Origin of the sequence: Pseudoalteromonas sp. Z9A6 (genome assembly GCF_011378805.1) — a bacterium.
Classification (GTDB): domain Bacteria; phylum Pseudomonadota; class Gammaproteobacteria; order Enterobacterales; family Alteromonadaceae; genus Pseudoalteromonas; species Pseudoalteromonas distincta.
Genome location: NZ_WTKZ01000026.1, coordinates 1 through 53,927, shown reverse-complemented (window position 1 = coordinate 53,927; position 53,927 = coordinate 1). Strand labels below are relative to the sequence as shown.

Annotated in this window: 39 protein-coding genes and 3 pseudogenes; 20 read left to right on the top strand and 22 right to left on the bottom strand. The window is 37.6% G+C overall.

Translation table 11 applies throughout. From position 1 onward, the window contains the following. Positions 1–42 precede the first annotated feature (42 nt). Positions 43–951, top strand: a pseudogene (locus GQR53_RS11370) (GGDEF domain-containing protein); the annotation flags it as partial. Here the strand turns inward: GQR53_RS11370 and GQR53_RS11365 are convergent. Continuing rightward, positions 948–1,472: a hypothetical protein gene (locus GQR53_RS11365; protein WP_165743978.1), complete on the bottom strand. Its 525-nt coding sequence runs from the start codon at positions 1,470–1,472 to the stop codon at positions 948–950. The pseudogene GQR53_RS11370 and the gene GQR53_RS11365 sit on opposite strands and share 4 nt — an antisense overlap. Positions 1,473–1,621: 149 nt before the next feature. Here GQR53_RS11365 and GQR53_RS11360 point away from each other — a divergent pair, with 149 nt between their 5' ends. Then, a complete protein-coding gene (locus tag GQR53_RS11360; protein ID WP_165743977.1) occupies positions 1,622–5,644 on the top strand; it encodes a rhombosortase-dependent M36 family metallopeptidase in 4,023 nt (1,340 codons plus the stop codon). Positions 5,645–6,008: 364 nt separating this feature from the next. Here the strand turns inward: GQR53_RS11360 and GQR53_RS11355 are convergent, their stop codons facing one another. Further along, the gene (locus GQR53_RS11355; RefSeq protein WP_231620011.1) at positions 6,009–6,782 is read right to left on the bottom strand and encodes a LysR family transcriptional regulator; all 774 of its coding nucleotides are present in this window, start codon (positions 6,780–6,782) and stop codon (positions 6,009–6,011) included. A 108-nt stretch (positions 6,783–6,890) separates the two neighbouring features. Here GQR53_RS11355 and GQR53_RS11350 point away from each other — a divergent pair, with 108 nt between their 5' ends. Then, the gene (locus GQR53_RS11350; RefSeq protein WP_165743976.1) at positions 6,891–7,562 is read left to right on the top strand and encodes a hypothetical protein; all 672 of its coding nucleotides are present in this window, start codon (positions 6,891–6,893) and stop codon (positions 7,560–7,562) included. Positions 7,563–7,823: 261 nt separating this feature from the next. Here the strand turns inward: GQR53_RS11350 and GQR53_RS11345 are convergent, their stop codons facing one another. Further along, complete coding sequence (locus GQR53_RS11345) at positions 7,824–9,905, bottom strand: TonB-dependent hemoglobin/transferrin/lactoferrin family receptor (RefSeq protein WP_165743975.1); 2,082 nt, start codon at positions 9,903–9,905, stop codon at positions 7,824–7,826. Between the two features lie 139 nt (positions 9,906–10,044). Here GQR53_RS11345 and GQR53_RS11340 point away from each other — a divergent pair, with 139 nt between their 5' ends. The 5 genes from GQR53_RS11340 to azu are packed head-to-tail and all read left to right on the top strand — an operon-like array spanning position 10,045 to position 13,865. Further along, positions 10,045–10,854, top strand: coding sequence for an ABC transporter substrate-binding protein (locus GQR53_RS11340; protein ID WP_165743974.1), 810 nt, complete (start codon positions 10,045–10,047; stop codon positions 10,852–10,854). After that, positions 10,851–11,903, top strand: coding sequence for an iron ABC transporter permease (locus GQR53_RS11335; RefSeq protein WP_165743973.1), 1,053 nt, complete (start codon positions 10,851–10,853; stop codon positions 11,901–11,903). Before GQR53_RS11340 ends, GQR53_RS11335 begins: the two co-directional genes overlap by 4 nt. Further along, positions 11,900–12,688, top strand: coding sequence for a heme ABC transporter ATP-binding protein (locus tag GQR53_RS11330; RefSeq protein ID WP_165743972.1), 789 nt, complete (start codon positions 11,900–11,902; stop codon positions 12,686–12,688). The genes GQR53_RS11335 and GQR53_RS11330 overlap by 4 nt, the downstream gene beginning before the upstream one ends. Further along, positions 12,685–13,428: a DUF2470 domain-containing protein gene (locus GQR53_RS11325; protein WP_165743971.1), complete on the top strand. Its 744-nt coding sequence runs from the start codon at positions 12,685–12,687 to the stop codon at positions 13,426–13,428. The genes GQR53_RS11330 and GQR53_RS11325 overlap by 4 nt, the downstream gene beginning before the upstream one ends. Continuing rightward, positions 13,425–13,865, top strand: a complete 441-nt coding sequence (gene azu, locus GQR53_RS11320; RefSeq protein ID WP_165743970.1) for an azurin — start codon at positions 13,425–13,427, stop codon at positions 13,863–13,865. Before GQR53_RS11325 ends, azu begins: the two co-directional genes overlap by 4 nt. A gap of 39 nt (positions 13,866–13,904) precedes the next feature. Here the strand turns inward: azu and GQR53_RS11315 are convergent, their stop codons facing one another. Next, positions 13,905–14,837 carry a ChaN family lipoprotein gene (locus tag GQR53_RS11315; protein ID WP_165743969.1) on the bottom strand — a complete coding sequence of 311 codons (933 nt, stop codon included), beginning with the start codon at positions 14,835–14,837 and terminating at the stop codon, positions 13,905–13,907. 364 nt (positions 14,838–15,201) lie between these two features. On the opposite strand from GQR53_RS11315, the gene GQR53_RS11310 reads away from it, so the two are divergent. Continuing rightward, positions 15,202–15,564 (top strand): molecular chaperone DnaJ, encoded by a 363-nt coding sequence (locus GQR53_RS11310; protein ID WP_331461835.1) that lies wholly within the window; start codon positions 15,202–15,204, stop codon positions 15,562–15,564. Positions 15,565–15,799: 235 nt separating this feature from the next. Here GQR53_RS11310 and GQR53_RS11305 read toward each other — a convergent pair whose 3' ends face one another. Further along, positions 15,800–16,576, bottom strand: coding sequence for a class III extradiol ring-cleavage dioxygenase (locus GQR53_RS11305; protein WP_165743968.1), 777 nt, complete (start codon positions 16,574–16,576; stop codon positions 15,800–15,802). A 105-nt stretch (positions 16,577–16,681) separates the two neighbouring features. Here GQR53_RS11305 and GQR53_RS11300 point away from each other — a divergent pair, with 105 nt between their 5' ends. Then, positions 16,682–17,587: a LysR family transcriptional regulator gene (locus tag GQR53_RS11300; protein ID WP_165743967.1), complete on the top strand. Its 906-nt coding sequence runs from the start codon at positions 16,682–16,684 to the stop codon at positions 17,585–17,587. A gap of 1 nt (position 17,588) precedes the next feature. After that, positions 17,589–17,747 (top strand): LysR family transcriptional regulator, encoded by a 159-nt coding sequence (locus GQR53_RS11295; RefSeq protein ID WP_231619959.1) that lies wholly within the window; start codon positions 17,589–17,591, stop codon positions 17,745–17,747. 101 nt (positions 17,748–17,848) lie between these two features. Here the strand turns inward: GQR53_RS11295 and GQR53_RS11290 are convergent, their stop codons facing one another. Continuing rightward, complete coding sequence (locus tag GQR53_RS11290) at positions 17,849–18,730, bottom strand: LysR family transcriptional regulator (RefSeq protein ID WP_165743966.1); 882 nt, start codon at positions 18,728–18,730, stop codon at positions 17,849–17,851. 115 nt (positions 18,731–18,845) lie between these two features. Between GQR53_RS11290 and GQR53_RS11285 the strand changes: the two genes are divergently transcribed. Next, on the top strand, positions 18,846–19,340 hold the full coding sequence (locus tag GQR53_RS11285; protein ID WP_197098970.1) for an amino acid racemase: 495 nt from the start codon (positions 18,846–18,848) through the stop codon (positions 19,338–19,340). A gap of 51 nt (positions 19,341–19,391) precedes the next feature. Then, positions 19,392–19,577, top strand: a complete 186-nt coding sequence (locus GQR53_RS20665) for an aspartate/glutamate racemase family protein (RefSeq protein ID WP_197098969.1) — start codon at positions 19,392–19,394, stop codon at positions 19,575–19,577. A 255-nt stretch (positions 19,578–19,832) separates the two neighbouring features. Here the strand turns inward: GQR53_RS20665 and GQR53_RS11280 are convergent, their stop codons facing one another. From GQR53_RS11280 to GQR53_RS11255, 6 genes are all read right to left on the bottom strand, one after another. Beyond that, a complete protein-coding gene (locus GQR53_RS11280; RefSeq protein WP_165743965.1) occupies positions 19,833–20,999 on the bottom strand; it encodes an aldo/keto reductase in 1,167 nt (388 codons plus the stop codon). Positions 21,000–21,615: 616 nt separating this feature from the next. Beyond that, positions 21,616–21,807, bottom strand: a complete 192-nt coding sequence (locus GQR53_RS11275; protein WP_165743964.1) for a DUF3185 family protein — start codon at positions 21,805–21,807, stop codon at positions 21,616–21,618. A gap of 51 nt (positions 21,808–21,858) precedes the next feature. Further along, a complete protein-coding gene (gene rmuC / locus GQR53_RS11270; protein ID WP_024596527.1) occupies positions 21,859–23,325 on the bottom strand; it encodes a DNA recombination protein RmuC in 1,467 nt (488 codons plus the stop codon). Positions 23,326–24,126: 801 nt separating this feature from the next. Next, positions 24,127–27,273 (bottom strand): DEAD/DEAH box helicase, encoded by a 3,147-nt coding sequence (locus GQR53_RS11265; protein WP_165743963.1) that lies wholly within the window; start codon positions 27,271–27,273, stop codon positions 24,127–24,129. Between the two features lie 406 nt (positions 27,274–27,679). Next, positions 27,680–28,642, bottom strand: a complete 963-nt coding sequence (locus tag GQR53_RS11260; RefSeq protein WP_165743962.1) for a transcriptional regulator — start codon at positions 28,640–28,642, stop codon at positions 27,680–27,682. A gap of 15 nt (positions 28,643–28,657) precedes the next feature. Next, complete coding sequence (locus GQR53_RS11255; RefSeq protein ID WP_024596524.1) at positions 28,658–29,896, bottom strand: AAA family ATPase; 1,239 nt, start codon at positions 29,894–29,896, stop codon at positions 28,658–28,660. A gap of 781 nt (positions 29,897–30,677) precedes the next feature. Here GQR53_RS11255 and GQR53_RS11250 point away from each other — a divergent pair. Continuing rightward, on the top strand, positions 30,678–31,892 hold the full coding sequence (locus tag GQR53_RS11250; protein WP_165743961.1) for a replication protein A: 1,215 nt from the start codon (positions 30,678–30,680) through the stop codon (positions 31,890–31,892). 69 nt (positions 31,893–31,961) lie between these two features. Here GQR53_RS11250 and GQR53_RS11245 read toward each other — a convergent pair whose 3' ends face one another. Further along, positions 31,962–32,837 (bottom strand): DNA replication terminus site-binding protein, encoded by an 876-nt coding sequence (locus GQR53_RS11245; protein WP_165743960.1) that lies wholly within the window; start codon positions 32,835–32,837, stop codon positions 31,962–31,964. 955 nt (positions 32,838–33,792) lie between these two features. Between GQR53_RS11245 and GQR53_RS11240 the strand changes: the two genes are divergently transcribed. Next, entirely contained in the window at positions 33,793–35,142 is a 1,350-nt protein-coding gene (locus GQR53_RS11240) for a 3-deoxy-7-phosphoheptulonate synthase class II (RefSeq protein ID WP_024596521.1), read from the top strand. 63 nt (positions 35,143–35,205) lie between these two features. Here the strand turns inward: GQR53_RS11240 and GQR53_RS11235 are convergent, their stop codons facing one another. Next, positions 35,206–36,015, bottom strand: a complete 810-nt coding sequence (locus GQR53_RS11235) for a pyruvate, water dikinase regulatory protein (RefSeq protein WP_007583184.1) — start codon at positions 36,013–36,015, stop codon at positions 35,206–35,208. 157 nt (positions 36,016–36,172) lie between these two features. Here GQR53_RS11235 and ppsA point away from each other — a divergent pair, with 157 nt between their 5' ends. Then, the gene (gene ppsA, locus GQR53_RS11230) at positions 36,173–38,548 is read left to right on the top strand and encodes a phosphoenolpyruvate synthase (protein ID WP_165743959.1); all 2,376 of its coding nucleotides are present in this window, start codon (positions 36,173–36,175) and stop codon (positions 38,546–38,548) included. Between the two features lie 65 nt (positions 38,549–38,613). On the opposite strand, the gene GQR53_RS11225 is transcribed toward ppsA, so the two are convergent. After that, the gene (locus tag GQR53_RS11225; protein ID WP_089349815.1) at positions 38,614–38,823 is read right to left on the bottom strand and encodes a PGPGW domain-containing protein; all 210 of its coding nucleotides are present in this window, start codon (positions 38,821–38,823) and stop codon (positions 38,614–38,616) included. Positions 38,824–38,968: 145 nt separating this feature from the next. Between GQR53_RS11225 and GQR53_RS11220 the strand changes: the two genes are divergently transcribed. Beyond that, the gene (locus GQR53_RS11220; protein WP_165743958.1) at positions 38,969–42,016 is read left to right on the top strand and encodes an FAD-binding and (Fe-S)-binding domain-containing protein; all 3,048 of its coding nucleotides are present in this window, start codon (positions 38,969–38,971) and stop codon (positions 42,014–42,016) included. A 144-nt stretch (positions 42,017–42,160) separates the two neighbouring features. Here GQR53_RS11220 and GQR53_RS11215 read toward each other — a convergent pair whose 3' ends face one another. Further along, the gene (locus GQR53_RS11215) at positions 42,161–43,360 is read right to left on the bottom strand and encodes a cation:proton antiporter (protein ID WP_165743957.1); all 1,200 of its coding nucleotides are present in this window, start codon (positions 43,358–43,360) and stop codon (positions 42,161–42,163) included. After that, on the bottom strand, positions 43,360–44,571 hold the full coding sequence (locus tag GQR53_RS11210; RefSeq protein WP_165743956.1) for a tyrosine-type recombinase/integrase: 1,212 nt from the start codon (positions 44,569–44,571) through the stop codon (positions 43,360–43,362). Before GQR53_RS11210 ends, GQR53_RS11215 begins: the two co-directional genes overlap by 1 nt. A 141-nt stretch (positions 44,572–44,712) precedes the next feature. Between GQR53_RS11210 and GQR53_RS11205 the strand changes: the two genes are divergently transcribed. Continuing rightward, complete coding sequence (locus tag GQR53_RS11205; protein ID WP_058550353.1) at positions 44,713–45,276, top strand: YSC84-related protein; 564 nt, start codon at positions 44,713–44,715, stop codon at positions 45,274–45,276. Positions 45,277–45,397: 121 nt separating this feature from the next. Here the strand turns inward: GQR53_RS11205 and GQR53_RS11200 are convergent, their stop codons facing one another. The 4 genes and pseudogenes from GQR53_RS11200 to glpK all read right to left on the bottom strand — a co-directional run bounded on the left by GQR53_RS11200 (position 45,398) and on the right by glpK (position 49,367). Further along, entirely contained in the window at positions 45,398–46,333 is a 936-nt protein-coding gene (locus GQR53_RS11200; protein WP_002962140.1) for a DUF2971 domain-containing protein, read from the bottom strand. A gap of 51 nt (positions 46,334–46,384) precedes the next feature. Then, positions 46,385–46,744: pseudogene (locus GQR53_RS11195) on the bottom strand (patatin-like phospholipase family protein); the annotation flags it as partial. Between the two features lie 180 nt (positions 46,745–46,924). Further along, positions 46,925–47,656 carry an MIP/aquaporin family protein gene (locus GQR53_RS11190; RefSeq protein WP_002963131.1) on the bottom strand — a complete coding sequence of 244 codons (732 nt, stop codon included), beginning with the start codon at positions 47,654–47,656 and terminating at the stop codon, positions 46,925–46,927. Positions 47,657–47,885: 229 nt separating this feature from the next. Further along, positions 47,886–49,367, bottom strand: coding sequence for a glycerol kinase GlpK (gene glpK / locus GQR53_RS11185; RefSeq protein ID WP_165743955.1), 1,482 nt, complete (start codon positions 49,365–49,367; stop codon positions 47,886–47,888). A gap of 168 nt (positions 49,368–49,535) precedes the next feature. Between glpK and GQR53_RS11180 the strand changes: the two genes are divergently transcribed. Next, positions 49,536–50,297 carry a DeoR/GlpR family transcriptional regulator gene (locus GQR53_RS11180; protein ID WP_165743954.1) on the top strand — a complete coding sequence of 254 codons (762 nt, stop codon included), beginning with the start codon at positions 49,536–49,538 and terminating at the stop codon, positions 50,295–50,297. Positions 50,298–51,613: 1,316 nt separating this feature from the next. Continuing rightward, positions 51,614–53,230 carry a glycerol-3-phosphate dehydrogenase/oxidase gene (locus tag GQR53_RS11175; protein ID WP_024605636.1) on the top strand — a complete coding sequence of 539 codons (1,617 nt, stop codon included), beginning with the start codon at positions 51,614–51,616 and terminating at the stop codon, positions 53,228–53,230. Positions 53,231–53,344: 114 nt separating this feature from the next. Here the strand turns inward: GQR53_RS11175 and GQR53_RS11170 are convergent. Next, positions 53,345–53,890, bottom strand: a pseudogene (locus GQR53_RS11170) (patatin-like phospholipase family protein); the annotation flags it as partial. Between the last annotated feature and the right edge of the window lie 37 nt (positions 53,891–53,927).

The following is a 53,927-nucleotide window of genomic DNA, read 5'->3' as shown; positions in this document are numbered from 1 at the left end:
TCCCCGCTAATTTCTTAGCAGGGATTTGTGTATAAGAGACAGCTTATAGGGACAGTCGTCACAAATAATTCCATCACTAATAATATGATTACAGGCCAAAGCGGTACTTCTATTGTTAAAAATAGCCAAGAGATAGAAATGCTAGCAGGCTTTTCCTCCGTGCCTAAAGCAAAATGGGTAATTGTCGCTCAGCGCCCTGTAAGAGCAACGCTTTCGTCACTTGATTTACTCATAACTGAAGTAATAAAACGTACATTACCGATGGCTGTTATTACGTTTCTTTTAATAGGTTTTTTTGCTCACTTTATTTCCAGGCCTTTAGAACAACTAGCAGACAAAGCAAATACACTTGACGATCCAACAAGTATTGAAGAGCTAAAAAGTGTTAAATCTTGGTACTTTGAAAGCCACAGACTAAAAATTGCAATGCTCAATGGAGTTAATACTTTGCAAATGCAGATAGGTCAGCTTCGTCATGATGCGCAAACAGATCCCCTAACTGATACTCATAACCGTAGGAGTTTAAACGGTTTATTAAACCAATTGATGTTTAAGCAAACTCCATTTGCTATTTTAGAGATAGACATCGATTTCTTTAAGCGAGTTAACGATACCTTTGGCCATGATAAAGGAGATGAAGCTCTTAAATCGCTTACTGATATTATCAAAAAATTATCTCGAAAAGACGATATCGTAGCACGTATAGGTGGTGAAGAATTTGTACTTGTCTTGCCTAATAAAAACAGCCAAAGTGCGCTCAAAATAGCAGAGCGACTACGTAAAACTGTTGAGTCTACAAATATGGAAACTATCGGCTTTATAACAATTTCAATTGGGATTGCAACTTGGCCTGAGCACAGTAACGACATAGACCAAGTTTACAAATGTGCTGACAAAGCACTTTACCATGCAAAAGAACATGGCCGTAATCAGTGCATTGTTGCTGATTAAAAGTGTGTTTCGATAGGTGAATAGTTAATTGCAATTTCTACATTGGTCACTGATTTATAGCTGTTTAGAGCACTAGACAATCCTGCAATATCAACATCCTTTTCAACAAGTAATGTGTAATTGTGAGCTGTTGACTTGATTAATTCATAATTATTTTTTAACTCATCAGGCACAGAATCGGTATTTAATGTAATGGTAAGAGTACCTGTTACTACACCTTTTTGTTTTAAGTTCTGATTATAAATAACGTCGCCTTTAAATAACTGCTCAGAGTTAAAGATAAGTTTATCACCCGATGAATTTATGCTTTTAGATGCATTTTTAATAACATCTTGACTACTTTCTTTTTTAGGGAAAATAGTGTCACTTTTCTGGTTCTTAGATGGTTCTTTTATAATAATTTCTGCTGTTTTAGGTTGTGCCTGAGAGTTGTTAACCTCTGTTTTTTCACTGTTATTACATGCAGATAGTAATAAAGCTGCGATTATTGGCACTGCACTTGTAAAAATTATTTTTTGCATTCGTTTACCTTTGTTTACTTTTCTTTAAATTTAAAGCTATTCAGCCTTATTCAAGTCTGTATATTAACAACTTAACCAGGAGTTTACATAAAACAATCAATTTAAAAACATTAAGTGTTTAAACATAATAAATACAAATAGGTGGATACATGTCTCAATTTAAATTAACAACTATTGCCATGGTTGTAGCATCTACATTAGCAGCAGGTGAGCTAACGGCCGCTGAACAAACTCGATTTTATGATGTAAGTGCAACAAATGCAGTTACTCAGGGTACTTCTTTAGCTGCTGTTCAGCAGAAAACCTTAGCCGAACGCGCCACTGTCTCGGGTCAAAAATCAATTTACGATGCACAAATGGGTAAAGCAACGTTTTTATGGCAAGCAATAGGTCAGCGTAAGCCTGACATGGCTTTAATCGCTGCTGATAACCGTAACCAATATGCTGCTGACTTTTATATTGAAACTTTAACAGGTATTAGTAATCGTAAAGCAACAGCATCTTCTGCTGTTATGGTTGATTTATCAGAGCAAAAACGTGGCTCTATTAGTGCAAAATACAAGCAACAAGTAAACGGTGTTGAAGTTTTTAACCGCGAATACAACTTGTTAATGGATAAAGAGTACAACTTAGTAGCAAGCTCGGGTTATTTTGCTGATACGTCGTCATCTAAAAATAAACTTGCTGCATTAACGGGTTTTGTAAGCTCAGAGCAAAGTATAAAAAAAGCATTTAGTGAATTAGCTAATATTGATGTCTCACTTCGTAAAATTGGTAATGAAGGTGGCTATGCAAAATATGAGGCTAAATCATTAGATGACTCTAAGATTGTTTTAGGTACACCACGTGCAAAAGAAGTGTTTTTTGAAGTGGCAGGCGAGCTTAAATCTGCTTACTACATTGAAGTAGAAGTAGCAGAAGTTGGCTCTTTAGAAAGTGACTACTTTAGTTACGTAGTAGATTCGAATAACAGCAAAGTATATTTTGCGAAAGATTTGAAATCTCATGCAGCTGACTTTAATTACCGTGTTTACGCTAACCAAGATGGCTACCCAATGGAAAGCCCGCACGGTGACGTAATTCCTGCTGATGGCCCAGGACAAGTAGACGAGACTGAGATTTTAGACGCGCCAATGGTATCTCTATCTTACTACAGCAAACTAAGCACAATGGACCCATGGTTAGCTGATGATGCAACGACAACTTCGGGTAATAACGTATTCGCATACGCCGATGTGATTGCACCTCAAGACTTTAGTGAAGGTGACTTTACCGCTGAAACAACTGCAGACTTCACATTTGACTACCCTTATCAAGTAGATGAAGTTGCAAATAGCTACGCAAACCGTAAAGCAGCTATTGTTAACTTGTTTTATATGAATAACTTTTTACATGATTTTTTCTATGATCATGGTTTTGATGAAACATCAAATGTAGCTCAAGTATCTAACTTTGGTCGTGGCGGCATAGAAGGCGACCCGATTGAAGCACAGGCTCAAGATAACTCAGGTCGTAATAATGCAAATATGTCTACACCAGCTGATGGTGCTAGCCCACGTATGCAAATGTACTTGTACAACAGTAAAGATGCCACTGTTGGTGTAGATTTTGGTATTACAGTAACTTCACATGACTCTTTAGGCCTTTTAGCTTCAACAAAAGAATCTGGCTTTGGTAAATACCAGTTCAGTGATGTGGCTGCAGAAGTTGTTCGTTTAGATGATGGAAATACAGTAGATTCAACAAGTATTAATGATGGTTGTGAGCCTGCTATAAATGCTGCTGAACTAGCAGGGAAAATTGCAATTGTAGATCGTGGCTCATGTGCTTTTACGATTAAAGTAAAAAATGCACAAGATGCAGGTGCAATAGCAACTATCGTTGTTAATAATGACCCAGATGCGGCAGAACCGGCACCAATGGGCGGTGAAGACGATACTGTAACCATTCCAAATATGGGTTTAAATTACGCTGATGGTCATGCAATGTATGACCTAATTGATGCTGGTGAAGTTGTTACTGTAGACATGTTTACCAAAGCAACATTAAAAGATGGTACGTTTGATAATGGTATTATTGCTCATGAATGGGGTCACTACATTAGTAACCGCTTAGTCGGTAATTCATCAGGCCTTATTAACTTCCAAGGCCGCGCAATGGGCGAAGGCTGGGGCGATTTCCACTCATTAATGTTTATCGCTAAAGAAAGCGATATAAATATTACAGGTAACGATAAGTTCCAAAAAGCATATGGTAGCGGCACATTTGTAGAAGACTTCTACTTCGGTATTCGTCGTCTTCCTTATTCAACTGATACAGATGTAAATGCATTGTCGTTCCGCCATATTACTGAAAATGCTGGTGCTGATATTGGTATATCACCAACAAGCGTGGCTTCTCCTCATGCTGCCGGCGAAATTTGGGCAACTGTATTATGGGAAAACTATGTAGCGCTTATTAACGAGCATGGCTTTAATGAAGCACAAACTCGAATGGCAGATTACTTAGTTGCAGGTTACAAATTAACACCTATAGCACCAACCTACACTGAAGCACGTGATGCTATTTTAGCTGCTGCCTATGCAGTAGACCCTGCTGATTACAAACTAATGGTGGGTGCATTTGCTAAACGTGGTATGGGTCTTGGCGCAGTATCGCCAGATCGTTTCAGTGAAGACCTTACTGGTGTAGTTGAATCGGATAAAACACAGCTTTCTAGCTATGCATTTGCAAGTGCTGACTTAAACAACATGTACAATGGTACAGAGCTTGGTTTTTGTACTAACGACAATATTTTAGATAAAGGCGAAACGAGTACGGTTAGCGTAACAATTACTAACCGTGGTAGTGAAGTACTTAGTGGTACAACAGCACAACTAACTGTTATAAGCGATCATGATGTAACATTTGAAAATGATGGTTTACTTACTTTTGGTGAAGTTCAACCGTACGAAGCAATAACTAGTAACGATATTAAAGTTACTTTGAACGAAGCGGGTACAGCTGAAACACTAGAAATTGAAGTCACATTCCCTGAAATTGAAACGGACGATGATATCGTTGAAGCACTTGATCAAACACTCACGTTTGAAGTAAATATGGGCTTTAAATCAGAAATGCCTGTTGGAGCTGTAGTTTCAGATGATATGGAAGTAGCAAGTTCATCACTATTAGATTTAAAAGAAAACGTAATGTTTGGCGGTGATTTAGCTGTTGGCACTCAGGTTATGGATAATAGTGGTAATATTGCCTTCTTTGAACAAGGTGGGTTTGAGCTAGGCACGCAGGCAATGCGCCTTGTAAATAATGGCTTCCAATCAGATGTAGCAATAGAGAGTAAGCCATTCGAAGTTGGTTACTCAGGCGACTTTGAAATCTCGTTTTGGCATTTCTATAGTATTGAGCAAAACTGGGATGGTGGTGTTGTAGAAGTTAGTGTTAATGGCGGTGACTGGGTTGATGCTACTGAAATTGGCGGCACATTTGATGTTGGCTATGACGCTGTTCTAATCGAAAACGATTCTCAAGAGCTTCAAGAACGTGAAACATACACAGGTAATAACGTACAAGATAGTGGCGCGTATGGTAATTATGAAACTATCAATTTTGGTGATGCTCTAAACGGCAACTTAGTAAAAGTACGCTTTAGAATTTCATCAGATGGCGCAGTAAGTGATTTAGGTTGGTGGATTGATAACCTAACTATGTCTAACGTTTTATCTCCTGTATTTTCTGAGCTTGTAGCGGGTGATTCACTAGCATGTGATAACGCAGCTCCACTTGTTTTAATCGAAAGTGCATCAGCGGAAATTACTGAATCGGCTACAGGAACAATTACAGCAACAGCGTCAGATCGCAATGGTCAAACACTGACTTATGCTTGGACTCAGGTTAGCGGTAGTGCTGCTACGCTCACCGGTACCGATACAGCAACTTTGAGCTTCACACCTGCAGCTATTACTGCAGATGAAGAGCTTGTTTTTGAAGTTGCCGTAAGTGATGGTGTAACAACTGTGACTCAACAAAGTACTGTAATGGTAAAAAATGAAGCGGTAGCAACTGTGCCTGTAACAGAATCAAAATCTAGCGGTGGTGGTAGTTTTGGCTTTATAGCTTTATTACTTACTCCATTAGTATGGTTTAATAGACGTCGCAAAAACGTTAGTAAATAAGTTTAAATAACATCCGTCAACTCTAAGCACATGACGGTTTTAATGAAAGGCCAGTAGCGTTTGCATCTGGCCTTTTTTATACACTTAGTTTGATGTTTTTAGTCCTGAGTACAGTAACGACATAGACCAAGTTTACAAATGTGCTGACAAAGCACTTTACCATGCAAAAGAACATGGCCGTAATCAGTGCATTGTTGCTGATATTAGCTAACCACTGCTTAGCTAAGTAATACTTTGCATTGAACTTAAATTGATAAATTCTCTATAAAGAGTGCATGAGTTTATTAAGCCAGCCATCAGCTTTTGATGGTTTGTAAATCATTACTACCTCTTCGCTGTAGTGACTGTTAACCCCCTTTACAGTTTATTTTTTAAGCCCTAAATCATCAATCACGAAATTTGGTAAATATGCCAACACCAAGCCACTTTGTACCACCTCCATTAATGCACTGTAATCGCTACATCTAAATACAATATTGCGCGGGGCTATTTCATCTTGCCAGCCGTCGGAGCCAATACCTTGTTCAAGGCCGCACAGTGGTGAAAACAACGGGCATGCAAAAGACAACTGTAGTAATTGGTTTTTATTGAGCGTTAAAGAGCCAGCTTTTACTAGCTGATGCCCAGCGGCCGCAACTACACTAAACTCAGTATTAAATACGTCAACCGCCACTAAATTAGTATGTGAGCTGTTGTTTAATGCCTCGCGAGTTACTAACGCAATATGCGCCGAGCCTGATGCAACTTGGCTTATGGCTTCACCTTCAAATACATTATTAATACGCACCGAGCAAGGCAGGTTACTAAGGGGTATAAGCAGCTTTTTTAAACCACTTTTAAGTAAAATGGCAGGGCCTGCAATAACCGCATTAAATTTATGATTATCGCTTTTAAAACGGCTAGTAAGCTGCTGGTAATTATGAACTAAATCGCTACTGTGCTTAACAAACTCTTTGCCTTTATCATTGAGTACTAAGGTTTTACCTACACGGTTAAACAGCTCCGTGGCTAAGTTTGCCTCAACCTTTTTTAGCGTTTTAGACAGCGCACCAGGGGTAATATTAAAGTGCTTAGCGGTTGTATGCAGATTTTGCGAACCCGCCATATTAATTACTTTTTCAATGTCATCTAAATGCATAGCGCCAAACCGTATTAACTAAAAGGAAACAACTAATCACTTATTATCGATTATTTGTATATAAAAATCAGCTTATAGTGGCGCTATATATATTTTTTGAGCACTAACATGAAACACATACTGCTATTTTTTATTTTATTATCTAGTGCAGCGCACGCAAATACACCTCAACACAATTCACACAAAACCCACAGCTATAATGGCTTCCATGGTATGGCGCTTATTTTAGCCGGCGATAAAGTACTTGCCAGCCACATGCCTTTATACGCCTCTCCACACAACCACCAAATAGTGTATGAAGTAACTACGGGTGACACCCACTTAAAAACAATCAAAAATATTTTAAATAAAGCAGCAGACGAGCAAGAACAGATCACTATTTTACCAACTAAATTTGACCTAAATTTATTAATAAATAAAAAGACACCCACCTTAAATGTAACTGTATTTAACGGCCATTTTGAACGCGGTGGCAACGCACTTTTTACTACAAAGCTAACCTTTAAAAACCCGCTATATGTTGAAAAAATAACGACTAATCAAGCACAAAAAAATGTGTTTACATTAATAAAGCTAACAGAGCAGCAAGGTTTAGTAATTCATAAAATACAAAGCAAGCCAAGCTATGACTCGTTAAGCTTAGTACCGCTTACTATGAGTAAATATAACGGGAAATTGAAGTGTGATGCTTCGATAAGCACTGCGCTTAAAAGCAAACTAGAGGCATGTTTTAAAACCGTACCAAGCTATTTAGAAACAAAAGACTTTGCAGTTAATTAATTTATAAAACCAGTGATTTTGGCTTTAAATCGCTGGCTTATAAAGTGTTACTTTGTTTTTAGTAAATTTTAAGATGAAATTTTGAGATGACACCCACCGTTAATTTTGTACTTTAGCCATAATGAATTAGGTGGTGCACTTCCAATTAGAATCTAGGAATCAATAAATAAAAAATTAGGTTGGGTGTCATCTTAAAAATAAACTCAACAAACGCTGCAGCTTCATGCAACGTTTGTTGCTATTTAATTTTCTAGGAGCTAATTAAAACTCATAGCTTATTTTGGCTGAAAAGTTACGCCCAGGTTGGGTGTATTGGCTAAAATCAGCACCTTGTGATTGACCTGCAATCAACTCAAAAGGTACATATTCTTTATCGAGCAAGTTAAGTACACCTACATTTAGCTGCCATGCTTGCCATTCGTAGTTTGCGTATAAATCAACAACGCCGTAGCCATGCCCTTGCGTAGTTTTATTACCGCTTGTATCAAGTACTACATCCGATTGCGATTTAGCAAAACGCAACGCGGCGGTCCAGTTAATATTACCCTGTTCTGTACTTAACAATACTGAGCCTTTTAACGGGCTAATGCTTGTAAGTGGCTGATCGGTTTCTTTATTTTCACCATCAACGTAAGCCACGTTTGCCTCTAGTAGTATATTTTCAGCTACATACATGGCAATTCCTGCTTCAACACCGCTTATTTGTGTTTCGCTAATATTTTGGTACTGATACAGCGTTTTGTTTACGCCAGGAATGTACGTTGGCTCAACACCTACTACGGCTGTTTCTATAAAGTCATCGTATGCTGCATAAAAAGCACTTAAATTTACGCTAATATCGCTGCTGGCGTATCTTAGCCCAAGCTCAAACGAATCACTGCTTTCAGGGTCTAAATCGGCGTTTGGTAATATTTGATAAAACGGTTCAACGCCGTGGCTTTGATAGGCTTGGTCGTGTGGTGGTATTTTAAAGCCTCGTACGTATTGCCCGTACAACGACAAGTTATCATCCACTTGGTATATAGCACCTAGCTTAGGCGAAAAAGCAGATTCGGTAATATCACCAAGCTGCGCATCGGCGTATAGCTCATCATTTTTAGCCTCTAGGGTGTAGTAATCATATCGAATACCTGCAATAACCGACCACGCGCTGTTATTAAACGAAATACTGTCTTGTACATAAGCGCCAATTAAAGAAGTATCAGCCCCCGGGAATGCTTTTTGTTTTTGGTCTGTAAAATCAACGGTGCCATCGGCTAAAATACGGGTTTTAAAACGTGGGCGGGTGGTGTCGTATAAGTCTATATCAACTCCGTATACCACTTCATGATCGGCACTCTCTGCGTTAAACCCTTTATTAAATACCGCTTTTAAACCTAAAATATTTTGCTCAAAACGATAGTCGTTATAATCGGTGTAGGTGCTTGCGCCACTAATTTGATCGCTTTGTTGCTCGTAACTACTATAAGACACTTGCCCGTACCATTTATCAAACGCAGCGGTTGCTACTTCTGAATGGTAATCGAGCGCCAGCGACCAACTCGTGTCATCTTCTTCTGTTTCTTGAACGGCAGGAGTAATAACTTGCTCAGTTGTTTGATTAAAGTAATCAAGGGTGTATTTAAGTGTGCGTTTTTCATCAAGCTGTTGCTCAAATTTAACTAATAAAGCATCCGACTTAGCATCATAACCGGGTAAGTTTTCGTCATAGTTTTGTACTTCTTCGCTATCGCGGTGGCTATACACGGCGCTTACTGCAAAGTCGCCTAAGTCTTTTGCCGCAGTAATATCGGCGGCAACTTGATTACTTTGACCTTGATACCCAAGCGCCATTTTTACAAAGCTGCTGTTATTTTTTAAATAATCACTAGGATCTTTAGTGGTTATAACCACAATGCCACCAAGTGCATCAGAGCCATATAATGACGATGCAGCACCTTTGGCTACTTCTACTTGTTTTACACCTGCTACGTCAAAATAATTACGGCCAACTAAATAGCCCCCTCCACCTGCATAACCATCGTTGGTGCGTCGGCCATCTTTTATAAATACAACCCGGTTACCACCAACACCACGTACTGTAAGTGTTTGCGCGCCTGCGCCACTGCCTGTGGTTGCAATGCTTGAATCGTATTTAAACATGGTTTGTAAATCTACAGCTAGCTGACGCTCTATGTCTTGCTCGGTAATAACAGTGACTGAGCCTGTTACATCTTTAAGCTTTTGCTCAAAGCGCGAGCCACTTATAACAATATGATCGTCAATTATGTTTTCGGCAATGGCAGTGCCCGAGCCGAGTAGTAAGGTTGCTATAGCAGTAAATCTAAACGCAGAGGGATTCATTTTAACTCCAAATGATAATAGTTATTATTTATGGCGGAGATGTTACAACTAAGTCAAAATAAGATCAATTAATTACGATAATCATTTTCATTTAGATTTAACTGATTATAATAGCCAAAAAATAAAACCGGAGTGTGTAATGAAATACTTATTTATATTGTTTGCTTTAATGGCCCAATCTGCACTTGCACAAGAGCGCGTTATTAGCGCTGGCGGCACCCTTACTGAAATAATTTATGCGCTAGGCAAACAAAATACCCTTGTAGCGGTTGATCAATCGAGCATGTACCCGCACCAAGCCACGCAATTACCGCAAGTGGGCTATTATCGCGATTTAGCGGCAGAAGGCGTACTTTCAATGCGTCCAACCACCTTGTTAGCGCTTGAAGGCGCAGGGCGAAGCCAAGCACTTAAGCAAATTGAGGCAACAGGGGTTAAGCTAATTCATTATAAAAAGCCGACCTCAGTTAACGAGCTACTTGAGCTAATAAAACGCTTAGGTGACGATTTAAACGCTAAGCAAAAAGCACAAACACTTATTACGCACATTACAAAATCATTACCTGAAAAAGCAAAAGCGCAAACACACAGCGCGCTATTTTTACTCTCAGCTAATGAGCGCGGGCTTGTTGCCGCAGGACAAGAAACCGTCCCTAATTTATTATTTAGCTATGCAGGCATTACTAATATAGGCGCTACGCATTCAGGCTTTAAAGCAATTAACACCGAAGTACTTGCTATAAATCAGCCCGACTTTTTAGTAGCCCCAGCCCATGTTGTACACAGCCTTGGCGGTAAGCAGGCTTTTTGTGAGCAACCTACACTACTCTTATTAAAAGCGGCGCAAACCTGTAACTTACTTGTAATGGATAGCCTACTTTCGCTTGGCATGTCGCCACGTATTGCCACAGCAATTAATGAGCTTAACGAGTACAAAGCCCACTTATGAACACCCTAACATTGAGCCGTTTTAAGCCTGTAACACTTAGCCAAACCCATAAATGGATGCTATTAGCCTCTGTGTGTATTTTTGCTTTGGCGCTACTTAGCATAGGGTATGGGCCAGCAGGGTGGGATTGGCGTTTAGCCATTGCTTGGCTTGCGCCCGAGCGCTTTAATCAGTTTGATGCGCTGCAAATAAATGTCGTAATGCAAATACGTTTGCCACGCTTTGTCCTTGCAGTGCTTGTAGGGTTGGTGCTTGCCCAAACAGGCGCGTCAACGCAAGCGCTGTGCCGCAACCCATTGGCCGACCCATCTATTATTGGCATTAGTGCGGGTGCGGCTATGGTTGCAGTGGCGTTTATAGCACTTAGCGCGCAGTTTAATTTTAACGCGCAGTTGTATTTACCTTATGCCTCGTTTTTAGGGGCGCTTGGTGTTACCTCGCTGGTATATTTTATTGCCAAGCAGCAAGGGCAAATTAATATCACCACACTTATATTAGTCGGGGTTGCTATTAACGCATTAGCATTTGCGGTTATTGGGCTACTAAGCTTTTTTGCCGATGACAGTGCATTACGATTAATAAATTACTGGACCATGGGCTCATTAGGCGGGGCAAGCTGGAGCACAATTATTCAAGCAGCACCTTTACTTTTTATTAGCCTTATTGGCCTGTGGCGATTAAAAAATCCCATGAACTTACTTCTTATTGGCGAGTCACAAGCTCAGTACCTAGGAGTAGACACCAACAAGCTCAAACTATATGTAATTATACTTGTTGCATTAGGGGTAGGTGCGGTTGTAGCGCTTACCGGTTTAATAGGGTTTGTTGGTTTAGTAGTCCCGCATATTGCCCGCTTAATGGTGGGGCCGCATTTACGTAATATGCTGCCGCTTTGTATGTTAATTGGCGTAGTGGTATTGCTACTTTCTGACTGGCTAGCACGCATTGTGATCATGCCAGCAGAGCTACCCATTGGCATTATTACTGCGCTTTTAGGTGCGCCACTGTTTATTTATTTAATCGTTAAAAATAAGCGAGGTTGGTCATGATCACGTTTAACAACCTAAGCGTTGGCTTTGGCAACCATACCGTTTTAAACACCATTAATGGCAGTGCTAAACAAGGCCAACTTGTTGCATTACTTGGTGAAAATGGCGCGGGTAAATCTACTTTACTGCATACCTTAGCAGGTATGCAGTCATTTACAGGCAGTGTACTTTTTAATGCTAAGCCGCTGGCCTATCACGCTAAAAAACGCCTAGCCACACAGCGCGCAGTGATGATGCAAGCAAACCACGTAGGGTTTGATTTTACTGTATTTGAGCTTATTGCAATGGGCCGCTACCCGTATGTAGAGTCATTAAAAATGCAAAGCGAAAAAGTAAATAAATACGCCGCTATTATGGATTTAAACCAGTATTTAAATCGCCGCGTAAGTGCGCTTTCGGGCGGGGAGCAACAACGCGTGCATATGGCGCGTACTTTAGCGCAGCTAAACGCTTTTACACAATCGGCCGAGCCAAAACTAATGCTGCTCGACGAGCCTACATCAGCACTTGATATGCGCCATCAACATGCTTTGCTCAGCTGCGTTAAAGCATTTGTAGAGCAGGGTAACAGCGCCATTATTGCAATACACGATCTAAACTTGGCCAGCCTTTATGCAACCGATGCTATTTTACTGCACAACAAAAAAGTGCTGCAAAGTGGGCCTATAAACACCGTACTAACTGAACAAAACTTACAACAAATGTACGCCATGAAACTGCACGTAAACCCTCATCCTTATAACGATGCACCCATGGTTTTTTCTCAACGTCAGGAGTTTTTATGAGAGAACAAGCGTTAAACGATGCACGCACATTGGTTTACAAAACCAATGCTGGTGTCATGTCGACCATTTCTAATAATTTACGCGGTTACCCGTTTGGCTCAGTAACCCCCTATATGTGCGACGAACAAGGGCGTGTTTACTTTTTTATTAGCGATATAGCCCAGCACACTAAAAATCTAAAGCACGACTCACGTATGAGCCTTACCATATTTGACGCCACCGACAGTGGCGATCAAAACGAGCACGGCCGCGTAACGCTCGTAGGCGATGGCTCTATTGTGCCAAGTGAGCAAGTACACACTTTACTTGATAACTATATTGCCCTATACCCCGAAGCCGCTAGCTATCGCAATGCGCACGACTTTCAGTTATGGCAATTAGACGTAGTACGTGTGCGTTACATTGGCGGCTTTGGCAAAATATTTTGGCTTGAACAAAACGAATGGCAGGATGAGGCAAAAAACTGGGACGAAAGCCAACAGCAAAGCATGATTAACCATATGAATGAAGATCACCAAGATGCTATGTCGCTCATATTAATGCAGCACTACAGCGTTGCTGATAACACCCCAATAATGAGCGGCTTATTACCCACTGGCTTTTATATACAAAGCCAAAAGCGTAACTACTTTATTAACTTTAAAACCCAGTGCAACAGCCCGTTAGAGGTACGTAAAGCGCTGGTTGAGCTAACCAATCAAGCACGCAACAACTTAGCTAATACAGAGGAAACAGTATGAAAAAGTTAATAAGCCTTGCACTACTATTTAGTGCCAATGCTGCATATGCAGACGAATGCACACTAAATATAGATGCAAACGATATGATGCAGTTTTCAACTAAAACACTAAGCGCTCCTAAAAGCTGTAAAAAAGTAACCGTAAAGCTTAATCATGTAGGTAAATTACCTGCCAATGTAATGGGTCATAACTGGGTGCTATCTACTGAGCAAAACATGCAAGGTATTATCACCGATGGCAACGCAGCAGGGCTTAGCAACCAGTACTTAAAGCCTGACGATAGCCGCGTACTTGCCGCTACCGACATTATTGGCGGTGGTAAATCAGCGCAAGTGACTTTTGATACCAGCGGCTTAACCGCCAAAACAGATTACACTTATTTTTGCTCTTTCCCTGGCCACTACGCCATGATGAAAGGCACATTTACACTTAAATAAATAGCAAAGGGTGTATTAATCAAACACAGTGCCAACCTATTATTGGCACTGTGTTTTTTTGCCTCGTTTAGCTAACGCTTTAAAAGCCGCTTGTTGATGCGCTTTTTGAACATAACGAGGTGGCAAAGGGTTAGCCTGCAATTGGTACCCATCTTGATTTGCTTGCACACTTGTTACCGGCGATATCCAAACAACATTTAACTCTGGCGCTAAACGCTTAATAACACGCGCTATACCTTCGCCATTTTTTACATGAAAATCGCCCGCTATATGCATTACCTGCGCATCTTTATGTGCATTTAAATAGTTAACAATAGACTCCCCCATGGTTTCATCCCACGTAACTTGCGCTGCATAATAGTTTTCGTTTTGACTTGGCGTACCATGGTGCATTGATGCCATAAAGCGTTGTTTATAATCACTGGGGGACGTATCAATAGTGGCTGCAATGTAGCGGCGCTGTTTATCATCAAGTTTATTTAAATAACTTATGCCTTGCCTGCCAATACAGGTAACAATATTTTTAGGCGCATTGGCAGCTATTACATCGCTATTGTTCGTTTTTGCCAGCTCTACCAACGCACGGTAATCACTTTTGTAGTTAGGCCACGCTTGGGTGTTATCAATTAAGTATTGCTCACCAATTTCACCTTTAACATACTGGTTTAAAGTAAGCTGATCGGCGCGGCTAAATTGTTCAAGCGAAAGGGCAGTGCGTTTATTACTTTTGCTTAATTGCTCAAATAACTCAGCCTGAAATAAATGCACACCCGGGTGCGTATGCCATTCACCTACTAAAACCACATCGGCATTTAATAGCGTGGGCTCTAATAATACAGAGCTAACAGGCTTTGCTTGTGCATTATAAAGCGCAGTGTAATAAAGCGTTGAGCTTTTATCAGGCGGCACAGTTGTTGTGCTGCAACCACTCAAACCCGTAACTAACGCCAGAGTTAACATAGACTTTTTCATACTCATCTTTCAAAACCCGTTAATACAAATAATTATCAATATCATATATTTATAATGCGCTTTAAGCCAGCCAAAAACAGTACAAAATAAATAAGCAATGAAGATTAAATAGCGGGTTGTAGAGTGCAATTGATAGGCAGTTATGAGCGTTCTATCGTCATTCAGGGGGCGTTAGCTTAGTTAGAATAAGAGGATACTTTCCTCATTTTTACAAGTTTATATGAGTTACAGAAAGCATAATATTTATAACTGGCAATCACTTACACTATTTGCTATTAATGTAAGCTCACAAAATAAGGACGTTTTCACGCTAAAATAGGGAAAGTGTCCTCTGATAAAGCTGTTATGTAACACGGAGAGTTTAGTGAAAATTATACCTATAGCATTCATGGGCGCACTATTAGCCTTCCCATCATCTGCAAATGAAAATAGTTCTATTGGATATTTAGCTCTTCAAGCATTGAAAAATAAAGATGGTACAAATTTAAGCCTCCAAGGAGGCTGGACTATTATCGAAGATAAAGAAGAGTCTAACTTGGTTTTATGGTCGTTTACTCCCGAGACTCACACAGCTCACCCAGCAGCGATAAAACGTAAAGTCCTTGAGAAAAACCAAGCAATTTACATTCAAATGTCAGCACTCTGCCAAGCTAAAAAGGCAGATTGTGACAAGTTAATGAAAGAGTTTGAGCAGCTAAATAAGAACATCATGAAAGGTTCTGGATAAGTGTTACATAACAAGTTGCTCAAGTTCGTTCGTAAACTCACTGGGACAATTAACAGTTGGCTTGGCGCTTCGCGCAAGTTTAGCCAACTGCTAATTGCCCCTTAGCAAAGCGTTAAATTGCAAAAGGAGTTCGGGTGATATTCTCCCCAAAAGGATTAGCCCAACACCTCTTCGTAAACCCCCATTACACTTTGATTAAATAAACCACTAAGTACTTGCATCGTACTGATGAAAATTAATAAAACTTGTATGCATCAAGCGCTAAAATATCCATTTCTATATCCTCATGTATTTTTTTGGCTTTACCGTCACTACTTCCAAGCGCTGCAAAAAGAGGTAAAAAGTGCTCCTGGGTAGGGTGATTAAATAAAGCATGGGGTGCTTCATTTAAATAGTTAAGTAACGCTTGGGTGTTTTGCGCTATTAATTTTTGCTCAACCCAATGGGTAAACTCATTAACCATTTGAACACGATTAGGTGTAGCAGGGTTTTTAAATATTTCACGTAGATTGTGACTAATACCGCCCGAGCCAATAATTAATACGTTATCGTAGCGCAGTGGTGCAAGTAACTGCCCGTATTTATACATCGCCTGAGCGCCCAAACGCGTGTTAATAGACACCTGAACAATGGGAATATTAGCTGCTGGGTACATTAAGCGCAGCGGGATCCACACACCATGATCCCATCCTTGATCTGCATTTTGCACCGTTTTAATACCCGCTTTGTAAAAGTACTCACTAATAGTATTAGCAAGCTTAGGGTCTCCTGGTGCTGGGTATTGAATTTCATACAGGGGCTTGGGGAAGTTATAAAAGTCGTGAATAGTATGCGGCGCATCTCCTGATGTAATAACTATATCGTGCGCTTCATCAAAATGGGCAGAAAACACCACAATAGCTCGTGGTTTACTAAGCGTTTGACCTATTGATGCAAGAAAATCTGACGTAGCCGATTGCTGTACAGCCATCATTGGCGAACCGTGAGATATAAATAAAGCTGGCTGAGTCATACTAAAACCTTAAACAAATAGACGTGTTATAAACACTATATAAGTTTCTAATTTGACGATAAATATGATACTTATTTATACATTATCAACAAAGTATTGTTAAAGATGGATAAACTCACCACCATGAAGACCTTTTTAGCCGTCGTGCAAGAAGGATCATTTTCAAAAGCGGCCGATAAACTCGATATTTCGCCGCAGTTAGTCAGCAAATATATTTCTGCGCTGGAAGATAATCTACGCACGCGTTTATTACACCGTACAACGCGAAAAGTAAGTGTTACAGAGGCTGGAAATCAGTATTATCAGCGTTGTCAGCAGGTGGTTATTGATATTGAAGACATGGAAAACTCACTCAATAACTTAAGCGAAAATGTATCGGGTTTGCTTAGTATTAGTGCGCCTATGTCGTTTGGTACAAAGCATTTAGCAGGCTTGTTGATTGATTTTCAAAAGCAGTATCCAAATTTAAAGTTAGATTTACGGCTCACAGACCAATATGTAGATATAGTAGAGCAGGGTATTGATATTGCTCTGCGCATTGGTGTATTAAAAAACTCAACGTTGATAGCTAAAAAAATTGCACCTATACACCTAGCGGTGTTTGCGTCACCCGACTATTTAAAACGCCATGGCACGCCACAAACGCTTTTAGATTTACAGTCACATAACTATTTACGCTATTCCCACAGCGAACCCACAAAGCGATTATTTGGGGTTAATGAGTTAAAAAGCGAGCTAAAGCTTGAAAGTAACTTTGTGGCTAACAATGGTGATTTGCTACTAAATACAGCCATTGCGGGTGGTGGTATTGCTATGCAGCCCACATTTATAGCAGGGGAAGCACTGGCTCAAGGTAAAGTAGTGCGCATTTTAAATGACTACGAACCCGAGCCAATGGGGCTTTACATGGTATACGCTAATAGGCAGTTTTTACCCAGTAAAGTACGTGCGTTTGTTGATTTTGCAAGTGGCTATTATGACGATACACCTTACTGGGATTTAGGAGAGTGATATGTCGATAACTAATCAATTAACGTTATTTGTAGATGTAGTGCAACAAGGCTCATTTGCCAAAGCCGCAGCACTGCATGATATGGATAATTCGTCACTATCTAAGCAAATTAAAAAAAAGGACAAAACACCCAATTATTATGGAAGTAAAAATCCATAATAAAATAGGAATATAATTAAAATACAGATTCATATTACTGTGAGCGCGTTAAATTAATAACGCCCATTTACTGTAATGGGGGTTTACAGTAAATTTTTGCGTTATACATTTAGCTCTTTTAATTTATTCCAGACGCTCTCGCCGCCAGGGTGAAGCGCTGCATGGTACCGATACGCATAATATGTAATAGGTACGCAATGATGCTTTTGGCCAACTACAACTAAACTTTTCTCTTTTAGCTCTTTAGTAATGACATAGTTTGGTAACCAAGCAATGCCATTACCCTCTAAAGCCTGTATTTTTAAAAGCTCTGTCATCGACGATACAAATACTTTTTTAAGTTTAGAGCCCGATATTATCGGCTCTAACTGCCTACCCATATAAGAATCTAAACTGTAAGCTAAGTGAGGTACAAACCCATCACTTTCTAAATTGTATATTGCCTTACCGTTTGCATTGCAGGCACTCACTGGCAATAACTCTGCACTGCCTATTTTTTGATGACTAAACGGAGGTAACTTTAATCGTTCGTTATCAAAAGCAATAAGTAGGTCACATGCGCCCTGTTCGAGCGTAGCTGTGGCTTTATCAACATCAATGGCTTCTATATTGAGGACTACTTTGCGATCACTTTTACTATGAAAGTTCGACAGTTTTAGCGCTAAAAACGTAGCTAATGAGTGCGCTGCAGCAACCTTTACTGAGTGAGTTTCTTCAGAGGAGAGTTCTTCTAACATACTCACTGAGTTATTCATTTGGTTTATTAGATTACGCGCTGTTATATGAAATATTTTACCGCTTGAGGTAAGTGTAATTGGTAAGTTCTCTCTATCTATTAGCTCTGCACCTACGGCTTCTTCTAATGCTTTAATTCGTCGACTAAAAGCAGGTTGCGTTATATGCCTAAGCCTTGCGGACTGCGAAAAGCTTTTTGTATTAGATAAGGCCAAAAAATCTTCTAACCATTTACTCTCTATATTCATAATACTCACTCAAGATATGCAATTTAAGCATGGGCAGTAAAATAATAGCATTATTCAAAACAAAAAAAACACGATAAATTTAACCCATACAGTAACAACTTATCGGAATATAACAATGCTTAGAACACTAGGAGTATTGGGAGGAATGGGGCCTTTAGCTACCGCCTCATTTATGAATCAAGTAATTGCGTTATCACCTGCTAAGAATGATCAAGAGCACATACCTATGTTTATAAGGAATATCCCGCAAATTCCTGACAGAACAAATTTTTTAATGGGTATAGAAGATGAAAATCCATTTTTTGAGCTTAAAAAGGGTTTTAACCAACTTACTAGCTTAGGTGTAAGTTGCATTGTTATACCGTGTAATACCGCGCATTATTGGTACAACGCACTAACGAAAAATGCTGATGTGCATACCATTAGTATTGTACAAAGCGTTATTAAGCGCGCAAAGGCAACGGGCAAACGTAAGGTAGGGATATTAGCGACCACAGCCACGCTCAATATGCGGATATATCAGACGGCATTTAGTAAGCACAATATTGAATTTATTGAGCCTAACGAGCAGCAGCAAACATTTATAATGCAAGGTATAACGGCGGTTTAGTCAGGAGATTTAACCTCAGGACATAATCTTTTAAAACAAAGTTATGAGCTAATGCTAGCCCACGGTGCCGATACAGTACTATTTGGTTGCACCGAAATACCGCTAGTTTTAAATGAACAAGTATTTAATTCACCCGGTACATGTTTAGATACCATCGCGATTTTAGCGCAAGAGTGTGTTAATTGGGCTTATACAAGCACTCAACAATCAACTCACTTATTCTCAAGCGTTGCTTAAAAAATTAAGCATAGGTGCGCCAAGTAATACCAATTCGCTTAATTAAGTGATCTATTTTGAGGATGGAAAAACGTGTTGATAGCTAGGCAAAAAATTCGCGATTTAGTTGTTCTCGGCAATTGCTCCTGCATTGCTCTACCTTCTGCATCCATGCAGTCGTAAATGAAAATTTTTTAAACACAGGTAGCGACACGTTTAGCCCCGAAAAATGATTAAGTATTATTGCGGATTGGTATAAATGGCACACCTATTTTGTTATGTAGGTATGGGGGCGTTTTGTGCAATAAGCTGTTTAGATTTCAACTCACTCCAAAATTCGCTTGGTATGGTAACTTTCATTGAGGCTACATTAGCTTTAATTTGCTCCTCCGTGCGTGCCCCAGGAATAATTGAGGATACCGTTGAAGGCGCCTCTGCAAACTGCAGTGCAGCTGTTTTAATATCAATCCCATGTTTAGATGCAATGTCGCTTATTGCATTAAACTTTTGCTGCATAGGCCCTGGAATTTTAGGCGAGTAATTAAAGCGATTACGACCGGCTAAAAAACCACCATTAAGCGGCGCACCAATGACCGCTGAAATACCTCGTTTATCAAGCATAGGAAAGGTTTTATCAAGTGCCTGCTTGTGATCTAAAATTGAATACTGCAGCGCTAGTAAGCAAATATCAGGGTCTGACATATCAAGCGCTTTATAAACAGCATGAGGTGTATTTACTCCAAAACCCCAGCCTTTAATTATTCCTTCATCACGCATTTTAGTCAGCTCAGGAATAGCACCTTTAGCCGCTTGATCAAAATACTTAAGCCAGTCATCTCCCATATCGCTGTTTTGTGGTGATAAATCGTGAATATAGACAATATCGAGTGAAGCTACTCCAATACGATGCAAAGTATCTTCTATTGAACGGCGCGTGCCTGAGGCTGAATAATCATACTTATAATAAAACGGTGAGTGATCAGCCCAATGCCAACTGTTTTCTAAAGGCTCTGCTGAAGGGGTAAGAAGGCGGCCTACTTTTGAGGATAAAACATAATCTTCACGTTTTTTGTTTCGAAGTAAATCACCGAAGCGCCTTTCGCTTAAACTCAAACCGTAAAAAGGTGACGTATCAAAATGACGAATACCAGAATCCCATGCTGCATTTAGCATTGTTAAAATTTCTGTATCGCTTGATATAGTATTAAAGCCATTCCCGGCGGCAAGGCCGCCCAAGCCCACTCTTGATTCCGGCCGGTAATGCTTAGCGTTAGTAACATCGTTTGTGGGTAGAGCAGCGCTTTTATCTATTGATCCTTTAGTTTGCATAACACTGCCGTTAGACATTTTTACCTTTAGTTGCTCAGCCAAAGCTGAAGCACTAAAAATAGAGCCTAAACTTAAAGCAGCCCCTGCTTTAATAAAATTTCTGCGAGATACCATGTGACTATTCTCCTTGAGTAGGTTAAATATCTACGCTATAAGCTAGTATAAATAACAACCAAACCCAAGCAAGACAAAGACAATAAATACCAATACTATCAATAATATAGTTAAATTAACAAACACTGAACAGACGTTTGAATTAACATTTAAAACAGATTATTTTCTTTACTCGTATAGTCCTTTTAAATGCACAAAACAGTGCACTTTAATAGCTTGATAAAAAAGCATACTTCCAAATTGGTGCACGCTTTAATACTCATTTATACAACATAAAATGGTTACATTTATTAGATGTGTACAAATTAGTAGACAAAACCGTAATAAATTAAAGGTGCACAAATAATCTCACTAGCAAAGCGATTGCGGCAATAATTGGCTAATTTAACCGAGCGCAGTTGAAATAATTGGGGTAAATATTACAAAAACGTTTATTATTAAAGGTTTGCCTTGCAATACACGACGTATTTGTCTCTTTCACAATGCCATTGCTGGCAAGCCCTGTAAGAGTTTTATCTTGCCTAGTAACACTGTGCAGTGCAGACTATTACAACTAAATTCAACGTAGTTAGCGCTGAAAATAGCTGCTTAAATAGAGCTATTATTCAAGTTCAGGTTACTTGAGCTTTTTAATACCAATTAACACACAGATGGTACCGCCAATAATACCCGCCCATGCTTCTATTGGTGTGTCGCCACTAAATGCACGGCTAAGCTGCGAAGCCGCCGCATCATACACGTCGTATCCCCACATAATTAAAGCGATACCTATAACGATTAAAACAATTCCTACAATCTTATTATTCATAAATATCCTTAAGGTTTAACTTACATAAACTAAATAAAAAATAAATCAGAGTTAATCTAACTCTAATTGGGCACGTTCTACGCTCTCACTAGGTAGCTCTTTTTGTACCGACACACCTAGCTCTTTAAACTCTGATGCTTGTTTAATTAAATTACCTTTACCACGGTATAGCTGCGAAAATGCTTTATCATAACTTTCTTTCGCTTTATCAAGCTGCTTACCTACGCCTTCCATACTCAATAAAAAACCATTGAGCTTGTTATAAAAACGCTCCGCTCGACTTGCCAGCTCTTTTGAATATTTGGTTTGCTCTTCAAAACGCCAAAGCTGTTTAACAATATTTAAACTAGTAAGCAGGGTAGTGGGTGTAGCTACCAGTATATTTTTTTCGATTGCTTGTTGGTAAATATCGCTTTGATATTTGAGTGCTTCTACAAAAGCTGATTCTATTGGTACAAACATAACCACTACTTCTGGCGAGTTAATACCTGGTAAGCGGTCGTACGATTTACTCGCAAGTTCATTAATACGCGCTGTAACGGCGTTTACATGCTCTTTAATTGCTTGATTAGCATCTAGATCATTTTCAGCGTTCACGTAGCGTGTATAGGCATTTAATGAAGTTTTAGCATCAATAACTAAGTGGCGACCCTGTGGTAAGTACACAACTACATCAGGGCGCAAGCGGCCATCTTCAGTGTTAAACGACACTTCGCGCTTATAATCAACGCCTGCACGTAAGCCAGCACTATCTAATACGTTTTCGAGCATAAGCTCGCCCCAATTACCTTGGGTTTTCTTTTGCCCTTGTAGGGCGTTACTGAGCTTGTCGGCTTGATCTGTTATAGCTTGGCTTTTAGCTTGCAAATGCAGTAGCTCGGTTTTAAGCGCAGTCCGTTGTTTTATGTCTTCAACGTGCATTGATTCCATTTTTTCTCTAAAGCCTTTTAGCTCGCCTTGAACTGGTTTTAATAATTGCTCAATGCTTTCTTGATTTAAGGTTTTAAAGCTTTGTGATTTTTCTTCTAGAATTTTATTGGCTAGGTTTTCAAACTCTTTTTTGAGCGTATTTTTACTTTGCTCAATTTGCGCGAGTTGCTCGCTAAAGTTTTGCTGTTTTTGCTCAAGGGTAGTGCGCATATTATTATATTCAACATCGCGCTGATTATATTGTTCACGAAGCGCTGCCAGCTCGCCTTCGGCTTTACGCCAAAAATGATTGTATTGGATGCTTTGTTTTTCTTGTTCGCTAAAACGCGTTTTAAAATGCTGGGCTTCATCGCGCTGCTCTTGGTGAGTATGTTCTAGCAGTTCATGATCTTCTAGTAAGGCGCTGTATTGCAGCTCTTTATTATCAAATTGGTTTTGTAACAGGGAAAGCTGTTGCTGCTGTTCGCTTATTTGTAGATGTAGCTTTTTGCGAAGCCGTGTTGATACAGCGCCGTAAAATAGGGCGCCTAAAGCAACACCAGCACCAGCGCTTAGCCAATCAATATTAGTGAGTACTTGAGTGAGCATAAAATAAACTTATAAAATTTAGAGACATGCCATCATAACCAATAACCAACAACAGAAGTAGGGGAGTTAAGAAATTACAGACATAAAAAAACCAGCTTAAAATAAGCTGGTCAAATATTACTAATATTATTAGGTGAGGCTATATAACAACAGGCATTAGAGTAGACCGGATAACAAAATAATTAATTCAAATTAATTTGCGGAAGATCATTTATTTTTATTTGGGTTGATTTAAACAAATCAAATTATGGGCATAAAAAAAGCCAGTTCAAAATGAGCTGGCTCAATCATTACTAAAATGAGTAACTAAATAGGGGGAATCAACATGAAAACTTGTATTAACTGCAATTAATCAACAAGCATAATAGTAGACGCGTCTTTTTTAATTAAGTTCAAAAAAAATAAAAACTTTTAAAATAAGTGCTGAACGCTAAATTTTAGACATAAAAAAAGCCAACTCAAAATGGGCTGGCTCAATCATTACTAAAATTAGTAACTAAATAGGGAATCAACATGAAAACTTGTATTAACTGCAATTAATCAACAAGCATAATAGTAGACGCGTCTTTTTGAATTAAGTTCATAAAAAAATAAAAAACTTTTAAAATAAGTGCTGCGCGCTAAATTTTAGACATAAAAAAAGCCAACTCAAAATGGGCAGGCTCAATCATTACTAAAATTAGTAACTAAATGGGAAATCAACATGATGCTTGTGTTAACTGCAATTAATCAACAAGCATAATGATAGACGTCCGCTTTTTAATTAAGTTCATAAAAAGATCAAAACTTTTTAGATCTTTTTTAGTTTTTAATTAAAGACAACATTTGCTGCTCATCAAACTTTGTAAAGCTCATTGATTTATCAGTAAATAATGCATCAACAAGAGCTTGCTTGTCTTGCTGCATTTTAAATACTTTTTGCTCTATTGAGTTACTCATTATGAGCTTATAAACAAATACAGGATTAGTTTGACCAATACGGTAGGCTCTATCAGTCGCTTGCTTTTCTACTGCGGGATTCCACCATGGATCAAAATGAATAACAGTATCTGCTTGTGTTAAGTTAAGGCCTGTTCCACCGGCTTTTAAGCTAATTAAAAACACGGATGTTTTACCACAGGTAAACTCGTCGATTACTTTATCTCGTTGACGCGTTTGCCCTGTAAGCATACTAAAGTTAATGTTTATTTCTTCAAGGCGTTGAGCTATTAAATCGAGTGCCGATGTAAACTGACTAAATATAATAATCTTACGACCCAGGCTTAGCATAAGCGGTAAGTGTGTTGTTAACCATTCAAGCTTAGCAGAGCCTGCTTGAGTATGTGGATCTATTAATTTAGGGTGGCAACAAATTTGCCTTAACTTTAAAAGCGCCTCTAAAAATGCAAGCTTACTTTTTTGTGCGCCTTGTTCGGCAAATAAGTCTATTAGCTTCTCTTCTAATGAACGTGTAATGCCTTGGTACATTTCTTTTTGCTTAGGCTCAAACTCAAACTCTTTTGTAAGCTCTGTTTTTTCAGGTAACTCTTGCGCTACTTGTGCTTTAGCGCGGCGCATTATAAAGGGCATAATTAACGCTTTTAACTGCTCAGCCCTCTGCATATCAGCTTCACGCTCAATAGGTGTTTGAAAGTGCTGCTTAAAGTGGGCTTGAGAGCCAAGTAACGATGGCATAGCAAAATCGAGTAACGATTTAAGCTCAAGTAAATTATTCTCGATTGGAGTACCACTTAAACAAAGTTTAAAGTCGGCATTTAAGCGTTTAACTAATCGTGAGACCTGTGCGGTATCGTTTTTAATGTATTGTGCTTCATCGAGGATTATATTTTCAAAATATAATGGCGAGTAATATGCAATATCACGCTTTAAAAGCGGGTATGTAGTAAGAATGCATTGTGCTTGTGCTAAGTGTTGTAAAGGATCGTTACGGTTTGATCCAAAAATAGTGGTTACTTTTAAACTTTTAGCAAACTTAGTAATTTCGTTTTTCCAATTACTCACCAAGCTAGTTGGGCACACTATAAGTGTAGGGCCTGCTTGAGGGCGGTTAAATGTACTCGCTAAAAATGCAATAACTTGGAGTGTTTTACCCAACCCCATGTCGTCAGCTAAAATACCACCTAATTGATGACGTTTTAAAAAGCTAAGCCAATCAACGCCTTGCTGTTGGTACTCACGAAGTGTTACAGAGTCATTTAAGCCATGTAATGAAACCTTAGGCATTGCCTTATCGGTATTATTTAACTCTTGTAAATATAGCTCAAGTGAATCGTCGTGAAGCTCTACATTAATAGCTGTGTGCTTTACTAGTTCAGGTAAATACGAAAGCGGAATATTAAATTCGTCACGTGTTTTTACAAATTCAAAGCGTTCTTTAAATTCGTTTAATAAGTTAATGGCAGACTTATTAATAACCCCAAATTGACGACCAAGCGGGTAGTAATAAAACAGTTCACTTTGGCGATTCAATGACTGATAAAGCGAATCAGCATTAGTAAACAACAGCGCTGCTTTTGCGTCACACAACAATACTTTGCAGTGCATTTGATGCCCTGCTGCACGGTGTACATGTAAACTCACTTCACATTGTGGATTAGGGCTTGTTACTTTACTTACACTGACTTGCCAACCACGCTGCTTAAAGCCAGGAAATACTTCGTATATTAGCCAATGCAAATGGATAGGAGATTGCTTTGTAAATACAAGCTCACTTTGTAAACCCCCTTTACAAAATTCAAACCCTAGATTGATTAGCTCGTTAGTTACGGTGTTTTCAAATGCGCTATTTATAGTACTTGCTGGGGCAGAACCAGCTAAATAGTTTTTATTTTTATACTTAAATAACAGCGAAAGTGATAAACCTTGCTCGCCCATTGTTACTTTTAAAACAGCATTACTAGATAGCTTAGGTAACGTTGGCTGCAAGTTAGTAGGGTGCGGTATAACACCTGCACCAAAGTTATCTGCAAGTTGTTTGTATATTCTGTCAAAATTAGCGTCATGCAAAGCAGGCATAGTTTGTAAATGCGCTATTTCGTCTGCACTCAATGGTGTACGAAGACGACCCGCTTTTAAATGATCTAAATCGAGGTAAGTAGGCGGTGTTGTTTTTAATAAAGCCCAGTTTTGGGTTTGCTCGAGCTTAATAACTAATTGTGATAGATCTTTATCTTGCTCCCAACTAAAACTCAATGCTTGGCCAGATTGCGCTTTAATTGGCACGCGAGAGCGCTGAAAAAACAAGCGCTCAGTAGCTATCAATTGTTGTAGGGCACTAAAGCCCCATTGGCCTTTTAGCTCAATACTTCCTACTGCATTTTGTGAACGTATCCAACTAAATAATCTAAAATCACTTTCGAGTAAATCATTTGGCGTTACGAAACTATTTAACTGCTGCTCAGTGAGGTTTCGGCCTAACGTGTAATTCTTTTTAGTCTCAAAATTAGCTATTTTAGGTGTTAAAAATACTTTGTTATTTTCAATATCTAATACAAATAATAATACTTGCGAGGGTGTATGTTGATCACCACTTTTAAGAGCGCTTAATTCACTAAACCAATCATTAATGAAGTAATCTTCACCGTATTCACCAGAGTGCTCTATTTTAAGCTTAAACAAAATAGCAGCTAAATGTCGGCATTTGGTTTTTGCATTACACGAACAGTGTGTATCAACAGAATAACCAGTTGGTACTTTACTGATCTCAATACGTTGGTTAAATGATGATCCGTTATCCACTTGCACGGTAGAGTCTACAACAGAAAAATTAGGGGTATGCTCTAGCCAGGTGATTTGACCTTTCTTGTAGTACTCTTTGCCTTTATCTAAGACATTTTCGCGGAAAAGTTTTTTAATAAAGCGTTCAGAAAGAGGAAACTGGGTAGCCTGCTCATTTTTAATTTCTTCAAAAATAGCCATTAAATCATTTTTTGATAAGTTAGCAGACATGTCACTCTAAGCATTAAATTTTAAAAATAATTCTGCCAGTATATGCCTTATGTGCTCTGAGCTAAAGCACTATTAACAAGATATAAACTGGTTGGAGCTGATAGGTTAGTAAAAAATCGGTTTATAGGTAAAAATGAGTATAAAATTTCACAAAATATTAGGCATTACATACAAATATAAAAATTAAACGGCACGTTATAGATCACAATTTTACTAACAATGATAATAAACCAAGAGCAAATAGCTAAAAGGGGGCGATTAGTTAGTAAAAAAGTGATCTTGAAGAGGAAATATGATTATTTAAGGTAGGATTAGGCTAGTAAAGATCAGATTTTTACTAACAAAACAATCTGTCAGATCACTATTTAACTAAGTAGACATGTCTGACAGATCATTATTTAACTAACTAATTAAAGGCACTTAATAGCTTAGTTAATTGTTCTAAGCGTTTGTCTGTCATCACTTTATTGTCAATTTTGATAGACACATCACCACTTTTTAAATTGCGTTGTACCGATACAAACTTATTTTCAAGTACAGCTTCACGCTTAACAGCAACTTGAGGCTCAGCAGTTAGGCATTTGGTGATTGCCATTGCACGCTTGTCGTCACTTGTAATGGCGTTTAGCTCTTCATCGCTAGCTAGGTCACTAACAAGCTGATTAAACGCCTCTTGGTCTCTCTCCTTTGCGCTCATGAGCTTTTTAGCCACTTCGCGACCCACGTGATTCGCAGTAGGGTAGAGTGCAATAACTTCAGCAGGTATTTGTTCATACGCTTTAACAGCATCTGCAATGGCGGTGTGTGATACACCTTCAATTGCAGCAATCTCTCTGTAAGATCCTTTTTTGCCTTGTTCAATAAGCTCATTTTTAGTTTGCTGGTAAGCTTGTCCTAGCTCCCATAAACTTGGAGCGATATATTGATCTGAAGATACAGCTAAAATTTTAGCGTCTTGCTCAGTAAAGTCACTTGAACTAAGTACTAAATAATCAGCGTTACCTAAAATACAGGCCATACGACGGCGAGAACCCGCTAAGACTAAGCTTTTATCACCCTGATCCCAAAGTAACGCAGGGTGCTGATTACGGCCATCCTCTGCAATGGCAGGTAAAATATCCGATACTGACTTTTCGTTAAGAAGTGCTTGTACACGGCGATTTTTACCGTATACACCAGTTGTAGATTCAATGTCAGCGTGTGCGATCACTTTGCAAATAAGTGTAATTTGGCGCTCAGGATCGCTCGGTGCTGGCATGCGAATTACATCACCAGCATTTGCTTGTTCAAGTAATGCGTCAAGGCTACTACTTCCTACAGCTGTTGCAAAAGGATCTAAGCGGGTGTCATTTTTACGTTTTTTAGCCATTTTTATTTAACATCCTTACTTAGGGGTATTGAGTGTTGATTGAGTTGACTGCCAATTTGAACGAATAAGCATTTCTAGCTCATCGACCACATCTTTAATATTTTCTTGAGCGCGCATTAGTGATTCACGGCTTGCTAAGCTGTCTGACGCTTTTTGATCAAAAATAGTATTGAAAGACGAAGAGCTAGCAGTAATCGCCGAGCTGTGGTTGATTGGGTAACTCATAACTTGGCGACCGAATGCACTACGAACATCTTTAACAATATCGCGCTGTGAGTGATTACCTTTTACATAGTTGGTAACTAAAAACTGCATAAAGTCCCATCCCTCATGGCCAAGTGCCGCAACGGTATGGTAAATCTCACCTAGTCGTTTTAAATATTTATTATTAGCATCAAAGTCTACAGCTTCTGGATGAACAGGAATAAGCATCGCAGTAGAAGCCATTAATGCATTATAAAACATAAAGTTAAGAGTTGGAGCTGTATCTATTAATATAATATCAAACTCGTCTTTAACAGGGTTAATTACTTTTTCAAGTAACTTATGGTAATGACGAGTTTGCTCATAATTTGAGGTGTCTTTGAGTAATGTTGCAGTTTCGTGCTCAAAATAAAAATCGTCCATACCTGATGGTAGTACACGAATATTTGGGATATGCGTTGGTAAAAATGAGTTTGAAACAAATTCAGGCCATGTTTCGCCCTCATCTAAATCTATACAATCACGCATTAAATCACCAACAGTAATTGGGTCATGCTCGCTTGAAGGAAAAAAGCTTGAAGAAGAGCCTTGAGGATCTAAATCAATTATTCCAATGCGATAGCGCTTAATATTTGTAGTTGCCAGCGCTGCTGCAATATTAACCATGCTGGTTGTTTTGCCACAGCCACCTTTGAGAGAATTAATGACAATAACTTGCAGTTTGTCATCACCAGTACGATGATCTGGTTTAATATCCATAATATCAGCCATAGCAAAAATGTTTACTAATGTGTAAGCATAATGACCATTGGCGCCGCGTTTTATGTTTAAATCATCAAAGTCACCGTTGTCATGACGTCTTTTTAAAGTACGATTATTACAACCTAATAAATCGGCAGCTGCTTTTTGCGTATAAGTTCTTAATTCTTTTTCTTCTGATTTAAGATGAGCACGATAGTGCTGAATACGACCTTCTAATGATTTTTCAGCTACTTCGGCAGTTGCTTTTAAAAGCCGGTAGGTACTTAACGCGTTATTATTGATAGACATACTTTCTTCCTCAAAGTTAGGCAGTTAGTATAATGTCCATTCAAATTGCTGTAAATAACTATTTAAGACGACATGCGTTTTAAAAAGAAGACATTTAAAAATACTTTTACACTTTTACACTTTTAATGTTGCTTAGTATAAATAAAGAAGTTTAAAGGTGGTTAAATATATAAGGTAGTAAAGGTTAAGGGCCTAAAATTAACACATAACATTATGATTAATATAAACAATATAAAAAAAAGCAGATCAGCGTTATACTTGGTTAAGATCAGATCTTTATCTACCTGCAGATCAGCTTTTTACTAAGCCTTATTTTTTAAATCAAGTTACCCACAGGTTGCGCATAAGGTTATGAACAAAAAGAGCCCTTGAGATCAACTTTTTACTAAGTAAATTATAAAGTTATGCACTAACCTTAGCGTCAATAGGTTCGTTTAATTAGTATGGATCTGATCTGTACTTGGTACAGATCAGATCTATGCTAACTCGATAAGCCTTTATCCACAGGGATATTAATTTTATTGTGAATTTGTCGTGCTAAATTTTAAAATAAAGCCATTGTGATGGACAAAATAACAGCTGAGTTAGTAAAAAACAGATTTGTGATGACCCAGTTAGTAAAAATATGATCTGAAATCGCAAGTTATGTACATTACTTAGTATAATAGTGATCTAAACGTTTTATTTAAAGTCAGATCACTTTTATACTAACTTAAACATTTAACTTTTGTTGTTTAATGTGTTGTTATTAGATGTCGCAATAAAAATGGAAATAAGAACAATGAGCCGAAAGGTCAACATCTCGGTAGATAATTTGCCCGATACACTCAGGGGCCAAATCCACGGGGTGGAAAGTGCAATTGATAACGAAAGTTTAGCACTATTTACAGACAACAAAGACGTGCGAATTTCTATTGAAAATGCAGCTCATGGTTTACGTGCATATTCAAACACGTTTAATCATTATGATTTGTGGGGCCGTTTTGTTCGCTCTGGCTATAAAAAATTGCCACTTGAAGAAGCGCCTAAAAAAACAATCATTACGCGTAAAATATCGGAGAAAGTTGATGGTATTTTATACGATGGTGAGATAAAAATTACCCCTGCTGTTGTCAGTACTCGTAAAGATGGCGAAGATATTGAGTATCTTGTTTGGCCATCGGACAGAGAAGAAAAAGTAGAACGAGCACTTATTCGTTTAGCTTCTAAAGGCAAAATAGTAAAAATTAATTTTAAGTCCGGTATTCAATACGCGGTTGTTTTTTCTATGAACGAATTAGCGCAAGAGCTCAAAGCGGTAGGGCAGTCAATGCCATATCCTGCTATTAAAGAGTCACTTGAAGCATTGCAAGGTTCTAAACTTTCATTTAAATATTCAGCAACCGATACTAAAAACTCCGATATAGATGATTCGTTTTACGAGTCAAATATGAACTTTTTATCGTCACTTCACTTTAGTGGCAAAAAAGGTCAAGGTGGCAATGTAAAGTGTGTGGCCTGCTTAAATGCGTTTGTTCATAACATGATTGATAACCTTGAATACAAAGGGTATTACTTTAATAGTGCACAAGAATTAAAACGGGGATTGTCGCGTTGGATGATGCTTCGTTTGTATCACCTTTGGCGTTATGCAGCTCCAGGTAAAACTTATCATTTTAGATTACTTTCTATTATGGAAAAATACGGATCTATTTATTCAACTGATGATATTACGGAAAATAAATTAAAAGCGCTTCGTCGTGATATGACCACCACAATGAAAGATTTGATTGAAAAAGGTGCTATATCAGAATACAGCATTACAAACGTCAAAGATGACAAAAATGGTAACATTATTGATTACACATACGAAATGCACCCGTCTGATCAGTTTTGCGATGAAATACTTACATTGAACAAACACAACAAACGCATTGAGATTCAAGGCGGTAAACGTATTGTTGAAAATGCAGTGTTAATTGATGAAGATAAAATAGAAGAGATAGTAGAAAAATAATAAACGTTATTTAAATACTGTACATATTTACTAAAAAGGCCACATATTGTGGCCTTTTTAACATAATAGCTATCGGTCAACTTGTTCTAAATATAGCCTATCAACTAAAAAATCATACTCACGTTTTCGAGGATGAGCTTCGGGTTTTTTATAATCAGGTAAGATACCTAGTTTAACGTCTGGTTCTGGATTAATTAGAATAAATGGTAATGCGGCGCTCACATGATAGCGGTTTTGTGCTGTGTATCTCACATTAACTTGAGGGCTTACGCGAGTAGGGCGACGAATTCTTAATTTTTCCTTTTCACCTAAACTAGCAACCCGTAATTGTTCTTGAGCTACAAGTGATTGCCATTTTTGCTGATCTATCATTCTTGGATTTCGATAACAGGCCGATTTGTCGAGCATTTCGAGGGCCATTTTTTTAGTCAACGTTTTAGTTGCGTGCTTGTGCATCCAAGTAAACCTAACAGAAAATGGTGATTCACTCTCACTGTGAATCTTACGATAAGCAGCAAGTGTTATTAAATTTGGTATTGCATTATGAACAGCCTCAAATCGGGCATCGTTATTATCAATTGCCAATATACACTCTTTGAAACTAGCTTTAGCTTTGTTAACCTGTGCTATACGATTATTTAAAGCTTGTTTATCTGCATTTTTAATAACAAGTAAACCAGGGTGCCTTTTTAACACGCGACTGCTTAAGCCCGATTTTTTATAAATGTCAGAAAAGGAGTTTAAAATTGCCTTTTGAGCCGGCGCTCCAGTTATTTTAGAGACAAGTATGGACTCAGGAACCTTATTTTCATCTAAATTACTTACATCAGGTAACTGATAGTACTCTGCTCTGGAAAACTCACATTCGTTTAATTCTTCAATTAACCTTAAAGTTAATTCGTTCATTAAATCAAACTGACTCCTAATTTGCACTTTAGTAACCACGGCACACCTTAAAGAACACATCTTACTAATTTCATATTATTGCACGGACTTTGCATTGAGTAAACTTTTTAAAAAATAATACTCGTTGATCAGATAATATTAAAAGAAGTATGAGTATGATGTGTTCTTTTCTAGGATGGATAGTTCTACTTATTCCTGTAATTTAGTACTGTTTTATTGATTAAAGAGTTAGTTCGCTTAGAGCTTAATTGCCCATGTAGTGTAATAAATGAGGAATGTAAAATGAACTTGGTGCGGTTGTATTCAAAATAATAGTGTTAGTTTTGGTTGTTTCTCTAATTAGTGATTAATATTATAACGTGTTTTAACTATGGGTCTATCATCCAAAACCTTAGAATGTCATACATGCTTTTTACATGAGAGCCATTTAAGGCATCACTGGCAGTTAAGTTTTTAGTTATCACAACTTGCTAAATAACGCTGACGGCAGGGTGAGAAGATGAGGGGTGAATCAGCAGATTAACCTTGTGTCAGTTGTAAGTATATTCTGGCATGAGAATAATCAACAGCGTTATTCTACTAGGCTTAAAGTACATATAAATGAGCAACACAAAATGACATATCATATATTTAGGCCTGCACATAGTCCTTGTTAGTTAATAATTAATTTAGCGCGTAAAGTTAAGATTACATTTGATGCAATTTAAGTATGATGTGTTCTTAAGTAAAATACATATAATATACCCTTGTGCTTTATTTATTCTCAATGTGTTAAAATTGAAACTAATTAACTCTAATTGTATGTTTTTAATCACTTTAGTTTATTTAAAATAAAACTAAAGTGATTGTTATATAATCACCTGAGTTAAGTAAAATTACTTTTATACTTAACTCATAACTAAATAATTGGAAAATAGTGAATTTAGTCCTTGAACATAGGGGTCTGCATACGTTAATTTCTTCTTATCAGGTAATGTAGGAATGAGGAAAAATTATGTCATCGTGGAACCCAAATAGCTGGAGAGAGCTGCCAATACTGCAGCAGCCACAGTACCCAGATCAAGAAATACTTAAATCAGTAGAAGGCCAATTAAAAACGGCTCCGCCTCTAGTTTTTGCCGAAGAAACAAGAAGCCTATTCAAACAACTTGAAGACGTGTGCGAAGGTCGTGCATTTTTACTTCAAGGTGGTGACTGTGCCGAGTCGTTTAGCGATTTTAATGCCGCTAATATTCGCGATACATTCAAAACAATTTTACAAATGGCTGTTGTATTGACTTATGGCGGTAAATGCCCAGTAGTTAAAATAGCGCGTATGGCTGGTCAATACGCTAAACCTCGTTCAGCAGACTTAGAAACAATTAATGGCGTGTCTTTACCATCTTACCGTGGCGACATTATTAATAATATTGAGTTTACAGAAGAAGCGCGCATTCCAGACCCACAACGTTTAATGACTGCATACCATCATAGTGCTGCTACGTTAAACTTATTACGTGCATTTGCACAAGGTGGCCTAGCCGATCTTCACCAGGTTAACCGCTGGAACATGGGCTTTGTTGCTGCAAATCCACTTAAAGAAAAATACCAACAACTTGCAGATAAAATTCAAGACGCACTAGAGTTTATGGAAGTGTGCGGAATTAACTCTACAATTGCGCCAAGCTTAAAAGAAACCGATTTATACACTTCTCACGAAGCTTTACTACTTGGTTACGAAGAGGCACTAACACGTCGCGACCATTTATCGGGTGACTGGTACGATTGTTCTGCTCACTTTGTTTGGATTGGTGAACGTACACGCCAACTAGACCATGCACATATTGAATTCTTTAAAGGCATTAAAAACCCAATTGGTGTTAAAGTTGGCCCAGGTATGGACCCTGACGACCTAATTCGTTTAATTGACGCATTAAACCCAGATAATATTCCTGGTCGTTTAACGCTAATTACGCGTATGGGTGCAGACGTACTGCCAGAAAAACTCCCAGCACTAGTAAGAAGAGTTCAACAAGAAGGCCGTAAAGTAATTTGGAGCTCAGATCCAATGCACGGTAATACTGAAAAAGCGACTTCAGGTTACAAAACGCGTAACTTCGATAATATCATGCGCGAGATCAGTCAGTTCTTCGCTGTACACAAAGCTGAAGGTTCATACGCAGGTGGTGTTCACCTAGAAATGACAGGTCAGCACGTAACAGAATGTACAGGCGGTGCTTACGGTTTATCTGACGATGACCTAGCGCAGCGTTACAAAACGCAGTGTGATCCACGCCTTAACGCCGACCAAGTATTAGAGTTAGGCTTTTTAGTCGCTGATTTACTAAAAGACGCACGTAAATAATATTTATTGATACAAAAAAACCGCTTAGTTGCGGTTTTTTTTATTTCAAATTTGATGACTATGTTAATACTTACGTCGCTCCAAGTCTGTCTCTATCAGTATTTTTGCAGAAATTTCTTCAACAGAATGATGCGTAGAATTAAAGTAAGCTATTTTGTGACGCTTATACAACATTTCTACTTCGCGCACCTCAATACGACACTGTTTAATTGAGGCATACTTAGAGTTAGCCATACGTCGATGCCTTATAGCCGCAAGCCTCTCAGGGTCAATCGTGAGCCCAAATAACTTATGTTTATAAGGGACTAAACATTTAGGCAAACCTTCATTATCTAAATCTTCTTCTGTAATAGGGTAGTTAGCCGCTTTAATGCCGTACTGCAGCGCTAAGTATAAGCTTGTCGGGGTTTTACCACTTCTGCTAACGCCAATTAAAATGATGTCTGCCTCGGAAAAGTTTTTAATATTTCCGCCATCATCATTCATAAGCGCATAGTTAACCGCATCAATTCTAAAATCATAACTTTTTTCGTGGATAGAATGCGTACGATGCATTTTTGGAACAGGGGCTACATTGAGTTCTTTTTCTATTTTTTCGCTATACGTAGTTAAAAAATCATACGTAACTGCATCAGCCGATTTTATAATTTCACTTAAATTGTGATTCACAAAAGTAAAAAACACGAAAGGCTTTTCACCTGTTTTTGCAGCGGTTGCATTAATTAAAGCTTTAATTTCGTGCGCTTTTTCTTCAGTTTCTACAAATGGAATTGTTTTATGATTAAAATCGATAGGAAACAACGACAAAGTCGCATGCCCAAATACCTCTGAAGTAATTGCTGTTCCATCTGATATATAAAAAGCAGTTCTCATAATTAACCTTTTTATTGCGTTTAAATCCCTAAAATGGGTTTCCCACGGTTTACGTGAGGACTATTGCCAGTGTAGAATGATGACGACCTTTATAAAAGGTTTTCTTTCTTAACTCTCACAGTTAGACCTACAATTTGTTTTTTTTGGAGAAAGATCCGTGCAAGAATACGTTCTCTGGTATCAAGAGCTTGGTATGCAAGATGTTCCTCGAGTTGGCGGTAAAAACGCGTCACTTGGCGAAATGATTTCAAACCTCGCAAACGCAGGTGTACAAGTACCGGGTGGTTTTGCAACTACCGCAGATGCTTTTAATGAGTTTCTAGATCAATCAGGACTCACCGCCAAAATTCATGACATCCTAGATACACTTGATGTTGATGATGTAAATACACTCGCTAAAGTCGGTGCCGATATCCGCCAATGGATAATCGACACACCATTCCAACCAAACCTAGATCAAGCCATTCGCGACGCATATAGCCAACTCCATGGCGATACTGCAGTAGATGTTTCATTTGCAGTACGTTCATCAGCTACCGCTGAAGATATGCCAGATGCATCATTCGCAGGCCAACAAGAAACTTTCCTTAACGTTGTCGGTATCGATTCAGTCATGGTCGCTATTAAACACGTATTTGCTTCATTATTTAATGACCGCGCAACCTCATATCGTGTTCACCAAGGTTACGATCACCGTGGTGTAGCGTTATCGGCAGGTATACAGCGCATGGTACGTTCAGATAAATCAGCATCTGGCGTAATGTTTAGTATTGATACAGAGTCTGGTTTTGAAGACGTTGTATTTGTTACATCAAGCTATGGCTTAGGTGAAATGGTTGTACAGGGCGCAGTAAACCCTGATGAATTTTATGTTCATAAACCAACATTACTAAAAAACAAACCTTCAGTAGTACGTCGTAACATTGGTTCTAAAGCCATTCAAATGATTTACTCAGAAGATAAAGCGCACGGTAAACAAGTAGACATCGTTGATGTAGACCCAGCGCTTTCAAACAAATTTTCGATTACAGATGAAGAAGTGCAAGATCTTGCCAAACAAGCTGTAATCATCGAAAAACATTACGGTCGTCCTATGGACATCGAATGGGCAAAAGACGGTAACGACGGCAAACTATATATAGTTCAAGCGCGTCCAGAAACCGTGCGCTCAAACGAAGACGCAAACGTAATGGAACGTTTTCAATTAAACGGTACTAGCAACGTAATTGTTGAAGGCCGTGCAATTGGTCACAAAATTGGTAGCGGTGTTGTACGCGTACTCGATTCAATTAAAGAAATGGATCAAGTACAAGAAGGTGACATTTTAGTGACCGACATGACCGACCCAGATTGGGAACCAATCATGAAGCGTGCTGCAGCCATTGTTACAAATCGTGGCGGTCGTACGTGTCATGCTGCAATTATTGCACGTGAATTAGGTATTCCAGCAGTGGTTGGTTGTGGTAATGCAACCGATTTAATCAAAGCGGGTCAAGAAGTAACAGTCTCATGTGCTGAAGGCGATACAGGCTACATCTACGAAGGTATTTTAGACTTTGAAATACTAACGTCGCGTGTTGATAAAATGCCAGAACTACCAATGAAAGTTATGATGAACGTGGGTAACCCCGATCGTGCATTCGATTTTGCACGTTTACCGCATGCAGGTGTTGGCCTTGCCCGTGTTGAGTTTGTTATTAACCGCATGATTGGTGTGCACCCTAAAGCACTTTTAAACTTTGATGCGCAAACACCCGCTCTACAAGCAGAAATTACCGAAATTATTGCCGGTTACGAATCACCTGTAGAATTTTATATCTCTAAGTTAGTAGAAGGTATTTCTACACTTGGTTGTGCCTTTGCACCAGAGCGTGTAATTGTGCGTATGTCTGATTTTAAATCAAACGAATACGCAAACTTAGTAGGTGGTGAGCAGTACGAACCAGAAGAAGAAAACCCAATGATTGGTTTTCGTGGTGCTGCACGTTATATCTCTGAAGACTTCCGTGATTGTTTTGCCCTTGAGTGTGAAGCTATAAAACGTGTAAGAAACACCATGGATATGACCAACATCGAAATCATGATCCCATTCGTACGTACCCTCGAAGAAGGTAAACGTGTAATCGAATTACTAGAAGAGCATGGCCTTAAACGTGGCGAAAATGGTCTTAAAGTAATAATGATGTGTGAGCTTCCTTCAAATGCATTACTTGCAGATGAATTTTTAGATATGTTCGATGGATTTTCTATCGGCTCTAACGATTTAACTCAGCTAACACTTGGTTTAGACCGTGATTCAGGTTTAATCGCACATTTATTTGATGAGCGTAACCCTGCTATTAAAAAGCTACTTTCAATGGCTATTAAAACAGCTAAAGAAAAAGGTAAATACGTAGGTATTTGTGGCCAAGGTCCTTCAGATCATGAAGACTTTGCAGCATGGTTAGTAGAGCAGGGCATTGATTCTGTTTCACTAAACCCAGATACAGTACTAGAAACTTGGTTATACCTAGCAGACAAACTTGCTAAATAATCGCGTTTATTCGTTACTAATAAAAATGCCAGCTTAATAGCTGGCATTTTTGTATGTGGCATAATTTAGCGTGCTAATTTTTTATCTAAATAATTACACGATTTAGTTAAGGCTTTTTGGCATAGTTTTAAATAATGCCTCGCTTTTGGATAGTAAAAAGAAAAGCACAGTAATCCCGCCATAAAAAATATCAGCGACGGGCCTGGCACGATTGCAAAAAACAACCCAAGCAAAATAAACAAAACACCTATGATCTGTAATAGTAATTTTTTCATATAAACCTCTACACATTGGTTTAACTTGATTATAAATACAGAACCTCAAAATACGACAAAAAGAGTGTTACAAACTGTAAAATCTTCAATTTCTATTAGCCATCACCATGATATAATTACACAAATGCCTTAAATTATCGCCGTCATGATAGCAACAATTACACAGCAAGATGCAGCGACCGAACTTGTCGCAAATTACTTAAGTACTATTAAAAATCAAGGTTTTAGCGGAGACACCGATGCAAGCTATGCAACGCGTTTAACTGCCTCTACCGATAACAGTATTTATCAGCAAATTCCGCAAGGTGTTATTTTTCCTAAAACCGAAAAAGACATTCAACTCGCTTTGCAAACCGCATCTCGCGACCCATTTTTGTCGCTTACTTTTGGCCCGCGTGGTGGCGGTACGGGTACAAACGGGCAGTCACTAACGCCTGGTATTGTTGTTGATTTATCACGTTATATGCGAGAAATTCTCGAAATTAACGTAGAAGAAGGTTGGGTAAGAGTACAAACAGGTGTAATAAAAGATCAATTAAACGACTTTTTAAAACCCTATGGTTTTTTCTTTTCACCCGACTTATCTACTAGTAATCGTGCAACTATTGGCGGAATGATCAGCACCGATGCATCAGGCCAAGGGTCACTAGTTTACGGTAAAACCAGTAATCATGTTTTAGGCTTAACTACGTATTTAGTTGATGGCACACCTATGGTTACCTCGCCAATCGACATACAAAAAGCAAAAGTTATCGCCGAGCAAGACTCACTTATAGGCAGCTTATACAAAACAGTATTAGATATTTCTATTACGCAGCGCGATGCTATTTTAGAGAAGTTTCCGCGTTTAAATCGCTTTTTAACCGGCTACGACCTAGAGCATGTGCTAAGTGATGACTTACAAACTTTTGATATGAGCAGGCTAATTACCGGATCAGAAGGCTCATTAGGTATAGTCACTGAGGCAAAATTAAACTTAACACCCATAGCCGAATTTAAAACACTTATAAATATTAAGTACGATAGTTTTGATTCTGCACTTCGTCATTCACCTTTTTTGGTAGATGCACGCGCAACATCTGTTGAAACAGTCGACAGCAAAGTATTAAATTTAGCGCGCGAAGATATAATTTGGCATTCAGTATCGGACTTAATAGCCGACGTACCAAATAAAGATATGCAAGGGCTCAACATGGTTGAGTTTAATGCAGTATCGCCCGACGACATAAAAGACAAAGTTAACACACTTTGTACATTGTTAGATGAGTGCGTAGCAAATCAAACCAACGGTGTAATTGGTTATCAGTTAACCAACGATAAAAGCGATATTTTAAAAATTTACGCAATGCGTAAAAAGTCAGTCGGTTTGCTTGGTAATGTTAAAGGCAGCCAAAAGCCATTGGCCTTTGCCGAAGACACCGCAGTACCGCCAGAAAACCTAGCCGATTATATTGTAGAATTTAGAGCATTACTCGATAGCCATAATTTACAATATGGTATGTTTGGCCATGTTGATGCCGGCGTTTTACACGTACGCCCAGCACTTGATATGTGCGATCCAGAACAAGAAAAACTACTGCGTACAATTTCTGATGACGTTGTAAAACTCACAGCAAAATATGGCGGGTTAATGTGGGGCGAGCACGGTAAAGGTTATCGCAGCGAATATGGCCCTGAATTTTTTGGCGAACATTTATTTAACCAACTTCGTAAAATAAAAACTGCATTCGATCCTAATAACAGAATCAACCCAGGTAAAATATGTACACCCATTCAAAGTGAAGACTCACTTGTAAGTGTAGATAGTCAAAAACGTTCTTACTTTGATAAGCAAATATCGATCGATGTAAAAACCAGTTTTAATAACGCCATGACCTGTAATGGTAACGGAATATGCTTTAACTACGACGAAAATTCACCTATGTGTCCGTCGTATAAAGTAACCGGCGATCGTAAGCATTCACCAAAAGGGCGCGCAACATTAATGCGCGAATGGTTACGACTTCAAGAGTCTAAAAATGTAGATTTACTGGAAGTAGAAAAAGAACTTAATAAAGGTGAAGTTATTACCTGGTGGGAACGCTTTGTTCATAGCCGAGAAAAAAACAAAGGAGTTTACGATTTTTCTCACGAAGTAAAAGAATCTATGGATGAATGTTTAGCATGTAAAGCGTGTACAACTTCGTGCCCAATAAAAGTAGATGTGCCAACTTTTAGAGCGCGCTTTTTAAATTATTACCATAGTTATTACGCTCGTCCACTTAAAGATTATTTAGTTGGGAACATAGAAACCTCGGCTCCGCTTATGTCAAAATTTGCACGAGTAATTAATCCTGTTGTAAAAACCAATTTAGTAAGTGGGTTAATTAAAAAAACGGTTGGCTATGTAGATACACCACAATTAAGTATTCCATCACTTGATAAACGTGTAGCCAAAGCGCATAAATTTAATTTTGAATTATTAGATTCACTTTCAGGTGAAGAGCAAAATAATTATGTGTTAATTGTGCAAGACCCCTTTACCAGTTTTTATGAAGCTGAATTAGTACAAAGTTTTATAACGCTTATAACTGCACTGGGTAAAAAACCTATGCTATTACCCTTTAAACCAAATGGTAAAGCACAGCATGTTAAAGGTTTTTTACACGAGTTTAAAGTAACAGCAAAAAATGCCGCCGAGTTTTTAAATAAACTCAGTGATATAAATGCGCCACTGGTTGGTTTAGATGCATCGTTAGTTATGTGTTATCGCGATGAGTACAACACAATTTTAGAAAGTAATCGCGGTGATTTTCATGTACAACTTGCACATGAATGGCTACAAACTCAATCTTTCAAATCGTTAAGTGCAAAGAAAAAGCAAGATACAGAATTTACATTGCTTAGCCACTGTACAGAAACAACGGCATTACCAAAAGCGGCAAGTGTTTGGAAAACTATTTTTACTGATATTGGTTTAACACTAAACACAACAAATACCGGGTGTTGCGGAATGGCCGGTACATACGGCCACGAAGCACAAAACCAAGAAAACTCTCGTACACTTTACGAAATGAGTTGGAAACCAATTGTAGATAAAAATAAACCAGATCAACTTTTATCTACCGGGTTTTCGTGCCGCAGCCAAGTTAAACGCTTTGAACAATTTAAACCTAAGCACCCAATAGAGTTACTCGCACAGGTACTTAGCTAATAAAAGTTAAAATAAAAAAAGGCGTAACTTAAAAATAAGTAACGCCTTTTTTATTAATACCAATTCACTTAATTAAGTGATCAATTTTGAGGCTGGAAAAACGTGTTGGTACCTCGGCAAATAATTCACTAATTTTTATAAAAGTTATTTAGATTGTTTAGCAAAACTATCTGCAATTGGTTTTGTACTTATACCATGAATAAACACACTAAATAAAATAGTGGTCATAGCGATAGTTGCAATGTCGTATTTATTTTCTATTTGTGTATCTATAACCATTAAAGTAAAAACAATCGATGCTAAACCTCGCGGTCCAAACCAAGCAAATGTGAAACGTTCTTTTATATTAAGCGCTGTAAATTGAAGCGACAACATAACCGGAATTATTCTAATTAACGTAGTACTAAGTAACGCATAAATAATTATTTCTTTATTCATATTTGGTAGAACTAAATATGCACATACAAAACCAAACAGGCACCAAATCATTAACGATGTAAAATCAGCAATATGTTCAGAATCTTCAATCAGCTCTGCTCGAACACCCGTGTCTGAAAACTTATCAAATAATAAACCCGCAATAAATACAGCAATAAAACCACTTCCATGAAAGTACTGCGTTATTGAAAAAATAGCCATGGCAAAACCTAATAGTAAAAATGGACTAGTGTTTTGTGCAAAGTAATGACGTTTCATTGCAAAATTTAATACCGGAATAAATAAAGCAATTGATGTAACCGCTATTAATACAGCTAAACCTAACTCTCGCGAAAATACACCTAATGTTTGCGATGCTGTTATTGCTGAATCAGGATTTTTAGCAAGCAAAATAAATATTAAAAACATAGGTACGCACAAACCATCGTTTAATCCGCTTTCAGTATTTATACCTTCTCGAATTTTTTCAGGTACATTTGTACTTGCTAATAAACCTTTACTCAATGCGGCATCGGTCGGCGTTAAAATAATTGCAAGCAATGCAGTTTGAATAAGTGATAACTCTGTAAATAAAAATAGTCCAGCACCAATACCACAAAGTAAGGTAAGGGGTAGGGCAACAAACAATAATAAACTAGGATACTGAAAACTATGTTTTAAAACACTTAATTTAGATTTAGCCGCATCAGAAAATAAAAATATACTTAAAGTCAGTTCTATTAACGGTAATAAAAAATCTATGCCCGTTTTTAATTCGTCGCCTTCATTGGGCAGTAACCACGCTAAAGCTATTCCACCTAAAACAAAAAACATAGGTCCTGTGATTTCTGTTCGCTCTAATTGCCTAATAGAAATTGAGTAAACTAAAAATAAAAAACCAATAAATGCTATCACTAAGTATTCCATTAAATTTTCCTTTTAACGCCAGATTTTGCTCGCTCTTTAATATTTGTTTGAATATAAATTTGATCGGTTGTCGCAATTTTAGAGTGCCCTAAATCTTCCGATAAATGTTTTAAAGGCCGTGTTTGTGCATCGTGTGTTGCACCAGTGTGGCGTAGCCAATGTGCAGTTGCCGCTTCAAGTTGTTCTGCATCATCTTTAAAACCATCATCAAGTAAAGATTGTTGGGCCAAATCAAAACTTTGTTGTACTAAACGCCTAATTTGCCTAACGGTCATTCCACCTTGGCCCCGAATTTTATGAACTAATGGTTCTGATTCGTCAACGCGAGGTAGGGCGGGTAACCCTCTGTATAATCGGTAGCGTTTTAAATATTCAACAAAATCGTCACTTAATGTAACATCACGAAGTTTATTGCCTTTACCCATAATACGTAAAAACCAAAAGCCGTCATTATCTTGCCAAAAGTGGGACATAACAGGCGACCACTGCGGGCGCTCTGACAATTCAGAAATTCGTAAATATAACCCTTTTAAACAAGCTAAGGTAAATAAATTACGCTCAAGATCTGGTTTTTGTTCGCATAAATCACGTGTTACACCAAATACATATTCCCACTGGATATCACTTAAAGTATCAGGAATTTGTATTTGAGACTGAACCACTAAATAGGGGCTATTTTTTTTAACCACAGGTACAAAGTTCGCAAATGTGCGTTCTTCTAAAATCGCAAATTTAAAAAACACATTTAATGCGGTAAACATAGCCGACAAAGTTTGCTGGCTTGCTATAGATTCTTTTTGCATAAAAGGGCGCCAATTTTGGTTTAATCGGCGAATACCTTGCTCATCCTTATAGCGCCATTGTACAGAAGTTGATGCCCATTTTTTATCTGGCTCAACCATAAAATCGACATAGGCTTCAATATCTTCACGTTTTAAGTCGAACACAGATTTTTCGGCAATTAACCAAGACCATAAATAAAAGCGTTCTAGCTCATTTCGAAAACGACTATATGTTGCTTCTGATTTTCGTCCGTAAACATATAAAAACTGGTATAAAAATTTAAGATCAGCCTTTGATTCAGTTACAGTCAAGCCAATTTGCTGTATAAAGGATGCAAGTTCTGGGTATTCTGATTTAAGAGTATCGTCATCAAGATGAGCAATTTGGTATCTTAATTGTTTTAACGTATCAACTAAAGCAACAAGCATAATGTGTAAATATTCAATAAAATAATAGACTTACAGCTTAACCCTAAAGTCCGATACTGTCTAGTATTGGACATAGTGAAAGTTTAATTATTTACACATTTTTACTGATTTAGTTTTGCTAGGTCGTATTAAGGAAAGTTTATGAAAAAGTTTATTATTTTAAGTGTAATTACATTAAGTGTTTTACTTACAGGTTGTGCCACAACGGGCAGTGCTTCACCAGGCGAAAAACGCTCTCTAGTACAAAGCATGAAATCAAATACACTAGACAAATTATATGCACAAAAACCCGATGTTAAAAAACAAATTGCCAACTCGGCTGGTTACGCTGTATTTGATAACGCAAACGTCAATGTTGTTTTAGCCAGTTTTGGTGGTGGTTATGGTGTTGTAAAAAATAACCTAACCGGTAAATCAACTTACATGAATATGGGCGAAGCCGGTTTAGGCTTAGGTTTAGGTGTTAAAGACTTTAATGTTGTTATGGTTTTTCATAACCAAGCAGCAGTAAATAGATTTATTGAACACGGTTGGGCATTTGGCGGAAACGCAGATGCAGCAGCAAAATATGAAGATAAAGGCGGTGCATTGGTTGCCGAAGCTATTGCAGATCAGGTTACAGTATATTCTTTAACCGAAAATGGCCTTGCACTACAAGCTGTACTAAAAGGCACTAAATTTTGGGTAGATTCTGAGCTAAATTAACCCCTCATAACTCTCCTAAAAGCGGGCTGGTTTGTATAATCACGCTCGCTTTATTATAAACAACCAAATTTAACATAACGTAATTTATGGGTTGTGTTCTATCTTTCTATGCTAAAGTATTCTACGTAAGTTTTTCATATTTCAATTCAAATAAATTGCTGTCAAGTTTACACTTATAGACATTTCTAAAATTTTCATAGCTATTATAAAACCTTCCTCTATTTCCAGATGCTAACTTAGTCCCCTCTATTATTGCTTCTTTCATTTTCTTTACATCTGAATTTACTCCTAAGTAAATTTTAGATATTTTACTTGGATTAACTTTAATTAAGAACATCACTTGATAAGCTTCGTAATTTCTCCAAACTGAATTCCATCTTGAAAGGTCATTTTCACAAAACCCTGCTAGAAAAAACACATTAGATAGATCATTGATTTTTTCTCTTAAATCACCTTTATAACCCAGTGAGCTCAGTTTATTTTTGGTTTCATTTGAATTACCAAGTGTTATGACTTTATTGCAGTTCGTAAATGGTAGTGCAAATCTATATTCTTCCTCGTGCTTCCAAGATTCATGTTTACTAAAGAAATAATGTTTCGAAAAGTTATTAACCTCTTCATCTGATAAAGTAGTGATATTTTTGCTATAGCTTCGCTCTCTATTATAAATAACATTGTCACTCAGGTAGGCTTCAATATCATTAGTTTTATTTATATCAAAAATAGAAAATGGATCTTCTTCATCAACTTCAAATTCAACTAATATACCTTTACTGTTAGTTGCATAGTTACCCCACATTGGCATACTTTCTTTATTTTTACTTAAAGACACATAACCATATAAATCTAAATATGGATTTATATCTCTGTGCGAATTAAATTCTCTCCCACAAATTTTTATAGTCTCTTGGCTGACATCTTTTATTTTATTTATATCTATTCCTGTTGGTAAAACTTCAAAAGGATCATTCTGGCTATTGTTCTGACTTAGCCTAAGTGTAGGCTCTGTTAAGAATGCCGTAGCAGCATCAGCAGATAAATATTTGTATAGTTTCATAAAATCTCCTTTTTAATTTCTTATTTATAACAAGTAACTAAATAAATAATCCTATCCCATAATATCTATGGTACTAAATGATTTATTTTCTAAATTTTTATCTAACGCCTCAGCCAACTTTTCAGTTTCACTAAAAACTATATTCCAATATTTAGTACGCGTGTCTGCATCAAGATCGGTAAAATCGTTTCTGTCTGGAATTTTTCCATACGGCAAGCTTGCTACAAATTCTTTTGATGGGGCTAGCATCACTACATTGTCGTAATTAAGTGGCTATACTTCACGTTTTAAATTTTTATCGAACCACCCTACTTTCGATTCGCTATTAAAGTGTGGATATCAAATTAAGCCTAGATTATTAATTTTTAGTTAAAAGTGGTAATCAATAATCCCGCCTTCCGATATATAAATTTTTATACTTTTTATTTATATTTTTGTATTGGTAATAGCTTTAGCTTTAAATAAAAAAGGGCTACACGCCCTTTTTTATTTAACTATATTGCTTATATAAATTATATTTTTCTTTTGTGTGTTCAGAAAAGTAGTCTGTGTATAATCATTTTTTAGTCAAATTAAATAACTATATTTCAATTATTTAACTAGTATATATAATAAAGCTGCTAAAACACTCCCTATTATTGGACCAACTACCGGGATCCATGAATAACTCCAGTTACTATCAGTTTTACCTTTTATTGGTAATAAAGAATGTACAATTCGCGGGCCTAAATCTCGAGCTGGATTTATTGCATATCCAGTAGTCCCGCCCAGAGAAAGTCCAATACCCCAAACAACAAAAGCAACAGGTATAGCGCCTATTGAACCTAAGCCTATTTTTACGCCAGAGCCATCGTCAATTTCAGCTGAAGAGAAGTAAAAAACACAAATTAATAAAACGAAGGTCCCTATTATTTCACTAAGTATATTTCTAAACGTATTTGGTATAGCTGGAGATGTACAGAAAACAGCTCGTTTTAAGGTGGGATCGTCAGTGGCATCGAAATGATCTTTATAAACTGCATAAACTAACGAAGCGCCAACCATCGCGCCAATAAATTCCGCTAAAATATAACTTGGAACTTCGGACCATGGAAATGATCCAGCTACGGCTAAGCCTATTGTTACTGCAGGGTTAAGGTGTGCTCCACTATAGGGACCGGCAACAACCACACCGATAAAAACACCAAGTCCCCAAGCAGTGGTAATCGTCATCCAACCGCCGCCATGGCCTAGTGTTTTCTTTAGTATGTCATTGGCTACAACTCCGCCCCCAATTAAAATAAGCAGTGCAGTTCCTAGTATTTCTGCTAAGAAAGGTGACATTTTAATATTCCTTATTAATTATAAACATAAAACCACCCTCAATAATGATATCTATTGCATAAGTATAAGCCATGAATATTTTGAAACTTTTTTACAGCTGAAAATTACCATAAAATAAGTATCAACTTATTTATTTTTACGCTTGGAGTATGTAGTGATATCATAAAAATAGTCTCCACTAATAAACCTTAATAGATATGTTGCTATGGTTTTATAGTTAAGTGGCTTATTATTCGCTTTGTACTTTTTTTACCGCATTACACCATCCGGCATATAATTCATCACGTTTTGATTTAGTCATGTTAGGAACAAATCGTTTATCGCAATTCCAGTTAGTCGCTAATGATTCAAGTGATGGGAATACACCCGCTTTTAGACCTGCTAAGTAAGCTACACCCAAAGCAGTAGTTTCACTTATGGTCGAACGGTCAACTTCGGCTCCTAAAACATCAGACAAAAATTGCATAAGCCAGCCATTTATTACCATACCGCCATCAACTCTTAGTACCTGTGGTCTTACGCCATCAGCTTCCATTGACTTTTGAAGGTCTTTAGTTTGAAAACAAACTGACTGTAATCCAGCTGTTACGATCTCTTTTATACCCGTATCTCGGGTTAAGCCAAAAATTGCACCTCGCGCATTAGAATCCCAATAAGGAGCACCTAATCCTGTAAAAGCGGGTACCATATATATACCGTGATCTAGTGAGGTATTGCATGCAAGTGACTCTGTTTCTTCAGCTTTTTGGATTAATTGTAGACCGTCTCTAAGCCATTGAATTGCAGCACCTGCAATAAAAATACTCCCCTCTAGCGCATAAGTTGGTTTCCCATTTAATCTATAAGCTACTGTACTGAGAAGTCTATTTTCAGATTCAAGTACTTTATCGCCAGTGTTAACCATCATAAAGCATCCTGTACCATAGGTACTTTTAGCCATTCCTGGTTGAAAACAAGTTTGCCCAAATAACGCTGCCTGTTGGTCTCCTGCCATTGCAAGAATAGGTACTTCGTAACCTAAATAGCGTTCATCTGTTACACCAAAATCATCTGATGAATCCATTACTTCTGGTAACATCTCTATTGGCACATTCAGAAGTTCAAGTAATTCCACGTCCCATTCTTGGGTATGAATATTAAAGAGCATAGTTCGCGAAGCATTCGTTGCGTCTGTGCGGTGCTCTTTTCCGCCTGTCAATTTCCACAATAAATAAGTGTCGACAGTACCGAAGATTAAATCGCCTTTTTCTGCTTTTTCTCTAGCATCGGGACAATTTTCTAAAATCCAATTTATTTTAGTTGCAGAAAAATATGGGTCTATTAAAAGGCCGGTTTTTTTTCTAATTAACTCTTCTTTTTCTGCGGCCCTTAAATCATTACATAACTCTGACGTACGTCTATCTTGCCATACAATCGCGTTATAAACGGGCTCACCAGTAATTTTATCCCATACTATTGTCGTTTCACGTTGGTTAGTAATACCAATGGCAATAACCTTATTGTGTTGAGGGTCTAGGTGTTTCATTACAGCTGTCATTGTTTGCTGTACAGAAGCCCAAATATCTTCTGGTTTATGTTCTACATAACCATCTTTTGGAAAGTGCTGGTCAAATTCTTGTTGTTCTAGGTATGCAATATTACCATTTAAATCAAATAGCACACTTCTAGAACTAGTCGTACCTTGATCAATTGAAAGGATATAGTTATTCATTATTTTTTCACTTTTACTTTCGGTTATTTTCGTTTTTGTACTATTACATGGATTAATTGCTACATACAACAAAAATACAACTTTAATATATAATTATTTATATGTGATTTTCATTTGTTAGCTCTTAACCTATAATTTACTATTAACTAAATTTAAAATGCGAAAAAAATGACTCAAGACCAAAGACACGAATCCATACTAAAATTATTAAAAGAAAGAGATTCAATTTCTATTGAAGTACTAGTAAGTCATTATGAAGTTACACCACAAACAATAAGACGAGATCTGGCTTATCTTGCTAATTTAAATAAATTGAGACGTCATCATGGCGGCGCTAGTGCCATTTCAAGCATTCAGAATACAGCATATCAAACTAGAAAAATCATGGACTTAGAAGCTAAACAAAAAATAGCACAGCATGTAGTTCGTATGATACCTAATGGCTCTTCCTTATTTATAAACATAGGCACTACAACAGAAACAATCGCGAAAGCACTTCTTGGTCATGAAAATTTGAAAGTTGTAACTAATAATCTTAATGTTGCGGCTATATTAGGTGTTAAGAAAGATTTTTCTGTACTTATCGCAGGTGGAGAAGTTAGGCACAGAGATGGCGGGATTATTGGTGAGACCACAGAGGATTTTATTAAACAATTTCGTATGGATTTTGGCATTATAGGTATTAGTGGCATAGAAGAAAATGGTGCGTTACTTGATTTTGACTATCGTGAAGTGCGCGTAGCCCAGGCAATCATTGAAAATTCACGTAAAGTTTTACTTGCTGCAGATCACTCTAAATTCGGTCGGTATGCGATGGTAAAATTAGGTAATATCTCACAGGCAGATAACTTTATTACCGATGCTCAGCCACCCGAAAGTATACTTACTTTACTCAATGAGCACGATGTCGAACTGCATATCGCTCGGTAAAAGCTTAACATAACAGTTAAATAGATTTTCCCTCATCATGGGGAAATCATGAGCTTTCCATTTTAGCTACAGCATGATCGAATAGGTTTCTTATAAATAGAAGTCCCATACAATTAATTTTTGATGAACATTTTTCAATAATATCCGACGAATAACTGCAATCTAAAGTCGAATATAAGCTTCATGCTATCTTATTCATTCTCGTTGTAGGTGTGATCTGCACCGAAGATGGATGAAAAACATTGAATACGTTGCTAATAATGAGATTGATTTGCTTGAAAAATATGTCTCATTTGAAAGTAGTCTTCCAGTTCACAACACTATAGATGGTACTATTCACCTATATCATCTGAAAAGTCATACCTATTGTATTAAATTAGTGATCTATTATAGCGCTGAGGAAATAGCGCGATAACAAAGAAAAATTATGACATAGAGTTGTTATCTCCAATTGCTCTCTGCATTTTCCTGTATTGCTCCCCCTCCTGCCCCTATTCTGTCAGCTATTAATAATTTTTAACGTAGAGAGTTATTTAAGAAGATAAAATGATCATGCTTTTAATAGGATAGATATTACAACAAAATTTTATACGTTGGACACAGGCTGCACATATAGCAACAAACGTTGGCGTTATAGCCATAGATGGTAAAACTATTTGTGGCTTTAATGATAAGAAACCAAAGAGACATACAATCGATATAACAAGCGCTTTTCAGCCGGCAATAGCTGTTGTATCAAGAAAAATAAAGATAGCTAACAATATACCTCCAACTGGCCCAGCCTTGCTTGATTTATCGGATATCAAAACGCCGTAGTAACTATTGATTTAATGGGGTGTCAAAAAACTATAGCGGAAAAAATTAAACTCCTAAGTTTTTTATTGCTTTACGGTGGGTTTGATATAGCTAGACTAACTTTCATTTATGTACTTTAATGTTTGCAAATGTTCGTTATTAAATGTTATTTTTAATATAAAGAAAACCGAAGTAAATAATAACTTCGTACTGTTATAGCTATTCAGAGTCTTAAAATACAATAGTTATCTGCAGTAGCTTGGTCATCCTTGTTAATCAGATCAATTAATTTTTGATTTCGTTTGAAGGCTTACTTGTATCAAGTACTTAAATGTTGGGTAACAAATCTTGAGTTAAATAATAAAAATATCGAAAGTATTTTTATTATTACTCGTATACTTACTTACCTGCATGCCTAGTATAAGTTTTGATAGCACGATAAATACCGTTTAGGACATTAATACTTTAAATTTAATTGAGCTGGTCTAAATAGCTTGATATTAAAATAGGTAATTCAACAAATGAGTCAACTTAGAGACAACAATATTAAAAAACTTCCCCAAGATATTTATGATGTTTTGATTATTGGAGGGGGTATTAACGGTGCTGTATCTGCTGCCGCTTTAGCCGCTAAGGGCGCTAGAGTTGCCTTGATAGACAAAGGTGATTTTGCCGGTTTCACTAGTTCAAACTCATCAAATTTAGCTTGGGGTGGCATAAAATATTTAGAAAGTCATGAATATAATTTGGTTAATAAACTTTGTAAAAGTAGAAACCATTTAATGCGTAGCTATCCTTCTACTGTTAAAGAAATTCGCTTTTTTACAAGTATCCAAAAAGGCTTTAGATTTCCGGCATTCTTTGTTTATTTAGGTACTATTCTCTATTGGTTTATGGGACGTTTTTTTACTAAATCTCCTAGATACCTCAATGCAAAAAAAATAAAATCATCAGAGCCAGTCATTAACACAAAAAATGTAGAGGCTGGATTTGAATATTCAGACAGCTTTTTATTGGATAACGATGCTCGTTTTGTTTTCAATTTTATTCGCTCTAGTATGAGCCATGGGTGTATTGCCGCTAACTACGTAAGTTCGCAGGGCTCTACTCGCTCTAATGATATTTGGACTACAAATGCAGTAGACGAGATGTCTAAAGAGAAGTTTACTATCCGCTCTAAAGTTATTATTAACGCAGCAGGCCCATTTGTTGATCCTATTAACAATACAAATAGTCAAACCACAGCACATCACCATGTATTTTCAAAAGGTATTCACCTTATTGTTGATAAGGTAACTAACAGTAACAAAGTACTGACGTTTTTTGCAGATGATGGTCGGTTGTTTTTTGTGATCCCCATGGGCCCAAAAACGTGTATTGGTACAACCGATACACAAGTTCATAGTCCGCACTCACAAGTGACTGATGAGGATCGAAACTTTGTGCTTGATAATGCTAACAAATTATTAGAGTTAGAAAAGCCAATTACAAAAAGTGATATTATAGCCGAGCGCTGTGGAGTTAGACCATTAGCAATTAAAAAAGACGGTAATGGTAAGGCTGACTGGGTGCAATTATCACGCAAGCACGCTATAGATACAAATAGTGATCAAAAATATCTTTCTATCTTTGGCGGAAAACTAACAGATTGTATTAATGTAGGCGATGAAGTGGCTGATTTAGTCACTGGATTAGGTATTAAGTTACCTTATGAAGATTACAAATGGTACGGTGAACCTGACGACACCGTTAAAAATGAGTTCATGCATCGTGCAAAATTAATGAATTTGGATGGTTTAACACCTAAAACATCTACAGAGGTACTTAGTAAGCGGTTTTGGAGACGTTACGGCAGAAATGCGATTAACATGCTAGAAAAAATTCGTGAAGCACCTGAAAAAGGCGAACTCCTTATTAAGAATTCGGAGTACTTACGTGTGGAAATTGAACACGCTGCTGAGCGGGAAATGATAACTAAACTCAGTGATTTTTTACGTCGACGTTCTAAAATTTCACTGGTTGTAAGAAAAGAAGATATTCTTTCAGATCCTGGTTTACATGAAGTCTGCCAAATTCTATTTGGTAAGGATAATGCTGAAAATAAACTTCAGGAGTACATTGAAGAGATATCTAAATAACCATTTACATCTATTCTTACGACTTTAAAAGCTTGGGTTAAATGTTATAGAAGAAGTCTGTTAACACGATTAAAATTAATTATGTTAACTGACTTCTTATAGCAACTAATAAAACTATATTTTATTTTTAAAAATTAATAACATTTTTAACTTTTTATCAAACGCTTCAGCTAGCCTTTCTGTTTCACTAAAAACTATATTCCAATATTTAATACGCGTGTCTGCATCAAGATCGGTAAAATCGTTTCTATCTGGAATTTTTCCGTAGGGTAAGCTTGCTACAAATTCTTTTGATGGGGTGATCATCACTACATTGTCGTAATTAAGTGGTGACACTTTACGTTTTAAATTTTTATCGAACCACCCTGCTTTTGGATCGCTATTAAAATGCGGATATAAAATTAAGCCTGGGTTATTAATTTTTAAATCAAAGTGGTAATCGATAATTCCGCCGTCGCGATATATTCCTTGCGGCGAGCCTGCAATATTTTTTATGCCTTGCATAACAAGTGGTATTGAACCCGATGCAAGTAATGCATCTTTTAAATTATTTTGAGTAAGCGCTATGTTTTGCGTTTTAAAATTGTAGCTGTCGGTAATTGATAAGTCACTTGTTGCTGGGCCAAATATAAAACGCTCATACTGTGAGCCTTGTATCTCTCATTGATAAATGATTAGCTATCATTTATCACATCGT

Bases quoted from the DNA above. Each gene is read 5' to 3' on its own strand.
- GQR53_RS11365 (WP_165743978.1), bottom strand. From the start codon at position 1,472: ATGCAAAAAATAATTTTTACAAGTGCAGTGCCAATAATCGCAGCTTTA.
- GQR53_RS11360 (WP_165743977.1), top strand. From the start codon at position 1,622: ATGTCTCAATTTAAATTAACAACTATTGCCATGGTTGTAGCATCTACA.
- GQR53_RS11355 (WP_231620011.1), bottom strand. From the start codon at position 6,782: ATGCATTTAGATGACATTGAAAAAGTAATTAATATGGCGGGTTCGCAA.
- GQR53_RS11350 (WP_165743976.1), top strand. From the start codon at position 6,891: ATGAAACACATACTGCTATTTTTTATTTTATTATCTAGTGCAGCGCAC.
- GQR53_RS11345 (WP_165743975.1), bottom strand. From the start codon at position 9,905: ATGAATCCCTCTGCGTTTAGATTTACTGCTATAGCAACCTTACTACTC.
- GQR53_RS11340 (WP_165743974.1), top strand. From the start codon at position 10,045: ATGAAATACTTATTTATATTGTTTGCTTTAATGGCCCAATCTGCACTT.
- GQR53_RS11335 (WP_165743973.1), top strand. From the start codon at position 10,851: ATGAACACCCTAACATTGAGCCGTTTTAAGCCTGTAACACTTAGCCAA.
- GQR53_RS11330 (WP_165743972.1), top strand. From the start codon at position 11,900: ATGATCACGTTTAACAACCTAAGCGTTGGCTTTGGCAACCATACCGTT.
- GQR53_RS11325 (WP_165743971.1), top strand. From the start codon at position 12,685: ATGAGAGAACAAGCGTTAAACGATGCACGCACATTGGTTTACAAAACC.
- azu (WP_165743970.1), top strand. From the start codon at position 13,425: ATGAAAAAGTTAATAAGCCTTGCACTACTATTTAGTGCCAATGCTGCA.
- GQR53_RS11315 (WP_165743969.1), bottom strand. From the start codon at position 14,837: ATGAAAAAGTCTATGTTAACTCTGGCGTTAGTTACGGGTTTGAGTGGT.
- GQR53_RS11305 (WP_165743968.1), bottom strand. From the start codon at position 16,576: ATGACTCAGCCAGCTTTATTTATATCTCACGGTTCGCCAATGATGGCT.
- GQR53_RS11300 (WP_165743967.1), top strand. From the start codon at position 16,682: ATGGATAAACTCACCACCATGAAGACCTTTTTAGCCGTCGTGCAAGAA.
- GQR53_RS11295 (WP_231619959.1), top strand. From the start codon at position 17,589: ATGTCGATAACTAATCAATTAACGTTATTTGTAGATGTAGTGCAACAA.
- GQR53_RS11290 (WP_165743966.1), bottom strand. From the start codon at position 18,730: ATGAATATAGAGAGTAAATGGTTAGAAGATTTTTTGGCCTTATCTAAT.
- GQR53_RS11285 (WP_197098970.1), top strand. From the start codon at position 18,846: ATGCTTAGAACACTAGGAGTATTGGGAGGAATGGGGCCTTTAGCTACC.
- GQR53_RS20665 (WP_197098969.1), top strand. From the start codon at position 19,392: ATGCTAGCCCACGGTGCCGATACAGTACTATTTGGTTGCACCGAAATA.
- GQR53_RS11280 (WP_165743965.1), bottom strand. From the start codon at position 20,999: ATGGTATCTCGCAGAAATTTTATTAAAGCAGGGGCTGCTTTAAGTTTA.
- GQR53_RS11275 (WP_165743964.1), bottom strand. From the start codon at position 21,807: ATGAATAATAAGATTGTAGGAATTGTTTTAATCGTTATAGGTATCGCT.
- rmuC (WP_024596527.1), bottom strand. From the start codon at position 23,325: ATGCTCACTCAAGTACTCACTAATATTGATTGGCTAAGCGCTGGTGCT.
- GQR53_RS11265 (WP_165743963.1), bottom strand. From the start codon at position 27,273: ATGTCTGCTAACTTATCAAAAAATGATTTAATGGCTATTTTTGAAGAA.
- GQR53_RS11260 (WP_165743962.1), bottom strand. From the start codon at position 28,642: ATGGCTAAAAAACGTAAAAATGACACCCGCTTAGATCCTTTTGCAACA.
- GQR53_RS11255 (WP_024596524.1), bottom strand. From the start codon at position 29,896: ATGTCTATCAATAATAACGCGTTAAGTACCTACCGGCTTTTAAAAGCA.
- GQR53_RS11250 (WP_165743961.1), top strand. From the start codon at position 30,678: ATGAGCCGAAAGGTCAACATCTCGGTAGATAATTTGCCCGATACACTC.
- GQR53_RS11240 (WP_024596521.1), top strand. From the start codon at position 33,793: ATGTCATCGTGGAACCCAAATAGCTGGAGAGAGCTGCCAATACTGCAG.
- GQR53_RS11235 (WP_007583184.1), bottom strand. From the start codon at position 36,015: ATGAGAACTGCTTTTTATATATCAGATGGAACAGCAATTACTTCAGAG.
- GQR53_RS11225 (WP_089349815.1), bottom strand. From the start codon at position 38,823: ATGAAAAAATTACTATTACAGATCATAGGTGTTTTGTTTATTTTGCTT.
- GQR53_RS11220 (WP_165743958.1), top strand. From the start codon at position 38,969: ATGATAGCAACAATTACACAGCAAGATGCAGCGACCGAACTTGTCGCA.
- GQR53_RS11215 (WP_165743957.1), bottom strand. From the start codon at position 43,360: ATGGAATACTTAGTGATAGCATTTATTGGTTTTTTATTTTTAGTTTAC.
- GQR53_RS11210 (WP_165743956.1), bottom strand. From the start codon at position 44,571: ATGCTTGTTGCTTTAGTTGATACGTTAAAACAATTAAGATACCAAATT.
- GQR53_RS11205 (WP_058550353.1), top strand. From the start codon at position 44,713: ATGAAAAAGTTTATTATTTTAAGTGTAATTACATTAAGTGTTTTACTT.
- GQR53_RS11200 (WP_002962140.1), bottom strand. From the start codon at position 46,333: ATGAAACTATACAAATATTTATCTGCTGATGCTGCTACGGCATTCTTA.
- GQR53_RS11190 (WP_002963131.1), bottom strand. From the start codon at position 47,656: ATGTCACCTTTCTTAGCAGAAATACTAGGAACTGCACTGCTTATTTTA.
- glpK (WP_165743955.1), bottom strand. From the start codon at position 49,367: ATGAATAACTATATCCTTTCAATTGATCAAGGTACGACTAGTTCTAGA.
- GQR53_RS11180 (WP_165743954.1), top strand. From the start codon at position 49,536: ATGACTCAAGACCAAAGACACGAATCCATACTAAAATTATTAAAAGAA.
- GQR53_RS11175 (WP_024605636.1), top strand. From the start codon at position 51,614: ATGAGTCAACTTAGAGACAACAATATTAAAAAACTTCCCCAAGATATT.